Source organism: Microbacterium sp. Soil_N32, from assembly GCF_057655505.1.
The window spans coordinates 1-54935 of record NZ_JBDGME010000018.1; the positions used below are offsets into that span (position 1 = coordinate 1).

The following is a 54935-nucleotide window of genomic DNA, read 5'->3' on the forward strand; positions in this document are numbered from 1 at the left end:
AGGCGATCAACGGCCGCCTCGAGCACCTCCGGGGCTCCGCCCTCGGCTTCCGGAACCTCACGCACTACGCCGCAAGATCGCTGCTCGAGGCCGGAGGCTTCAGGCCCGCGCTACACCCTCGTTCGTGAAGAGCCTGTTAACCATCATGCTGCGGCGTCGCACCTGATCCGAGATGATTCGGCGCCGCACTCGAGTTCGCACGACTCCCGCCGCTGAGAGTGTCTCAAGAAGTGGCGTCGCTTCGATTCCGGTCAGGCGGCGGAGGTCAGGAACGGTGATAAGTTCACCCGGTGCCGATTGCCCCGCGAGCGTAGCGAACGCATCTCGGTCTTCGGTCAGTCGGCGCCGACGAGCTCTTCCGCCCTCGCCGGGCTTTCCGTCACGAACGCGCTGCGCGGGAGATTGCGCATCGAACTCCTGACCTGGTCCGCATCGAATCGTCTGTCGGTCCGAGAACGAGATCTTCCGCACGTCTCTGCACTGAACGTGCGACGTGCCGGCAATCAAAGCTGTGCCGCCGGTGGCGGTGAACACACGGTCCCCCAAGGCGAGTTCTCCCGCAAGAGCCCACCCGCTCGGAAACCTGTCAAGATCAGGCACAGGTATGCGCGTGTCGGGATGCAGTCCGCCCGGCTCCACGAAGCCGCTCGCGGTTGGATCATGTGTCATACCAGGAACTTAGGCGGGGTCGAGCGCGAGCGTGGGAAATAAGCAGCGGCCACCCATTCGCGGGACAGTTTCATTCGTACTTGAACAGGAACGCGAAGTTCACCGCGTGTCGCGCTTACGGAACGACGGATGCTGCGTTGGCTAGCAAGAGCCGTCGCATGAGAGGCGACCGTGACGCGACGCCGCGAGGCGCTCGGGCGCAGTGGAACGATTACATGGAGGGGCTCGAGCGTCTAAATGCTGCCGCGCCTGTATCGGGCCGACTCGCTCTCAAACCCAGCAAGAGGGACTCGGCGCAGATAGTCCGGATAACTGGAATTATCGGGGCCTACAGGCCGGACCCTTGAAGTGAGACGGGGCTGCGCCGGATAGTTGCGATAAGTGGTCTTATCGTCGGAAAAGGGCCAGACAGGGAAGTAAGAACAGGCTGAGCGGGTGAGATTGCGTTCCCAGCGCCTGAGCGGGCGGCGGCGGCGACACGCGGACATGACGCCGAATCTGGGAGAGGGGTGCTCGGCCGTCCGTCCCGACCATGGCGGGGTCTACGGTGGAGCCGAGAGTGAGGGGGCGGGATGGCTGGGCCGTTCGAGGTGACAGATGAGGATGAGCTGCGGCAGGCCGCTGAGATCCGCAGGCGGATCGATCAAGCGCCACTCCTGTTGAACCGGCACGAGCGGCTGCCGACCGTGCCGGCGCTCGGCTCAGACATGGCCGGCGATGACCTGGCCACGGCCTGGATGACCAGCAGCCACCTCGTGAATGCGACGTTGCTGATGGCAGCGGACAACATGCGAGCACTCTGCGGACTTCTCCTGCCAGGGGATCGACTGTCGATGCCGCTGTTCGCGCACTACCCGCTTCTGCGGTCCATCCTCGAAGCGTCGGCGCTCGTGAAATGGCTTCTCGGGCCAGACGATCGCACCGAGCGGATCATCCGGATGCTGCGCACGAGGTGGTCAGACACGCTTCACAGCCGGGATCTCAAGAACGAAGACGTGGCCACCGTGAAAGCGATGGGCGGCTACGACGTCGACGAACTCAGTCGTGAGGAGGCGAAGATCGCGGAGCGCTACGCCCGGCACGTCGCCAAGATCTGGGAGATCGCCGACGCCTTCTCCGTCTCCCACTCGATTGTGAAGAAGAAGCAGGCCCCGTGGGTGCACATGATACGAGCGGTGTGCACGGTCCCCGCTGGGCCGGACTGGATCGCGATCCCCGGCGAGTACGCCGCGAGCACGTGGCGGACTCTGAGCGGTCTTTCGCACCCCTCATACGGAGGGACGGTCAACAACTCATCGATGGAGCGGATCGCCGACGGGTCGTCCAAGGGCTCCCTGTTCGCCCGGTTCAGCGCCGATCTCGGCGTGACTCAGCGCGCGGTTGACGCGGCCTGGAACACCTTGCAGGAGGCGATGGGTCTGGTCGAGCAGAGATACGCGACTGCTCGCTGAGGAACCTCCGCCTACACCCGGGCGTCGAACACCTGGAAGGCGACGCCGTCCTCGTGGGTCCATTCGGATGCGATCCGGAGGGAGCGCTGCTTCAGCTCGTCTCGGAACGCCTGAAGGTCGTCCTCCGAGAACGCCCAGGCGTGGAGGGTGGACATAGCGCGATACGGCGCCTTGGCGTAGATGTTGATCCGGTGTGCGGACGAGGAGAACGACACCGATTTCGGCAGTTCGCACCCGGCTTGACGGTCGACCTCACGGGGAGCGCCGAGGTGGTCTCCGTACGCGACGTCTCCGCGCACCATCGTGGCGATCATGTTCAGCGCGCGCAGCTGCTCCTCGGTGGGATACGTCGGTCGCTGGGCGGCCACGAGGGCGTCGTACTCGCTCGCCAGCCGGCGCTGGTCGCGGCTGTGGATCGAGCGCAGCGCGGAGAACGCGGCCTCGTTGTCGTTGATCGTGCGACGCAGCGCGACGAGTTCGTCGGTGCCAAGGGGCGTGGTGCCGTAGATGAGGGTCACGGGGGTCTCCTTGGGGTCGGGGGAGGCGACAGGCCGCAGGTGGCGCGTCGGACGCCGTCAGTAGGCTCGCGATATGGGACAGGCGCAGCACTTCGAGCCGGGTTCGAACTGGAAGGCGAAGAACGCCGCGAGCATCAGGCTTCGCGTCGGCGACGGGAAGAAGCACCCTGTGCAGGAGTCGAGCACGGGTTCATCGATGAGACCAGCCGAGCGCGCTCAGGCGGAAGCCCGCCGTTCGCGGGAGAGGTCGCGCCTCGAGAGAGAGCGTCAGGCCCGTGAGGGCCGCGACCGCGGGATCAGGCGCGAGTCGGCGTTGGACGGAAAGCACGCGTCCCGTGATCACACACCCGAAGGCTGGGTGCCAGCGAATCGGCGCGGGTACGTTGACCCGCTCTCACGGGCGGCGGATCCGCGTCCGTCGGGACCGTTGCCGAAGCGGAAGAAGGGTCGGCGGAGAAGCCGACGCGAGCTGCAGTAGAGGGCAGCGCGGGACCGCTCAGTTCCGCTCGATTGCTGGGGGTCTCCGTCGGAATGCCCCAGCAATCGAGCGCATGTGAGCGCACGAAATCCGCGGAATCACGCGGATGTTCAGCGCGGGGTCATAAGCACCTCGTGGGCGGTGAGGCTTATGACCCCGCGCCGGTGCGAGTCAGCTCTGTTCCTTCGACGCTCCGCCTGTCTCCTCGGTTGTGAAGACCTTGCCGTCACGCTCTGCGAGTGCGTCCGCGTGCAGAGCTTCCATGCCGGTGCGGATCTCCTGCGGGCGTGCGAGACGGGCGTTCTCGTGGTGATCGGTCACGGTGGCTCCGTTCAGGCGACTGGCTCCAGCAGAGTGGGGTCGGTCGGGTCGACAGTACGGCTATTGCTGACCTTGCGGTCGACGATGTGCTCTCGAATGGTGGAGGCGACGTCGCTCGAGGTGTGCTCGAGCATCGCCAGGGTCTCAGCCTTGCGGTCGCCAGCGAGCTTCTCGGGCGTGAGCCAAGCATCCCAGGTGTCGGGCGTGAAGAACGCGGGCATCCGGTCGTGCACCTCGCCGCTGGCGTCGCGCGCCTCGCGGGTGATGACGACGAAGCAGCGCGACTTCTCGCCATTTGGGAGTTCCATCGACCAAGTGAGACCTGCGGCCGAGAGCAGCCCGTCTCCGTGCAGGAAGTGCGGAGTCTTCGGCGTCTTGTCGCCCGTCCACTCGAAGTGACCGCGCATCGGAACGATGCAGCGTGCGGCAGAGAAGGCGGGAGCCCAGAATCCTTGAGCGAGCTTCACCGCACTAAGCAGAGGCCTGCCGAAAACGATCGTTTACGGCGTAGTTCTGTCAGGGAGCAGCCCGAGGTCACCACTAACGGTCTCCGGAATGGGGTTGCGGCAGGCGTTTTTGGTGAGTCCCGTGGCCGGGCGGGTGGAGAAGTCCGCGTGGTGGCCGAGTCAGCCCCCACTTGTGGCGCTCGGCGCCCAGGTCTGACGCTTACACCCCGCCACATACCCCCGGGGGGTACACTTAGAGGGTGAATGGATACGAGGGCAACAAGGAGGCGTTGCAGCAGCGTCTGCGTCGTGTCGAGGGTCAGGTGCGGGGGATCGCTCGAATGGTTGATGAGGACAAGTACTGCATCGACATCCTCACGCAGGTGTCCGCGGCGACGAGGGCTCTGGAGACGGTCGCGCTCTCGCTGCTGGGCGATCACTTGAGCCACTGCGTCGCGGAGGCTAGTGCCGAAGGTGGCGAGGTTGCGGCGGAGAAGATCCGTGAAGCGAATGACGCTATCGCTCGTCTCGTCCGTTCCTGACCATCTGAGATCTGGAGGATCGCATAATGACCGAACGCATCGAACTCGGGTTGAAGGACGCCAACGCAGGGTGCGCGTGCTGCGCGTCCCCGACTGATGCGGTGGCCGGGGAGACGAGTCAGTCGGCTCTCGCCCAGGACGTCTTCGTTGACGGGATGACGTGCTCACATTGCGTGTCCAGCGTGACCGACGAATTATCGTCCGTTGACGGTGTCGAGAGCGTGACCGTTTCCCTGAACGCCGGGGCGACCTCGCGTGTGACGATTCACAGCGCAGTGGCGGTTGATCCGTCGCTCATCAAGGCCGCCGTCGAGGAAGCGGGATACACGCTCGCGCCTCAGCCCAGCTGACCGGCGGGTCTCTCCACCCGACTCTGCACGCATCTGAAGCGAAGGAGGCTCATCGTGAGCCAGCAGGATCACACCTCTATGCACCACCACGGACAGCATGCCGAGGGGCCACCGCCGACGGTGGCTCACGAGTCCCGAGCAGATCACGCGGCACCCGCTTCACATGCAGGCCACGACCCGCATGCCGGACACGACCCGCACGCAGGTCACGCGCAGCACGACGGGCATGCCCCATATGGCGGCCATGCGGGCCACGGCGGCCATGGGGGGCACGGGGGTCACGGTGATCATGTCGGGCAGTTCCGGCGGCTGTTCTGGATCATGCTCGTGCTGGCTGTTCCGGTGGTCGCGTTCTCGATGATGTTCTCCATGCTGCTCGGGTATTCGCTACCCGATGCGGCATGGGTGATGTGGATCTCGCCTGTTCTCGGCACGGTGATGTATGTCTGGGGTGGCGCCCCGTTCCTCACGGGCGCAGTCAGTGAGCTGCGTTCCCGCAAGCCCGGAATGATGCTGCTCATCGCCCTGGCGATCACGGTCGCGTTCCTTGCCTCGTGGGGCGCGAGCGTCGGCCTGCTGCACCACGAGCTCGACTTCTGGTGGGAACTGGCGCTCCTGATCGTCATCATGCTGCTCGGGCACTGGATCGAGATGCGTTCGCTCGCGCAGACCACGTCCGCGCTCGACTCCCTTGCCGCCCTCTTGCCCGACGAGGCGGAGAAGGTCGAGGGCGATGCCACCGTCACAGTGGCCCCGTCCGATCTGCAGGTCAGGGACGTCGTCGTGGTCCGCCCCGGCGGTCGCGTTCCCGCCGATGGGCGGATCGTGCAGGGGTCGGCGAGCATGGACGAGTCGATGATCACGGGTGAGTCCCGTCCGGTGCGCCGCGCCGACGGCGATCAGGTGATCGCGGGCACGGTTGCCACTGACTCCGGTGTCCGGGTGGAGATCACCGCGGTCGGGGAGAACACTGCGCTGGCGGGCATTCAGAAGCTGGTGACGGAGGCGCAGAGTTCGTCGTCGCGGGCGCAGCGCCTCGCGGACCGCGCCGCGGGGTGGTTGTTCTGGTTTGCCCTCGGTGCCGGTGTCATCACCGCGATCGTGTGGACGCTCGTCGGACTTCCCGATCAGGCCGTGGTTCGGACGATCACGGTGCTGGTGATCGCCTGCCCGCACGCGCTCGGTCTCGCGATCCCGCTCGTCGTGTCCATCGCGACCGAACGTGCCGCCAGGGCTGGTGTCCTGGTGAAGGATCGTCTCGCGCTGGAGAGCATGCGCACCGTGGACACGGTGCTGTTCGACAAGACCGGCACACTGACCAAGGGCGCCCCCGCGGTCACCGCCATCGAACCGGCAGGCTCCCTGAGCGCGGACGAGCTGCTCGCCCTCGCTGCCGCGGCCGAGGCCGATTCGGAGCATCCTCTCGCTCGTGCAATCGTCAACGCCGCGAAGGCGAAGAGCCTGACTGTCGCGGCGTCGCAGGACTTCGAGTCCTCGCCGGCGGTGGGGGTCAAGGCCCGCGTCGACGGCCGTACCGTGCAGGTCGGTGGCCCGTACATGCTCGAGCAGGAGCACGCGAGCGAGCTGGGTGCGGCAGATCAATGGCGCAAGGACGGCGCGATCATCCTGCACGTCCTCATCGACGGCACGGTTGCCGGCGCCCTGCGATTGGCCGATGAGATCCGTCCGGAGTCCCGGGAGGCAATCCGAGCGCTGCATGAGAGGAACGTACAGGTGGTCATGATCACCGGTGATGCGGAGGCTGTCGCGGCGTCCGTGGCGGCGAATCTCGGCATCGACCGGTTCTTCGCCGGGGTGCGCCCAGAACACAAGGCGTCGAAGGTTAAGGAGCTGCAGAGCGAGGGCCGCTCGGTGGCGATGGTGGGTGATGGGGTGAACGACGCACCCGCGCTCGCGCAGGCAGACGTGGGTATCGCGATCGGTGCGGGCACGGACGTCGCGATCGCGTCCGCCGGGGTCATCCTCGCCAGCGACGATCCCCGATCGGTGCTGTCGGTGATCGAGCTGTCCCGCGCCAGCTACCGCAAGATGAAGCAGAACCTGTGGTGGGCGGCCGGCTACAACCTCCTCTCCGTCCCCCTCGCGGCCGGCGTGCTCGCCCCGATCGGGTTCGTGCTGCCGATGTCGGTCGGAGCGGTGCTGATGTCGCTGTCCACGATCGTGGTCGCGCTGAACGCGCAGCTGCTGCGACGAACGGACCTCGCCCCAGAAGCGGTCATCACCAGGTAGGCGTTGTCGCGGCGGCGACGTACCCTGGAGGAAAGGGGGTGGAGTGGTGTTGATCACAGTCGCGCGGCGCGTGCACGACCAGCGCTCACTCACCCGCACCCTCCTCACGGTCGTCGCCGTCGCGGTCGCGGTCATCTGCGGGCTCCTGGCGATGCACTCGATGAACACGCACGCGATGACCTCCGGGCACGGTGACACGGTCGCTGTCGGACATAGCGACCTCGCCGCTGCCAGCACCGGCCACACGGCCGGTAGCGACCGCGCAGGCACTCACCTTCCACAGTCGGCTCCGGGTTCTGCGGCTGCGGACACGGGGTGTGCGACGTGCTCGGACGATCACGGGATGGCGTGGATGGCGTGCGTGCTCGCCCTCCTCGTCGCCGTCGTCCTGCTCGCACGCCCCGCCGGGTGGTGGCGTCAGCTGATCCACGCGCTCGCACAGCCCACGACGCCGGCCCGGACTCACGGAGCTCTGCACTTTTTCAAGCCGCCTTCGCTCACCGTTCTCTGCATCAGTCGTACGTGATCACCGGCGTGCCGCGTCTTGCCGGCACTGCCCTTGCGCTCAGCATCCTTGCTGGGCGCTTCATCACCGACTCTTGGAGAGAAACATCATGAAGACCCGTTTCGCGGCATCCGCCGCAGTCACCCTCACCGCCCTGCTCGCCCTCGTCGGGTGCGCCGGCACCACCTCCGGCGGTGACATGGAAGGCATGAACCACGGCGGCAGCAGCAGCTCCGCCCCCGCCTCCGCGGACGCCAACGATGCCGACATCATGTTCGCGAGCATGATGAAGGAACACCACGCCCAGGCGATCGAGATGTCCGACATGCTGCTGAGCAAGGACGGCGTCGACGAGCGTGTCGTCGCGCTTGCAGAGAAGATCAAGGCCGCCCAGGAGCCCGAGATCCAGAAGATGGATCAGTGGCTCGAAGAGTGGGGTGCGGACACCTCCAGCATGGAGGGCATGGATCACGGCGACGGCATGATGTCCGAGGACGACATGCAGGCCCTCGAGGACGCCTCCGGCTCAGACGCCGGGCGTCTGTTCCTGGAGCAGATGATCCAGCACCACCAGGGCGCCGTGGAGATGGCGCAGGAGGAAGTCGACAACGGCCAGAACAGTGACGCCGTCGCGCTGGCCGAGACGATCATCGACGCGCAGACCAGCGAGATCTCCGAGATGGAAGACATCCTCGCCACTCTGTGACCCGACCCGTGGGGCGCGGCATCTACCCGCGCCCCACGGCGTCACTCGACATCGCTCGACATCACGGGGCGCGCGTGCGACCCCGCGCCATCCTCACCCTCTGGGGGTGCGTCTCAGCCGCATCCCGCTGCTACTTCGGAGTTCCATGAACCGCCGCACACCCCTGTCCGCCCTCTCGCTCACCGCAGCGATCCTGACCCTCACCGGCTGCGCCGCACCACAGCTCGCCCCCACCGGTGCCGCGCCCCCCGTCATCGAGCACATCCACGGAATCGCCCCCGACCCTCGTGGAAAGAACTACCTCGTCGCCACGCACGGAGGGATCTTCACCCTCACATCTGAAGGCGGCGTCAGCGGTCCGATCGGAGGCCACGACTTCGACGCGATGGGTTTCACCGTCCACGACGACGTGCTGTTCGCCTCCGGGCACCCGGGTACCCAGACGCCGCCCGACCTCGGCGCCCCGAACCTCGGCATCATCCGCAGCGACGACTACGGCGAATCCTGGTCGCCGATCGCCCTCAACGGCACGACTGACTTCCACACCCTCACAGCCGCACCCGACGGCACCCTCTTCGGAATCGCCTCCGACAGCGTCGATGTGCTCATCAGCGCCGACAACGGCGACACTTGGTCGACGGGGGCCGCCCTCTCGGCCGCGGATCTCGCCGCAACCGACAACGGTGTCTACGCGGCAGCGGAAGAAGGCCTCCTCCTCAGCACCGACAACGGCGCGACCTTCACCCCCGTCCCCGACGCCCCGCTGCTCTACACCCTCGACGCACAACCGGACGGGACGCTAGCCGGGATAGGAACCGACAGTGCCCTCTGGGTACAGCAGCCCGATGGCACCTGGGAGAGCCTCGAACGCCTCCAGGGCGCCGCGCAAGCCTTCACAGCCCTCGCAGAGGACCGGTTCCTCGTCGTCGACGACAGAGGCATAGTCGAGATCACGCCCGACACAACCACAGTCCTGGCACCGGCCCGATGACGCGCGAAAGATCCCGACCATGATTCAACGGCGCAACCCCTTCCGGCACATGTCCGTCTTCATCGCCGGTGCCACCGTTCTCGCTGTCCTGCTCGCTATCGGCAGCTTCTTCCTCATCGGAGCGATGTTCTCGTGAACCTCCACCACCTCACCCCACGCCGGACCAAACAGCCCACGGGTAACCGCCTCTCGGCCCGACGATCTCCCCTCCAGCGGCATCGTCGGCTCGTGCAGCTCGGGATGCTTATCGTCTTGCTGGCGGCTGTGTTGTTCGCCACCCACTTCACCATCGACCTGACGAGCTCCGCGAGTTCGTTCTGGACCTACACCGTCGGGAGCTCCGAAACAGCGGTCATTCTCGCCATCATCGGAGCCGCCCTCATCTGGCGGGAACCACCAAGGAACAACGCATGACTCTCGACAACTACTGGGTTAACGCCATCTGGTCCATCATTCCCACGATAGGGATCGCCGGGCTCTTCTGGTTCGTCATCCGATCGATCCTGCGAGCGGACCGCACCGAACGGAGAGCGCGAGACCGAGTAGAAGCTCAGCTTCGCGCCGAGCGGAATCAGCCGCGACCAGGGCCAGACCAGCCCCGCCGATAACGATCGATTTCGGTGGCCTGATGAAAGTTACCTGCCGCAAGTGCGACACGCCGAGGAACGTGTGGGGTTGCTCGCCTGATGGCGGCGTTCTCTGATCGCTCGATGGCGCCGGTCAGCTTCCGATGACGAAGACGGTGAGGCGAGCGCTGGATTGCTTGGGCGTGGTGCGATTCGCGCATCTCGCGATGCCGTTCAGGGGGTTCGTGGGCGCGTAGCGAGTCGGAGTGCTCGTACGGAGCGTTCTGCTTGTTCGGAGCGGTGATGGCCGTTTGCGGGCGAGGGGTGCGGAGCGGCTATGACGTGAACGAGGCGTGCGTTGTCATCGAGTGTGAGGTGGCGCATGATCCCGTTGAGGGCGACGGCGCCGTAGGTGACCACTGTCTCAAGCGCGGGGAGGAGTGGGAGTAGTTCGCCCAGCGCACGGCGGCCCAGCTCGATCTCCGATGCGCGGACCGGGCTCCGTGTCGCCCAGGGGATGAGGTTCCACCGGAGGTAGTCGCTTCGAGCGAGCCCGGAGGTGATGCGGGCTGCTCGAAACGCGCGCGCGGTTGGGCCGGGGTTGTCCTCACTGCAGACCGCGTTTTCTCCGGCGGCGATCGTCTGCGGGCCGGGGGATTGCATGAGAACCAGAACCCGGCTGGTGGTGCCGCCGGAGAGTGGATCGAAGTTGGGCACGAACCGCCGTGTGCCATCGGGTGCTGTCCGCCAGGTTTCGGCGAGAGCGTTGAGCGTGTGGACGTCTGCGGGCACGTCGAGAGTTTTCATGCTGGACGCGGCGGTGCGAGGAGGGTTCCGCGGATGACGGAGCCGTGGAAGGTGCGAACGGCGACGGTAATCCATGCCGCGACCAGGCCGACGTAGTAGATCACGGCGAGGGCCCCAACAGCGGTGAGCCCGGAGTGCAGGGCGAGGCCGTTCAGCCCGGTGACGCAGGTGCCGACGGGGAAGGTGAAAGACCACCAGGTCAGGCTGAACGGGAGGTGCTCGCGGGCGGTGCGGATGGTGATGGCAAGGGCGATAACGGTCCACAGCAGCGCGAAGCCGAGCATCGCGAAACCGTATACGAGAGCGACGATGAGTAGCGCGTGGGTCGTGCTCGCGTCGACGGCGGTGGAGGCGTTCGTTGCGAGGAGGTTCACGGCGGTGATCGACTGCCCCACGGGGCCGAGAACGATCCAAAGGGTCGGGACCATCGCGGCGGTACCGATTTTGTGCTGCGCGAGGCGGTTCCAGATCAGGGTGATGACCACCAGCGAGGCGATCAGGCTGAGCCCGAAGAACCCGTAGCACGCCCACAGCAGCGTTTCTCGCGCTTGTCCGGCGGGGGTGTAGGGCAGCAACAGTGCGCCGGTGGAGGCGGACACCATGGGGGGGACGACCGGCATCAACCACCCGCCGAACGCGGAGTCGGGCTTGTTCTCGTGTCGAGTGAATGCCAGATACGGCACCAGCGCCGCGGTGAGGAGCCCGCCGACGGTACCGATGACCCAGAGCACCCAGTCGACGGCGACCGCGGCGGGTAACCCGATCCAGTCTTTTCCGAGGAGAAGGGTGCCCGCACCGACAGTGAGAAACGCCATCGGCGGAGCGCCGTAGAAGTGCGAGATGACCGGGTGCAGGTGGTGGTTCTTGGCGACGTGCCGGTACCGGGTCCAGTGCAGACCCGTGGCTACTGTGAGCGCAACTAGCAGAACAGCGGCGATCGCCCACACGACGGTCGCTGCGGTGCGAAGGCCGGGGAACTGCAGCGGGAGCGAGGCTGCGGCGACGGCGACGATCCCTGTTCCCATGATGGATGCGAACCAGTTCGGTGTCAGGTTCGACACGATCTGCGCCGGTCCCTCCAACTCGCGGAAGAAGCGCTTGCGGGTATCCGTCGTGACACGCGTGCGGGCGGGTGCGGACTCAGCAAGCAGGGAAGGCATGGTTCCAGCCTGAGCGGCATCGGCTTCTTTCGGAACGGCGATCGTTTTGGCAGGGCACAATAAGTGTTTGTGAAGACGCGGCGGTTGACGGACCGGACCTTGGACCTGGACACTCTCGAGGTTCTCGCGGGCATCGCGGAGACCGGTTCGTTGACCCGCGCCGCCGAGGCGCTGGGGGTGACGCAGCAGGCAGTGTCTGCGCGCTTGCGCGTTGCGGAGCGGGCGACCGGTCAGCCTCTCGTGCACCGGACGGCATCCGGTTCGCAGCTCACCGATGTGGGCCGGGTGGTTCTCGGGCTGGCTGTTCCGGTGCTGGAGGCGTCCCGACGGTTGGAGGCGGGGATCGTTGCGCTCAGGGAGCCTGGTGGTGCCCTCGTCGTGGCCGCGTCACAGACGATCGCGGAGATGCTGATGCCCGGTTGGCTGCTGGTGCACCGGGACGCTGCACCCGATGTGAGCGTGCGGTTGCTCGCCGGTAACTCCGCCGCCGTGACGGACCTGGTCCGCTCCGGTGCGGCAGATCTCGGCTTCGTCGAGACCCCCATCGACGCACCGGACGTCTCCTCGGTGGTGGTCGCTGTGGACGAGCTCGCGGTCGTCGTCGCGCCGCACCATCCGTGGGCACACGTTCCCGGCGTCACCGCGAGAGAACTGGCCGACACCCCCCTGCTGTTGCGCGAGGAAGGCTCTGGAACACGCGCCACATTGGAAACCTGGCTCGCTGATGCGGGGCTGCGCCTTTCTCCGCCGGCGGCGGTGCTGGACACAACGGGCATCATCCGAGCGAACGCGCGTGCCGGTATCGCACCGGCGGTGATGAGCCTGCGCACGGTCGACGCTGACCTCACCGGCGGGACGCTCGTCCGAGTTCCCCTGCTCGCACCCCCTCTGATTCGCCCGCTGCGCGCACTGTGGTCTGGCCGGCTCGGGCCCGCCGCGACAGCGTTCTTGAGCGTCACCCGAGGACCCGGCGCGTCTCGTTTCCTCAGCTGAAAGCCGGAACAGGCTCGAGCGGCGAGGACAATCTGAGGGCTCGTCCGACGTTGCCGGCTTGCCCGCGCAGGGAAAGGGGTAGGTCCCTCCCGAGCGTAGGTACCCAGTTGGAACCGGGGCGGGTGGCTCGGGCGACTCGTCGACGGTGTGCGGCATTGATATTCCTCTATGTGAGGTGGGCCGGGTGGGTGCATACTGGTGATGTCTTCGGACCCGGCAGTGGGGCTTGCCGGACCCAACTTCGACACTCGTCGACAACAGTCCCTATCTCAGCTGGTCGTGCTTACGCGCGCCTGAGATAGGGAGATGTAATGGCAGAATCGACGCCGCCTGGCGCAGTCGTCGCCGGTGTACAACCGGGTCACGTGCGTGACGTCATGCATGTTGCGGCGCAGGTAGCCGAACGGTTCGCCGTACCGGTGGTGTGCGTCACCGTCGATGCGGGGCTGCTGTCTTTGGGGAACCGTGCGGACGGCTCCGCAATCATCGAGCCGCTTGACCCGGACTCCATAGACAGGGACCCGCAGAGCATCTCGGATTCCGACCGCGCGGCAATCGATGCGATTGCTGCGGCCCGATCGGTCGAGGTCGAAGTGCTGACGAAAGTCGGGGATCCTGTCCGAGCCTTCGCCACGGTCGCCGACGAACGTGACGCCGTGATGATCGTGGTGGGTACGAACACCGGGTGGCATCGGCTGGCGGAGTTGTTCAACGGCAGCGTCGCTGCGCGACTCACCCGTCACCAGCGCCGGCCGGTGCTGGTCGTGCCGACAGACCCAGTCGGGTTCGACCACCACTCACCATCGGATCCGTCATGACCGGGACCCTCGCGCTCCTCCGACACGGCGAGAGCACCGCGAACCAGGCCGGGATCTTCACGGGGTTGCTCGACGTGCAGCTCACCGCCCGCGGTATCCAGCAGGCCCGGCAGGCCGGGCTCCTGCTGCGGACTCACCGCGTGATGCCGGATCTGATTTTCACATCGACGCTGCAGCGCGCTGTCCACACCGCTGACCTTGTTCGAGACACTCTCGGCACGGGTGCCCCCACCACCGCGATGTGGGAGTTCAACGAACGCAACTACGGCGCCCTCACCGGACGCACCAAAGCAGAGGCCCGCGCCGAGCTCGGCGACAACCAGTACACACACATGCGTCGGTCGCGGGACGGTCGACCACCGGAAATGTCAGGTGACCACTGGAGAGCTCTGCGACAAACACCCGCACTGCGCGGACTCCCCGAAGCGGCGGTCCGGCGGACGGAGGCGCTGATGGATGTCATCGACCGCCTCACGCCCGTGGTGCGGACACGGCTTCTTCCCGCGTTGCAGTCAGGGCAGAGCGTGCTCATCGTCGCGCACGGCAACTCCTGGCGCGCCCTCTGCGCCGTCATCGACGACCTCTCCGATGCAGAGCTCGCCGACCTCAACCTCCCCACAGGACAGCCCCTGCTCTACCGGATGGACGACGCAGACAACACGCTCACGCCCCGAGGCGGGGCCTACCTCGATCCGGCAGCACACGACGCCGCAGCACTCGTCGCGGCAGAAGGCGGGACATGAACACCCCCACGGACACCTCGATGCCCGATGATCAGCTCCCACCCGACCCCGACGTCTATACCCCCGCACCGTCGGCGGCAACGCGTCCGATCCACCTGCGTTGGCGCTACCTCTCGCTGGTCGCTCTAGGCGGCGCCATCGGTACCGCGGTACGCGAGATCGTCGCCGAGATGTTCCCCGCTGTCGATGGGGTGAGCTGGTCCATCTTCTGGATCAATATTGTCGGCGCGCTGCTGCTCGGCCTGCTCCTGGAGGCACTCGCGCGCCGCGGACCCGATCACGGTCACCGCCGCACCCTGCGGCTGCTCCTGGGAACCGGGGTGCTGGGCGGCTTCACCACCTACAGCGCCCTCGCAGAAGCGACCGCCGCACTCTTCCTCGACGGACACGGCCTCGCCGGCACCGGCTACGCACTTCTGACCGTGGTGTCCGGCGCGATCGCGACCGCGGGCGGCCTCATGGCCGCCTCCTCGATGCGCCCGCGGACGGTACCCGCATGAGCGCGCTCCTGGTCCTTCTCATCGCTGTCGGCGGTGGTGTCGGCGCTGCCGCCCGGTTCCTCCTTGACGGCCTAATCAACACCGGCCGGCAATTCCGCCTCCCCGCCGGAACCCTGACGATCAACATCACCGGGTCCCTGCTGCTCGGCGTCATCGTCGGAGCGGCAAGCCACCTCGGTGCGGAACCGGTCGCAGTGCTCGGCACCGGGGTAATGGGCGGGTACACCACCTTCAGCACGGCCAGCTTCGAGACCGTTCGACTCGCCCGAAGCGGCCGGCTGACCGCTGCCGCCGTGAACGGACTCGGGATGCTCGTCGTCTCCGTCTCCGCAGCGACCGTCGGCATCCTTCTCGGCGGCGCACTATGACCGTCGTCACCCTTCACCGTTCACAACTCTTGCGTCGCGGGAGCTGCTGTGTAGCTGGCTCGACCCGAAAGGAAGCGTCTCAGGTAGCTGTAGCTTTCTGAGACAAGCCGTCCTGCGGTCGTTCCGCGCTCATCGGGTTCGAGTTCTCGGGACGTCAGCCGTCTTGAAAAGACGTCTTGCCGCGTTTTGTCTCAGAAGGGGGCGCGGAGGGTTTTTCCGAGTCAGAATGAGGTTGTGAGGCTTCTGGGGTATACGCGTGTGAGTACGTCGAGTCAGGATGCGCAGTTGCAGCTTGATGCGCTCGTCGCCGCCGGGGTGCAGAAGCGCGACGTCTTCGCGGACGTCACCTCGGGGAGCAAGACCGCGATCGAGCGGGCCGGGATGAAAAAGCTCCTCGAGTACGCCGAGGACGGCGACACCGTGGTCGTGTGGCGAGTCGATCGTCTTGGCCGCTCCCTGATTGATGTGCTGAATACCGTGAACCTGCTGCGCGAGCGCGGTGTGCAGGTGCGGTCTATTTCGGATGGCATCGATCCGTCGACGTCGACGGGCCGGCTGATGCTGAACATGCTCGCCACGCTCGCGGAGTACGAACGGGAGCTCATCGTCGAACGGGTCAACGCCGGCATCGCGGCCGCCCGAGCAAACGGGACCCGGTTCGGCCGGCCCCTGTCAGATCCGGTCGTAATCGCGGACAAGCTCGCGATCGCCGCGGACGCGCGGGCGCGTGGTCGCACCGCTGAGGACGCTGCTCGTCTCGTCGGGTGGAGTCGCGCAACGCTCTACCGCCACCAGCAGGCCCACGCGGTCCGCGAGAGCGCAGCGATGTAGCGGCTCATGGACGGCCTCGAGCGGTGGCGGATCCTTCGACTTCACGTCGAAGATCAGGTCCCCCTCGCGGCCTGAAGTCGTGGGCAGTCAGTCGCGTCTCGGGGGCATCGAGGCCGGCCGCTTGCACCGGGTACGCGTCGAAGTTCTTGAATGCGGCGGGCGAAAACACGCGGCGAACATCGCCGTCTTTCCACTGGAAGAGAAACGGCAGCGGTGGGGAGAACTCTCGCTCGAGCGAGTCGTAGCGGATCACCAGCGGAACCTGATGCTCGTCTCCGCGGGCGCGTTGTCTGAGACGAGCGAGGACGTGCGCAAGCTCGGGTGAAACGAGGAGCACGCGTTCTCGATCGGATTTCGACGGGACAACCTGTAGCAAGAGCATCTTCTCGCCTGTCGATGCTTCGTAGGTGAACAAAGCGGTTGCCGTGAGCCCCGAGACTTCTTCCTGCCGCATGCCGGTCTCGTGCATGACATGGACTATCGCCCAGGACCAGAATGCTCGACGTACTCCTGGATAAGCTCGTCGGTCTGTCGGTGGAGAGCAGTATTTCGGGAGGCAGTATTCGCACCACGGCTTGGTGGGCTCCATGTTGACCAGGTGATGATCGTGTCCGCCGGTTACGCCTGCTCGGGCAATGCTCGGATCGCCCGTTCGATCTGGGACGTGGTTGGTGCCCCAGCGAACCCGTTCTCCGTTGTGTAGACGCGGCACGCAAGTGCCTGTACAGGAGATGTCGGGAATAGGTCGACGCCGTCGGCCAGGAGCGTGGGCGATCCTCCGAACCCGAGGCTTGCCGCTTCGGCCTCGGTGTGGATCGTCACCAGCTCGACGGCGACGCCCCCGAGCCCGAGAGCGTCGAGCGCCGCGCGTGCGTTGGCTTCGGCGATGTCCGTGTTGGGGCAGTCGACGATGTGCAGCAATTCCACTTTCACGAGGCGCTTTCCGTTCTCTCGCTGTTGGTCATCGTGCGAGCGTTCGGCAGGAGGAGGTTCAGGCAGACGAGTCCGACCCCAATCACGACGAAGACGTCGGCGACGTTCCCGACGAAGAGGTCGCCGTAGGCGAGGAAGTCGGTGACGTGGCCGCGGCCGAACGCGGGCGGGTTCATGATTCGGTCGATGAGGTTGCCGACCGCGCCGCCGAGGACCAGCCCCAGCGCGAGGCCCCAGCGGGCACCGCGCAGCCGAATGGCGAAGATGACCACCGCGGCGGAGGCGAGTACGCCGATGAGGGTGATGATCCAGGTGGCCCCGGAGCCGAGCGAGAACGCGGCTCCGGGGTTGTAGACCAGGGACAGGCCGAACAGGTCCCCGACCAGCGGGATCCGTTCCCCAGGGGCCAGCTGTGCCACGGCGAGGGCCTTCGAGGCCTGGTCGAGCACCACAGCGAGCACGGCCACGACCAAGGTGAAGCCAAGGGCTCTCCTCGCCTGCGGCCGTGGGCCCGTACGGTCTTCGCCGACTGTCGCGGCGACGTCCTGCACGGTCACGCGATGGTCTTCCGGGTCCGGGCGGCGCGCAGACCGTTGAGGATCACGACGACCTCGGCGATCTCGTGCACGAGCACCACGGCGGCGAGGCCGAGGACGCCGAAGAGGGCGAGCGGGAGCAGGGCGCTGATGATCAGCAGCGACAGGATGATGTTCTGGTTGATGATGTGCCGTCCGCGGCGGGCGTGGTCGAACGCGCGCGGCAGCAGCCGCAGGTCGTGGCCGGTGAAGGCCACGTCGGCGGACTCGATCGCGGCATCGGAGCCGGTCGCGCCCATCGCGATGCCGATATCGGCAGCGGCCAGGGCGGGGGCGTCGTTGATGCCGTCGCCGATCATCGCGACCGAGCCCTTCGCACCGAGCTCTGCGATCGCAGCGGCCTTGTCCTCCGGGCGCAGTTCGGCGCGGACGTCCTCGATCCCCGCTTGGGCGGCGAGGGCGCGGGCGGTGCGAGCGTTGTCGCCGGTGAGCATCGTGACCCCGATGCCCTGCGCGGCGAGGGTACGGACGACCTCGGGGACCTCCGGGCGCAGCTCGTCGCGGACGCCGATCGCGGCGACCGGCTCGCCGTCGCGGTGGACGATCACGACCGTCATGCCCTGCTCCTCCAGCCCCGCGACCTGGTCGCCGAGGAATCCGGCGTCGAGCCAACGCGGGCTGCCGACCGTGATCCGCGCGCCGTCGAGCTCGCCTTCGATGCCGTGACCTGCCTGCTCGGTCACGCCCTCGGCTGCAGGGGCCTCAGGCGCTGCAGCGGTGATCGCGGCCGCGAGGGGGTGGGTGCTGTGCTGCTCCAACGACGCCGCCCACGCCAGCGCCTGCGCCTCGGTCACGCCGTCGGCGGTGAGCACCGCGGTGACGGCGGGCTCGTTGCGGGTCAGGGTGCCGGTCTTGTCGACCGCGACGTGGCGGATCACGCCGAACCGCTCGAACACGGCCCCGGACTTGATGATCACGCCGAACTTGCTCGCCGACCCGATGGCGGCCACCACGGTCAGCGGGACCGAGATCGCCAGCGCGCAGGGCGATGCCGCGACCAGCACGACGAGTGCGCGGGTGATCCACAGCTCCGGGTCGCCGAGCAGCGACCCGATGATCGCGACGAGAGCGGCGAGGATCAGCACGCCGGGCACGAGCGGGCGGGCAATGCGGTCGGCGAGACGGGCGCGGTCTCCCTTCTCCGCCTGCGCCTTCTCCACCAGGTCGACGATCGTGGTCAGCGAGTTGTCCGTGCCGGCCGCGGTCGTCTCGACCTCCAGCGCCCCCGCGGTGTTGATCGCACCCGCCGACACGGCATCGCCGGGCTCGACCTCGACCGGGATCGACTCCCCCGTGATCGCGGACGTATCCAGGCTGGAACGTCCCGTGCGGACGACGCCGTCGGTCGCGATCCGCTCGCCCGGCCGCACCAGCATCAACTGACCGACAGTCAGGTCCTTCGCGGCGACCTCCACCGAGACGCCGTCGCGGCGGACGGTCGCGGTCTCCGGGACGAGCTTGAGCAGCGCCCGGAGCCCGCCGCGAGCACGGTCCATCGCCTTGTCCTCCAGCGCCTCGGCGATCGAGTACAGGAACGCCAGGGCGGCGGCCTCCTCGACGTAGCCGAGGATCACCGCGCCGACGGCGCTGATGGTCATCAGCAGGCCGATGCCGAGCTTGCCCTTGAACAGCTTCCGGATCGCGCCCGGGGTGAACGTCGACGCGCCCAGCAGCAGACCGATCCAGAACGCCACCAGTGCCGGGATCTCCATCCCGGACCACTCCAGCGCCAGGCCGGTGAGGAAGGCGACGCCGGAGAAGACCGGGACCATGATCCCGCGGTCCCGCCACCAGGGGCGCTCCGCCTCCTCGGCTTCATCGCCTATGACAGTCTCGGGCTCGTCGTGCTCGCAGCCGCACGCCGCGCTCACTCGCCTGCTCCCGTCCCGCAGCAGCCCGGCACGGTGCACGAAGAGTCCACGCAGGGAGCGTGCTCGTCGACAGCAAGCGTCACGTCCACCAGTGCGGTGAGCGCCGCCGCGAGGTGCGGGTCGGCGATCTCGTAGCGCGTCTGCCGCCCCTCAGGCTCGGCGACCACGATGCCGCAGTCGCGCAGACAGGTCAGGTGGTTCGAGACGTTCGAGCGGGTCAGCTCCAACTCGCGCGACAGCACGGCCGGATAGCTCGGGCCGCCGAGCAAGGTCATCAGGATCCGGGAACGCGTCGGGTCCGCCATGGCCCGGCCGAGCCGGTTCATGACGTCGAGGCGAGAAGCAATAGTCAGCATGCACTGATTATACAGTGCTTGCTGAACTTACGAGGCAAGGAGGCTGTCGACGGAGAGACGAGGTCCCGGGGACAGTGCACGGCAATCGGAGTCGCTCAGACGAGTTCGCTGACCAACTGTTCGATGCGGGTGCGGATCTCGTCGCGGATCGGACGGACGGCGTCGATGCCCTGCCCGGCCGGGTCGTCGAGCTTCCAGTCCTCGTAGCGCTTGCCGGGGAAGAACGGGCACGCATCGCCGCAGCCCATGGTGATGACGACGTCGGAGGCCTGCACCGCTTCGGTGGTGAGGACCTTGGGCTGCTCGGCGGTGATGTCGATCCCGAGCTCGCCCATGGCCTCGACGGCGACGGGGTTGATCTGGTCGGCTGGCATGGACCCGGCGGAACGCACTTCGATGCGATCGCCTGCGCGGTCGCGCAGGAATCCGGCGGCCATCTGCGAGCGGCCGGCGTTGTGTACGCAGACGAAGAGGACGGAGGGCTTGGGTGCGGTGGTGTCGATCATGGTGGCTCCTGTGAGGGATGGGTCAGTGGGTGAGTTCGTTGACGAGGGCACGGACGCGACCTTCGATGTCGTCACGGATGGCTTCGACGCCTTCGCGCGAGGCGAGGGCGGGGTCCCCGACCGCCCAGTCGTCGTAGCGAACCCCGGGGATGATGGGGCAGACGTCGCCGCAGCCCATGGTGATGACGACGTCGGCGGCGCGGACGGCGTCATCGGTGAGGGGCTTCGGGAAGCGCGCGGCCGCGGCATCGCCTTCGATCTCGGCGAGGATCGAGCGCACGTGGGGGTGGATGATCTCGGCGGGGCTGGATCCGGCGGAGCGGGCGATGAATTTGCCGCCGGCGATCTGGTTGACCAGGGCCGCGGCGAGCTGGGAGCGGCCGGCGTTGGCGACGCAGACGAAGAGCACTTGCGGGACGGAGTGGTTGCGGTCTCTGGTGATGTCTGCGAGTCGTTGCCTGGCGAAGCGTTCGGTGAGAGGGACGAGCGCGCCGGTGACTTTCGCGGTACGGGCCAGCGACGTGTAGGACTCACGCACGATGCTCAGCACAGTCTCCGGGGCGAGCTCGGGGATCTCGGCGGCGAGTTCGTCGGCGAGGTGGGTGATCCGGATGTCGAAGTCTGGGCGGATGTCGCGATCTTCGCTGTTCCCGTCCTCGCTGGGCGCCGTCATGGTCGCCGGGGCGAAGGAGTCCAGCAGGGCGGTGACGGCGCTGCGGCGGCTCGGGTTGATGCGATACCAGACCCATGTCCCGCGGCGTTCCGAGGTGAGCACGTCGACGTCCTTGAGCACCTTCAGGTGGTGCGACACGGTCGGCTGTGACACGTCTGCGAGCTCGGCGAGGTCGCAGACGCAGGACTCGCCGCGCGGGTCCGAGGCGATCGCAGAGAGCATCCGCAGTCGCAGCGGGTCGGCGAGTGCCTTCAGGGTCGCGGCCACCGTGCCGGCGGCCTCCTGGCCGATGGCGTGCGTGGCGACCGGGCTGCAGGCGTCGGCCGTGCCGGTGAGGGTGAGGTTCATGAGGTGATCCTTTCGCCGGTGTACGGATCGGTGTGGAACCAGGCTCGGGCCGCCCAGAGTGAGACGTAGACGAGCCCGACCAGGACGGGCACTTCGATGAGCGGGCCGACCACGCCGGCGAGGGCCTGGCCGGAGGCGGCGCCGAAGGTGCCGATGGCGACGGCGATCGCGAGTTCGAAGTTGTTGCCCGCTGCAGTGAAGGCCAGCGAGGTGGAGCGGGCATAGTTCAGCCCGAGTGCCTTGCCGGTGAGGATGCCGGTGAACCACATGATCGCGAAGTACGCCAGCAGCGGGATGGCGATGCGCGCGACATCCAGGGGATGGGACGTCACCTGCTTTCCTTGCAGAGCGAACAGCAGCACGATGGTGAACAGCAGCCCGTACAGCGCCCACGGTCCGATCACGGGCAGGAACTTCTCCTCGTACCAGTCGCGGCCGCGGCGCCGCTCGCCGATCCACCGGGACGCGAAGCCGGCGACCAGCGGCACGCCGAGGAAGACGAGCACGTTCAGCGCGATCTGCCAGACCGAGATCTCCAGCCCCTGGGTGTCCAGCCCGAGCCACCCGGGCAGCACGGTCAGGTAGAACCAGCCCAGCAGCGAGAACGCGACCACCTGGAACACCGAGTTGATCGCGACCAGTACGGCGGTCGCCTCACGGTCGCCGCAGGCGAGGTCGTTCCAGATCACGACCATCGCGATGCAGCGGGCGAGCCCGACGATGATCAGTCCGGTGCGGTACTCGGGCAGGTCGGGCAGGAAGATCCAGGCCAATGCGAACATCACGGCCGGGCCGACCAGCCAGTTCAGCACCAGCGAGGAGATCAGGAGCTTCTTGTCTCCCGTGACGGCGGCGATCCGGTCGTAGCGGACCTTCGCCAGCACCGGGTACATCATCACCAGCAGTCCTAGCCCGATCGGCACCGAGATGCCGCCGACCTCCATCCGGCCGAGCAGATCCGACAGCGCCGGCACGAACCGCCCCAGAAGCAGACCCGCGACCATGGCGAGCCCGATCCACAGCGGCAGCCACCTGTCCAGTGTGGAGAGCCGCCGGGTTGCGGCCCGGGCAGGGGTGGTGGTTGCGGTGGTCATGCGAGCAGTCCTTCGATCTTCTCGGCGATGACAGGCTTCGGGTGCGCGCCGATGAGGATGTCCGTGCGTGTGCCGTCGCGGTAGAAGCCGAGAGTGGGGATGGAGGTGACGCCGGCGGCGATCACTGTCTCGGGGTTCTGGTCGGCGTCGACCTTGACGATCTTCACGCGCCCCTCGTACTCGGCAGCGAGCTGCTCGAGCAGCGGGGCGACCTGCCGGCACGGCCCGCACCACGTGGCCCAGATATCCACCACGACGGGGAGGTCGGAGCCGAGGACCTCGTCCTGGAACGTCGCGTCGGTGACGGCGGTGAGCGTGCTCATGCGAAGACCTCCTCGGTCTCGGTCAGGGCGTCCAGAGGCGCGGTCGCGTTCTCGAAGGCGGCGAGGAAGTGCTGGGCGTCCTGCGCTGCGGCGCAACCTGTGCCGGCGGCGGTGATCGCCTGCCGGTAGGTGTGGTCGACGAGGTCGCCGGCGGCGAAGACGCCGGAGAGGTTCGTGCGGGTCGAGGGGTGATCGACGAGTACGAAGCCGGCGGCGTCGGTGTCGACCGTTCCGGTGACGAGCTCGGAGCGGGGGTCGTGGCCGATGGCCACGAAGAGCCCCGTCGCGGGCAGGTCGCGCTCGGCGCCGGTGACGGTGTCGCGAAGCGTGACGGACTCGAGCTTCTCGGCGCCGTTGAGGCGTGCGACTTCGCTGTTCCAGGCGACCTCGATCTTCGGGTGGTCGAGAACGCGCTGCGCCATGATCTTCGATGCCCGGAACTCGTCGCGGCGGTGCACGATCGTCACCTTGGAGGCGAAGCGGGTGAGGAACAGGGCCTCCTCCATCGCGGAGTCGCCTCCGCCGACGACGAGGATCTCCTGCTCGCGGAAGAAGAACCCATCGCAGGTGGCGCACCAGGACACTCCGCGGCCAGTGAGGCGCTCCTCGTCCGCGAGGCCGAGCTTGCGGTACGCCGACCCCATCGCGAGGATCACCGCGCGGGCGTGGAAGGCCTCCCCTGCACCCGTCTCGATGACCTTGATCGGTCCCTCGAGGTCGACGCGGATCGCGTCATCGAGGAGGATGCGGGCACCGAAGCGCTCGGCCTGCTGACGCATCGACTCCATCAGTTCCGGGCCGTTGACCGGGTCGACGAAGCCGGGGAAGTTCTCCACCTCGGTCGTGGTCATCAGTGCGCCACCGGTCGTCACGGAGCCGGCGATCACCACGGGCGCCAGGTTCGCACGGGCCGCGTAGATCGCAGCGGTGAACCCCGCAGGGCCGGACCCGACGATGACCAGCTCAACCTCTTGAATCGACATGCTTCTATATTGACATCAATCTATGCAAGGCGCAATCGGCGCTGGCGTCGTTCACCGACTCTTCACCTGGACACGCGAAGAGGGCGGCCTCCCACGGGAAGCCGCCCTCTTTCCGAGACCGTCAGCCGACGGTGACGGGGCGCGAGCCGATCTGCAGCACGGACGGTGTGGCGCAGCAGCTGCTGCCTTCGGCGTCGAAGCCGCCGGCGCCGCCGCACACTCCGGTGTCGGGCAGGACAAGCTCGTTGCGGTCCGCGGCCTCATGGTCGCCGGCAAGGTGGGCTGCGACGCTGCGCACCTGCTCGTAGCCGGTGAGCGCGAGGAAGGTGGGGGCGCGGCCGTAGGACTTCGCACCGACGATGAACAGGTCCTTCTCCGGCTGTGCGAGCTGGCGTGCGCCGGTCGCTCCCACCGAGCCGCAGGCGTGGATGTTGGGGTCGATCTCCGAGGCGATCCCGGCCACGGCGTCCAGCGATCCGTCGAGCTCGATGCGCACCTCCCGCAGGATGCTGGTGTCGGGGCGGAACCCGGTGAGGGCGAAGACGCGCGTGACACCCGAGATCTCCTGGCCGTTCTCGGCGAGGATCGTGAGCGTGTCGCCGTCCTGCTGGAACTCCGCGACGCGGAACCCGGTGACGACCTCGACGACGCCGGCTTCGATGACCTTGCGTGCGCGGGAGCCGAGTGCGGCCCGCTCGGGCAGCTCATCTCCCGTTCCGCCGCCGAACACGTTCGTTGCACTCCCGCGGCGCAGCAGCCAGGTCACCTTGGTGCCCGGCTCGCGACGCGCCAACTCACTCAGGCGCAGCACTGCGTGCGTCGCGGAGTGGCCGGCGCCGACGACGACCACGTGCGAGCCGGCCAGCTCGAACACGTCGTCTGGGATCCGGTATGAGATGCGCTCCGAGGCAGCCGTCTCGCCGACCGCGGGGTATCCGTCAGCGCCCGCGGGGTTCGGAAGTGACCACGTGCCGGTCGCGTCGATTACAGAGCTGGCGAGGATGCGGCCATCACGGCCGTCCTGGTCGACCGTGTGCACGACGAACGGCTGCGCCTTCCGGCCGCTCGCGACGACCTTATCTCGACCCTGACGAGCGACACCGGTGACGGTCGTGCCGTAGAGCACCCGGTCGCCCAGAGCGTCGGCGAGCGGGGAAAGGTACTCGCTGACCCACTCAGCCCCGGTCGGGTAGCCGCTTGCTGGCGCCGTCCAGCCGGTCGGCTCGAGAAGGCGTCGCGCTGCGGCATCGGTGAGCTCCGGCCACCCGGAGAACAGTCGCACGTGTCCCCACTCGGACACGGCAGCACCGGCCGAGCCGCCCCGCTCGACGACCACGGCGTCAACGCCGCGTTCGGTCAGGTGGGCGGCTGCAGCCAGGCCCTGCGGACCGGCACCGATGACGACGACAGGAAGCTCAGACATCACATCTCCTCAGATCGAAAAACTTCAATACGAGAACACTCGCTTACCTATCGAAGTTTGTCAATACGTGTCAGACTATCCGCATGAGCCTCCCCGTGACCACCGAGCAGAGCACGTGCTGCGTGCCGCGCATCACCGCATCGATCACCCCCGAGGAGGCCGAGCGTTCCGCTCGGGTGTTCAAGGCCATCGGTGATCCGACCCGCGTGATGCTGCTCTCCCTTATCGCCGGCACCGAAGGCGGCGAGGCCTGCATCTGCGACCTCATCGAGCCGGTCGGATTGTCACAGGGGACGGTCTCGCACCACATGAAGCTCCTCACCGACGCCGGGCTTGTCACCCGGGAACAGCGCGGGAAGTGGGCGTACTTCGCGCTCAACGACGGGGCGCTCGAGGCGGCCGCGGATGCGCTGCGACCTGCCGCGCTGGGCAGTGCGAACTAGTAGTCATCGACGCACGGCTGGGTAGTTCGACCAGATCCCGCCGGCTTTGCTCTTACGCCGGTCCGCCGTGTGGTTGCCGATTCCGATGACGTCGGCAACCACGGCCGAGGGCATCCGCATGCTCAGCAGGTTCATCCGGGTCTCGCGTGACACGCGTGGACGGATCCCGAGTTCCGTGAGGCGCAGCCTGATGTAGGCCGCAGTCATGTGAGCGCCGGGCGAGAGTCCCTCGAACAGCCAGCTCGATTCCCCCGCGGCGTATCCCCGTCGCGGCGCGGCGGAGAGGTGCCGTCTGACGATGTCCCCGACCCGGTCATCGAGCACGACGGGCGTGACCCCGAACCGCACGGTCACCTGCGCCCCGGTGGCGTCTACTCGGTCGCGAGTCATACTGACGGCGCGTCCGAGGATCTGCGCATAGAGGAGCATGAACAGCCCTGCCACGCGCACTTCCAGTTCCACATCTTCTCCGTTGAGCAGAAGGTCGATATCGCGCCACAGCTCCTCCTCGGTCACGTTCGACATCGTGTTTCGTGCAGCCCGGACGTTGGTGGCGAGGTCGCCCGTCAGCCGCGTCTTGGTCGCCCACCGCACGAAGTGCTCCACGGGCTCTCGCGTCTTGACGCGGGCGATGTAGTGATCGAGCGTGCGTTGATCAAGGTCACTGACGGCGAGCCCGCGAGCATCCATCCAGGTCAGGAACCGGACGACCGCGGCCAGTTTCCCGCGCTGGCCGATGAAGGCCTCGTTGGACAGGTCTCGATCGCGGTCTCGATAGCGCCTGTGAAGCTTGGGCAACACGTCCCATCTGTAGAAGCGGCGGAGCTTGTTCCCGGTCGGGCGCTCGAGAGTCGCAGCCACCGCGGCAACGTGCAGCGTGAGCTCGTGCTGCAGCACGTGGATGTTCGGCAGCACCTGGGCTTCGATGAGCAGACGCCGGAAATACCGCGTTGCTGGCCTTTGCTGGAGTTGATCAAGAGACGAGTGATCAACGGGCAGCGCGCCCGTGGCCATGCCGCGCAGGGTCTCTGTGACGTGCGACCGCCGCAGCCAGCGCACCACCGAACGCGGGTCCATCGGCGCGTTCGCAAGGTACACGCGAAGCCTGGTCAGCTCGATCGGAGCCGATCCCTTGGGTCCGATGAGCTCGTCCAGTCGTGCCTGCAGCCGGCATCGCCCGCAGTGCGTTCCGGTCAGGAACTCCTCACTGCCGCACGTGCGGCACGCGAACCGTGGCGGGTGTCCGGCGCAGATCGCACAGGTGATCACGCCTTCATCGGTGCGAAATGCGAGGACTCGGATGTTCCCGCACAACGGACACTCTGACGGGTTCCTGCGGAGCGCGCTGTAGCAGACGTTGCAGATCTTCTCGCCGAGCAGCGAGTAACGGCCCGCGCTCGAACGCCCGCAACGGTCACACGTCTGTGACGGCGTAGCCGTCATCGGCCTGGATCGGCGGGACGATGAAGTCGCGCACGCACAGGACGAAGGTCCCCGATCGCCGTGCCACGCCCCCGCCCAGTGCCCGTCTTCTTCGCCGCTGCCGGTCGCGCCACGACAGTGATGAGGTCGTTCGGCTGGCATCCGAAGATGCGGCACAGCGCCGCAAGAACTTCGACGTTCAACCGCTCCGGTGCTTTGGTGACCAGTCGATACACCTGCTCGCGGGACAAGACGATGCCCTGCTCGCGCAGCGGCGCGAGCAGCTCCGTGGTCTGGAACATCCCAGCCTCGGCCATCAGAGCACGCAGGTGCCAGTCGATCGGCCCCTTCGAGTCAGTCCCCATCACGGTCCTCCGTGTTCCTCTTGAGCGCATCAGCGAGCACCCGGTTCTTATAGTCGTCCCCGACAGACGTGTAGATCGCCGTCGTCGAAGCGAACGTGTGGCCCACCTGATCCTGCACGAACTTCTCGCTGTAGCCCCACTCGATGAGGTTCGTCACATAGGTGTGCCGCAGCGAGTGCAGAACCAGCTCTTCCGGAAGTCCGGCTTCGTCGCGCAGCTCGGCGAAACGGTCGTTCAGGTAGCGGCCACCGATTCTGGTCCTGCGCTCCGTCGGCCAGAGGATGTCCGTCTCCCAATCACCGACCACCCGCGGCCGGCCCTGGTCCACCCAATGGGTGAGGCCGTCAACGACCCAGTCGAACTCGGGCAGAGTCAGCACGGTCCGTCGCTTCGGACCGGTGCCCCGACTGCCCTTCCCGTGCCGGACATACACCGCTCCGAAACTCCCGAACCCCGGGGCCACCGGGTTCGACCGCAGATCGGCAACGTCGAGCCCAATGCACTCGGAACGCCGCAGCCCAAAGGCGTAGATGGTCTTGAACATCTGCGCGTTCCGGAGCGCAGCAAGCGCACCCTTCCTCCTGGCACGTACGATCGCCTCGACCCGAGCATCCGCAGCATCGAAGAACCGCTCCAGCTCATCGAAAGTGAGGGCACGTCGCCCGGGATCCCCCCTCATGGTCGAGCAGGTGCGAGATCGTGTTCCAGTCATGGCAGATCTGCTGCGGCGCATCCCCGAACCGAGCCAGACACTCCGCCTGCCAGCCGTACCGCGGGTCAGTGAGGAAGTCGCAGAACAGACGGATCCTCGTCTGATACCCCCGAATCGTTGACCGCTTCAAGGGACCCTTGCCGGGTCGCACGCGCACTGAATAGTCCTCGAGATCCCGCGGCTGCCACTGCCACGGGTACGCCGCGCAGAACTCGGCGAAATCCTCGATGAACCGCCGGCGCGAATCGATGGTGGTCGCCTGCAAACCGCGACTTGTCTGCTGGTTCGCCCAGCCATCCAGCATCGACTCGAAGACGTACTTCCCCTCATCGAGGGCGACGACATTTCCTGTCAGCCGCAGCGAAGAGCGACCATCAACATCGGAACCAGAACGCACCCCTCCATGGTTGCAGCAGTTGCATCATTGTTGCAACCACTCTCCATGATCTTCACCCGCAGAGGCTGTTGGACACGTTCGTGAAGCACCACCCCAGCAGGCAAGAAGGTGACTTGGTAGCCGAATCACCCTTGTCGGCACCATACGCGCCACGCCGCCCGTGATCCACTCCTGGGCTCGGCGGCCAGCTCCCGCCGAGCCTCCTGCCGCGACCGAGAAACTCCAGATCAACCATGCAATCGCAAGCAAGTGATGCATCTGATGTCGATACTGCTTGGTCTGGCGTCGTTCGCGAATCGGCCGCACACACGAGAGACCCTACGCCTCGGGCGATGAGAGCGGTCTAGACGTCGTCGGTCGCGGTAATCGCGTTCCCCCAAACCCAACAACGGAAGACGCGATCGCCAGCTCGAAACTCGATGCCAGCAGCAGTGGGCGTAGAGCGGGCGAGTTTGGCGGCCACACGTATCGCCGCGGGGCCAAAGCGGACCCATGCTCGTACCCGTCGGTATGGCTGCGGGTACATCGTCAGCGGTTGTTCCCGAAGTGCCAGTTCCCGATCGGAGAGCGACTGCAACGGGCCGCCTCGAGCCGCCGTCAGTACGGCCTGGTGCTGAGCTTGCATGTCGTAGTAGGGGGCTAACCTCTTACTCGTCCCCATCCGGCGTCCTTTCTCCGGCCGAGAACACGATACCAAGATTCGAAGATTTGTTCTATCTTGATAAACTCGCGATCGCGTTATCCGCTCATAAATGAGCAGATCTGTATTGACGCGAGCGCTCGTGAACGTTACATTTATCTCGGTTCGAAAAAGTTTCGGGCTGCACCAGACGGAACCGGGGATGGCCGCCCGCCCGTCTCACAGAAGAGGCCAAAGCCCTAGGCGAATGCGATCACCAGCGCATGCTTGAACCCTGGGTCAACGTACTGGTGAACAACGGATTGTAAAGGCGCGATCCTGGCGGGGTGGCACTGGCAGGTGTCCCGTGAGACATGCAGGTGCTCCTTCTCGAAAGAGAGGAGCGGGCTTGCCTGCTCACGTCGTAACCCAAACCCGGCCACTACTCACCCTTCAAGAAGCTGCGAACGCTCGACGGATCGGATACTCGACGCTTCGCAAGTGGATCGCTGACGGCACGCTGCCCGCGGAACGAATCGGCCGCCGAATCTACGTGCAGTCCGCACATCTCGATGCGATGGCTAGCCCGGCCATCGGCCGCCCGCGTGCAGCCGAAGAGATCGACTCCGCCGTCGCGCGCGTTGTCGCGGCTGCTCCCCGCCTCACCGCGGAGCAGCGCGAGCGGCTCGCCGTGATCATCGGGGGTGCCGCGTGAACATCCCCTTTCACACAGGCTGGAAAGCGAAAGAGCTGACGGACGCAGGCGGTCGGTTCCAGGTACTAAGCCGCCGGGTACCGCGCCAAGTTCCGACCGCTCAGATGCGCTCGATTGCTGGGGGTCTTCGGACAAGACCCCCAGCAATCGAGCGCAAGCGAGCGCATGAAACCCTTGATTTTCCGCGGATCTCGCCGCGGGGTCATAAGCCCCGTATGGGTCCCCGTGCTTATGACCCCGTGTCCGCCGGCCGCGCGAACTCCGGTGTTTTCGCCAGCGCGGGCGCTAACTTCGGTGATCTTGTCTCGGTCCGTTCGATGGGGACTGAGCGCCGAGCGATCATCGTGGGCTTCGACACGGAGTTCACGACCCTCGGAGGGGTGCGGAACGTTGACAGTTGGCAGTTCGCGACGCCCGATCTGAGTGATCCGACACTCATGGTTCAGATCGTCATCTTGCCGCTAAACGGGCGACGCGTTGGGATGCACACTGCCCTCTGGGAGGTCGTTCGGGCTGCGTCTTTGTGGCGATCGCCTCTGGTTCGGGACGGGGTGGACGACCGTGGCGTGCGCCGAAGTACTGTTCTTGAGCGCGCCGGCGCCGGGCCTTCCGGGGACGCCGCTCGCGCCTGGGCCGCCGATCCTCGGGATTGGGAGGCGCGGGCGGCTGCGCTCGCACCTTGGCGCGTTCCCATCGTGCTCGCCTGTCACTTTGGCGCGGCAGACCTTACGACTTTTCGGGGTGGCGGTCGGGTCACGGATCACCTCACGCGGCTGACGTCCGCTGCGGGCGGGCTCGTCACGCTTTTGCCCTTCCGCCTTCAGAATGGCGATCAGCGAGGCGACGACTACGGCTGGTGGCGGTCGCTGAGCGTTACCGTCCGCGACACGATGACCCACGCTCCGGCAGGGCAGCGGACGCTCGCGGCCATCGGCATGGCCGCTGGCATCGAGAAGCTCGAAGTGCCAGGCGACTGGATCTCGCGGATGACTGAGTACCGCCAGCATCATCTCAGCGAATTTCTGGACTACGGCGTGAACGACGCGGAGATCGTCGTGGAGTTCCTCGCGCGAATCTGGGGTGAAGGCGTGCTCCCTCCCGTAACTCTCGGCGGTGGCGCCGCCGCGTCCCTCGTTGCCTCGGGGTCCGAGTATTTCGGGGTTACTACTCCAAAGGAGTTCAGGCTCGCGTTCTCGGGGCTCGTGGAGGAGGAAGCGGTGGATGTGGTGGAAGAAGGCGACGAGCTGACGTTTTACGCGAAGCGGGGTCGGGCGCCTGTCGATGGCGCTGCGGCTCAGCTCAGCAAAGCCTTCGCTTCTGCGTATCACGGCGGATTGAACGCCTGTCCCGCCCCGGGCTACTACCCGATCCGCACCATCGATATTGATGCGAAGAACGCTTACCCCACAGCCATGGCGCTCGTGCCCGATCTCGACTGGGAGACGGGGTGCATCGAGAACGTCATCCATGAACGGCAGCTGACTCCCGGTGACGTGCCGGAGCCGACCTCATCATTCGTCGGGTTTGTGTCGTTCGACTTCCCTGAGAGCGTCACCTATCCGACGCTCCCGATCGTGGGGGATGGAACGCTCATTTATCCGCGCACGAGCGAAGGGGTAGCCGGGACCTGGGTCTGCGGTCCTGAACTCTGGCTCGCTCTCAAGCTCGGCGCGACCGTCTTCTGCCAGATCGGGTTCGCCGGGCGAGTCGCTCGCCGCTTCGATGGCTCGTTGAGCCTTTCGCTGCGTCATGGAGTGCGTCAGTTGATTGAGGACCGAGCGACCGCCAAGCGTCTCTTCGGGAAGGGGTCGCTCGAAGAGCAGACACTCAAGACGAGTGTTAACACGATCTACGGGAAGACCGCCCAGGACGTCGCTGAACAGCGCTCGTGGGACGCTTACAAGCAGGAAATGGACAACGTGGGTGGGTCCGCGATCTCGAGCCCTTCTCACGCTGCGACCACCACCAGCCTCGTCCGGGCCCAGCTGTTGGCAACGATGAATCAGATCGCTGAACGAGGCGGACAGGTCTTCTCGGTCACCACAGATGGCTTCATCACTGATTGGACAGTCAGCGATGTCGAGGCTCTTGATCTCTACGGCCTCGCTGGCCACCTCAGGGAAGCGCGGACAGCGCTCACCGGAGACCCGACTATCTGGGAGGCCAAGCACGAGCAGAACGACCTGGTGAACGTCACCACGCGCGGCAACGTCTCACTCAGCGTGAACGGCGTCTGTGCGCATAACGGGTTGAAGCGCTCGGAGGGGATCGCCGCCGATAGCCGCGAGGACCGTGAAGAACTCCTGGCGAGCGTTGTCACCCGCGAGGGTCGGGTCGAGAACGCCTACCGCCGATTCCCAAGCTTTCAAGAGCTCTCAAGGAAGGAAGGGCGCAAGGACTTCGTTCCGTCTCGCGTCGAGCGTGCCGTCAGCATGGATTTCGATCTCAAGCGTCGACCGCTGATGGATTCGATCGTGGCAGAGGCGGTCCCTCTGCCGGACGGGTCCACACACGAGTTGGCGACCTTCCCGACGGCTCCGTGGGAAACCATCGAGGAGTGTCTGCGTGCACGAGCCATCGCTCGGGAAATTGCGAACACTGGCTGTCTACGGACCGTCGACGAATGGAGGGACTGGCACGTTCGATTCGCTCATGGCAAAGGGCACAGGATCGTCACCCCTCGTCGCGCTGTGTTGATATCGATCGTCATGGCACACCGACAGGGCATCGTCACGATCCCAACGCTGGCGGCTCGCGAGCTCAGCGTCGCCGAGCGTCTCGAGTGGCTCGCGCGATGGGGGCTCGGCACGGTGAGCGAGGGCGACTGGAAGAACGCCCGACGACCGGAGCGGACATCGCAGATGCTCCCTCTATCGGAGCTCGAGCCTTGGCTCTCGCGGATGATGTCAACAGGCATCGGTGGAGCGCCTTCGATCTGTTCCGGAGGTGCGTCGTGAGCGGTCGTCGACGTTGTTGCTGCCTCGCCCGCGCAGCGGCCCCCGGAGGGCACCAGAAGCTTCTGACGAGCGAAGCGGGCTCAGAAGTGTATGGGGCTACACCTTCTTCTGACGCGAAGGAGAACACCACCCTCCAAAGGAAGCACAGGGGTGGTGTTCGGATGAGCGACAGGAGAAGCCCCTCGGGAGAGCCGCCGGAGGCTCCGTGGCCGGTTGCGTCGAGGACGGAACAGGTCACGGAAGCGGTCGAGGGGAGCGAAGCATGAGCTACACGATGACCTACGACGTGTCCCACAAAGTGGGGCGCGGAGGGCACGCGAAGGCCTTCTTTAGGCACATCGCGCGGGACGTCGACCAAGCGGCTGGCTTCTCGTTTCCCCAGGCAAATCGCAACATCGTGGCCGAGCGAACAGAACTCAACAGCACGTTCGTCAACGACGGCAAGGGCGGCTACAGACGTCCCCAGTCGATCGACGGCCGGCCACCGAGCGACGAGTTCGACGACTACCTTCAGCAACGCCTGAGCACCGTCACGAGAGCGTTGCGAAAGGACGCCGTGCTCATAAGAGGCGTGGTACTTCAACTGGACCCGAGGTGGTTCGAGACACACAACCCGGGTTGGCGTGAGGCTGGGCTGAATCGGCAAGCAGCCGAGTACACGCGCGCTGCGATCGACTGGGCGCGAGGCGAGTTCGGAGAGAAGAACATCATCGGCATGTCGATGCATCTCGACGAGGTCAATCCCGGCCTGCAGCTCATGATCACTCCAGTCACACCTGATGGGCGGCTGGCGCAGAAGGACTTCTTCAAGGGGCCAGCGGACCTCAAACGCCAGCACAGAGAAGTTCGCGATGCTGTCGCGGCTGCGGGGTACGACGTCGAATATCGCGTCACGGAACGATCGCGGGAGCACCTCAGTAGCAGCGAGTTCCAGGCCAAAGCGGATCGGTTACGCGATGCGACCAGTGCGCTCGAGTTCGAGCTCGATGTGAGTCTGCAGCGGAACAAGAGTCTCGCCAAGCGCTCGGCTGCGCTGAGCGATCGGGAGTCCGCTGTAGTCGACCGAGAGGGGAAAGTTGGTGAGCGCCAGCGGGAGGTAGCTGCCGTGCAAGCACGAGCAGCCCAAGAGTCGGACGCGGCGAGACAGCTTGCGCGCCGCGCTCGTGAAGCACACCTGAAGGCAGAACGAGCCCGCGAGGAGGCCGCAACCGAACGCGACCGCTTGGCGTTGCTCAACCAGCGCCTTGAAGCCTTCCCACCGTTCTTCGAGCGCTGGCTGGACAAGACCATGATCGGCGGCCAGCCGATTCGACGCCGGTACGAAGCGGATCGGATCAAGATGCGTGCCGAGATCAAGCGCAGGTTCGATCAATCTTCGACTTTCGTCGAGACGCCGAAAGACGCTCCCGAACGCTAGATCAGGCGAAGAGGAGGGGCAGTCAGTTGGGATTGCTCCTCCTTTTCGTCAGTAGTCCCTTCTACGCTGGCCGTATGACCGCTGATGAATCTCGATCGACAGCTAACGCACGCTTCCAGGCTCAGCCTTCCGCCGATGCGATGCAGGCCCTGGAAGACGCGATCACGCGCCTCAACGCCGACGGCGACTACATCGCACGCGCGTTGACCGGGTCGCTTCTTGCCGAACGCCCGATGACGGACGCGCCGTCCCTGACACCGGAGGAGGCCGAGTTCCTGATCACCTCCGGTGAGTTCACTCCTGAGGAGTTCGACGACATCGCCACGCGCGTCCGACGGGGCGCGCTGCCCGCCAGCGTCGCAAACACCCTCGTAACGAACCTTCACAGCAGTATGTCGGATGACGCTGTCCGAGGCTTCTTGAATCTCAACCACCAGGAACTTGACGACCTCGTAACCGCGAGGAAACTCTATGCCGTCGAGATTGCCGGCCGACGCCGCTTCCCTTCGTGGCAGTTCAGCCTGTCCTCTCCCGGCAAGCTTCTGCCGCACCTCCCGGAGATCATCGCACTGGTCGGACACAAGCACTGGATCTCTGTCGCAGGCCTGATGTCCACACCGCAGGACACCATGGTGACCGAGGGCGAACACACACCCGTGGAGTGGTTCAGAAATGGCGGCACGCTCGACGCGCTCGAGGACATATTGGAGGGCGAGCGTTGGCGCTGATGTCTCCGACTGCTCGGTGAGGCATCTGCACGAACGATGATCGCCGACTGTGCCGACGCACCTGATGGCCTTCTCTTGGTCTTTCGAGGGGCTCATGATGACCACATAGTGGTCACCCATTCACCACGACCAGATAGATCACAATTTTGGACATAAACTGGTCTTCAGATGGCCTCGGAGTGACCAGCTGCTGGTCACCCCGATCTTCGTTCGAGACACGGTGACCATATAGTGGTCATGTTGAGACCGGATGGAGGCCACCTCTCCCCGTCGGCTCATCCGCCCCAGGTCGGCCATGAGACGTGCCCTGTCGTCACGGTCGACGTGGTTCGTATCGTTCGTCCTCCGAAGCCTGCGTCGAGGCTTGCGCAGAGTAGGCTACGGCCAGAAGGCGTGGGCATCCAGACTGCGTGCGGGATGCGCGATGTGAATGCTGGGTGTCGCTGCTATCAGGCGGTCGATGGCTGAACGCACTCGTTCGAATCCCGGGGCTGTCGGAACCCACGTGTCCGAACCGTCGCGCTCCGGTAACCCGACGAACGACGGGTAAATGCCAAGCCGGATGAACGGATCGTCGTAAATGACGGTCCCGAAGATGCGCGCGAATCGGGGGGCCGGATTCCCACCAAGGAATCTTCTTTGCTAGAAGAACCTCCTCTAGTGCGATGCGGTCTAGATGCAGATAGAGATTCATCTCTCCGGACTCATCGGCCGCGGACCCGAGAAGTGCGTCGCTAGCGATCAGTAATGATGTGTATGCCTCGACCATGTCCGCAGTCGACGCGTTGCGCGGAACTGACATAGCGATGCGCTCGGCGAAAGACATTCGTGATCTGGTTTGAGTACGTCCGTATCCTCCAGCGTGCGGCCTCGGGCGAGCGGGGATCGTATACCCCTCGCTGATGCCAAGGAATTCGCGGTTCGAGCTCGCGTAGGCGCGCGCTCTGTCAAAGGCAGCGAAGTTGAACCATTCTGTATGCCCGGCGATATTCGAGGGCATCCTGAAGCGCGAGTCGGATGACGCGCGGTGGAGCGTCTCCTCGGTCCACTTGGCTCTCGCCTCGCTGCTGATGTCGAAAGCGAGCGACGCCGCAAGATCTGTCTGATCATGAGGCTGGATCCCGGCCCAGCGCAACCGGGGGTCCGTCGCGATACCGACCGTAAACCGCTCATGCGAGGCGTGTACCAGGAAGTAAAGGTGCTGGTTCACCGCCATGCGGTGCACCATACCGTCGTCGGTAACCAGGCGGAAGGCTGCCGAGAGACTGCAGGCGTATGTGAACGACGACTCGGCAGGTGGCGATGATCGCGGCCTGGATAACATGAACGTCCTCCCGGATAGCGAGCCGCTGCGTGGACAGCTGCCGATCACCCAGCCCCTCGCTGTCGGGGAGGGCGCGCCGTGAGGAGCTCTACCTCTTCGTCCATTCCAGGGTGACGCTGTCCGCGGCGCCGCCGATAGTTGTTACTCGCTTGCCGTGACCCACCGGGTGGATTCTGACCACCATGAGCGTCTCGACGAGAAGGCGTCGTCGAGCCAAGGTCGCGCCACCCCACCATTCTCGGACATCGTCGACAAGAACCAACTCGGCCAGCGGGTCATTTAGAACAGCGCGCGCTATCTGGTCGTCGATCGTCTGCAGCTCGTCCGCGATACTCGTCAGGCTCTCGTCTGCCTCGGTGTCGGTCATCAGCCCGCGCGCGACAAAACTCGCGATCGACTGTCGGCGGCGCTTCAACGCTTCGCGCGTCGAGTTCAGCGTGGCGACGTCGATTGAGTCTGAACGCGGTGCCACGAGGTCGGCAGCGTCCTTCTCCGCGAGGCGCGCGATACAGACCTCCGAGACGTACTGGTCGATGATGTCCCCATTGCGCATGAAGTGACCATTCGGACACCGATACGCGTGGTAGCGACGCGACGGTGCCGCGCCGCCGCCACCTTTGCGCGTTGTGGGATGGGTCTCGCCGCTGGCTGAACGGACGGAGCGCGAGCATATCGCGCACACAGCGAGCCCAGATAGGAGCCACTTTCGTGCAGTGCCGCTGTGGTTCGGTCGAACGCCGATCAGGCGCCCACGGCTTGCAACCAACTGTTCGCGCTCGATGATGGGTTCCCATGCGCCCGAGGTGCAGGACTCCAGGTCGATAGTCGTCGCGTCGAACTCACCAGCCGGCTGAGCTGGCGGAAGAAGCGCCGCGTAGAGAGGATTCAGTAGGACCCGTCGAACTGTCGTTGACTGCCAGCGGACGCCTCGTCGCGTCAATCTGCCAGCGTCGCTGAGATCTCGCGCGATCTGAGCGAGTGGGGCTCCAGCCAGGAACTCGCGAAATATCTGTCGAATGTCCTCGGCTTCAGCTTCGTTGACTCTGTACCTCGTGCCGGCTGCATCTCTTTCGATGCTCGGTACCCAGCTATACCCGTGCGGGGGCTTTCCCGGTGTGGGATGTCCTGCGAGGCGTCGCCCCACGGCGTAGCGGGCGGCTCTTTCCGTCTTGATTCGGACCTCGCGTTCAGCGAGAAGCACGAGTTGCTTGAGCATGAAGTCATCCAGCTCAGTGTCAATGCCCTCGCGGATGACGACCACTCTGACGTCGCGGCGCGGCGGTCGTATGTCGAGCACGTCGACAAGGCTGCGGGTGATGCGCGATGTCTCGGTAACGATGATGGTGTCGAACTCACCGGCGTCGAAGGCCCTCAGCATCGCTGACCACGCAGTTTTCGGTCCTCGCTCTTTGGACGCGGACGTGTCGTTATCCTGGTGTTCCGAGACGATGCGCCAGCCGCGGCGGTGAACTTCTGCCCGGCAGTCATCGAGCTGTTGAGCGATGCCCTGATCTTCGTCGACCGATTGCCTTGCATAGATGGCAACGCGCGGGACGGGGCCAGGTGCAGAGGTCATACTGCCATCTTGGCAGAGTATGCCTTTCGGCGACCACGGCGGCCGCGGTCGCCTTCGCCGGGCTTCTCGTCGTCATCATGCGGTCCGACGAGGTGCGTGGCATCCTCACTGATCTCGTGCGCCGCGCGCTCACCGTCTCGTGATCGGCTCCCGAGGGCGCGGGCGCGCCGACGACCGGGGATCCGCCGCGGCGGAGCTGGCACTCGCGCTTCCGGCCGTGGTGCTCGTCCTCGCTCTCGGGGTGGGGGCGATGGGAGCCGCCGTGCGCCAGGTGGCCCTGCAGGACGCCACCGCCGACGCCGCCCGGTTGCTCGGCCGGGGTGAGCCGCCGTCCGCGGCGGGAGCTGCGCTGGCGCGCGCCGTACCGGGCTCCTCCTGGTCCTCGACGCCGTCGGGCGAGGTCGTGTGCGTCCGTGCGCGGAGCGACTTCGCGGTCGGCGGACTGCGGGTGCCGCTGACCGCGTCGAGCTGCGCGCTCGCCGGAGGGCTCTGATGACGGCCGGACGATCGGCGCCGCCGAGGAGTGCGCGCTGATGGCCGGCACAGCGCTCGCCGCCGGGGTGCTCGTCGTCTCGTCGTCGCTCGCGCTGGGGCTCGCCGCGATGGGCGGGGCGGCGGTGACCGCCCAGCGCGCCGCTGGCGCGGCCGACGCCGCGGCCCTGGCCGCCGCCGACACCGCGAGCGGTGCGGTGCCCGCCACCGACGACCCGTGCGCGGTGGCCGCGAGGGTCGCGAGCGCTGCCGGTGCGAGCCTGGTGCACTGCAGCGTCGAGGGCTTCGTGGCGACCGTGGAGGTTCAGGCGGCGTACTCTGGACTCGCAGCCGTCTCCCGAGCTCGTGCCGGGCCACCCGAAGGCGAATGACGGCGAACCGACCTCCCCGCTGCCGATCAGGCGCAGATAAGGGGTGTGTATGGTGTGCTTCGAAGAAAGGACGCACCCTTGGCTGAAGGCAAGAAGCTCGTCATCGTCGAGTCCCCGACGAAGATGCGCTCGATCCAGGGCTACCTCGGCGACGGCTACGAGGTGCTGAGCTCGGTGGGTCACATCCGCGACCTCGCCGACAAGAAGGACATCCCGGCGGCCGACAAGCAGGCCTACGGAAAGTACTCGATCGACATCGAGAACGGCTTCGACCCCTACTACGTCGTCTCCGACCGCAAGACGAAGACGGTCGCCGAACTCAAGCGCGCCCTGAAGAACGCCGACGAGCTCCTGCTCGCCACTGATGAGGACCGCGAGGGCGAGGCCATCGCCTGGCATCTCCTCGAGACCCTCAAGCCCAAGGTCCCCGTCAAGCGGATGGTGTTCCACGAGATCACCAAAGACGCCATCCAGGCCGCGGTCGGCAACACCCGCGAGCTCGACCACGCCCTCGTCGACGCCCAAGAGACGCGCCGCATCCTCGACCGCCTCTACGGCTGGGACGTGTCGCCCGTGCTCTGGTACAAGGTCAAGACCGGCATCTCCGCGGGCCGCGTGCAGTCCGCCGCCACCCGACTGATCGTCGACCGCGAGCGTGAGCGCATGGCGTTCGTGTCGGCCGAGTACTGGGACGTCGACGCGTCGGCCGCCGCGAGCGGCACGGGGTTCCGCATCCGTCTGGTGCGCGTCGACGGCGGCCAGCTCGCCCGCGGTTCCGACTTCGACGACCGGGGTGCGCTCAAGCGCGCGGTCGTCACCCTCGACGAGAAGGCCGCGACCGCTCTCGCTCAGGCGGTCGAATCCGCCGGCACGGGAACCGTCACCAAGGTCGAGGCGAAGCCCGGTACACGCAGCCCCTACGCGCCCTTCACCACCTCCACGATGCAGCAGGAGGCGGGGCGCAAGCTCTCGATGAGCGCGAAGCAGGCGATGAGCGTCGCCCAGCGCCTCTACGAGAAGGGGTACATCACCTATATGCGTACCGACTCGACGTCGCTCAGCACCCAGGCGGTGCAGGCGGCGCGGAGTCAGGCCGTCTCGTTGTACGGCGACAACGCGGTGCCGCTCAAGCCGCGCGTCTACAAGTCGAAGAGCAAGAACGCGCAGGAGGCGCACGAGGCGATCCGCCCGTCGGGCGACAACTTCCGCACACCGGCGTCGCTCTCCTCCGAGCTCGACCGCGAGGAGCAGCGCCTCTACGACCTCATCTGGAAGCGCACCGTCGCGAGCCAGATGGCCGACGCGAAGTACGAGACCACGACCGTGACCATCGCGGTCGACGCCGCGGGGCATACGGCGGAGTTCACGGCATCCGGAACCGTCTACACCTTCAAGGGCTTCCTGGAGGCCTACGAGGAGGGACGCGACGAGAAGCGCGGCGACGCGGATGCCGCCGAGAACCAGTCGCTCCCCGCCGTTTCCGTCGGGGATGCCCTCGCCGTCTCCGAGGCGGAGGCGAAGGGGCACCGCACGACGCCCAAGCCCCGCTACACCGAGGCGTCGCTCGTCAAGGTCCTCGAGGAGAAGGGCATCGGCCGCCCCTCGACCTTCGCCACGATCCCCGAGACGATCCTCGACCGCGGCTACGCCGTCAAGCGGGGTCAGGCGCTCGTTCCGACCTGGCTCGCGTTCAGCGTCGTCCGCCTGCTCGAAGAGCACTTCGCCGAGCTCGTGGACTACGACTTCACGGCGGCCCTCGAGGACGACCTCGACACCATCGCCCGCGGCGAGCAGGACAGGGTCGAGTGGCTCAAGGGCTTCTACTTCGGTTCCGACGCGCACGTCGGTCTGCGCAAGGTCGTCGACAACCTCGGCGAGATCGACGCGCGCGCGCTCAATTCCACGCGCATCACCGACACCGCGACCCTCCGCTTCGGCAAGTACGGGCCGTACCTCGAGGTCGCCGACCCCGAGAACCCCGACGCCAAGCCGCGCATCGTGAACGTGCCGGAGGATCTGGCGCCCGATGAGCTCACGGCTGAAAAGGCGCAGGAACTCATCGACGCCCCGGTCGCCGGCGACCGCGTGCTCGGCACGAACCCCGACAACGGCAAGATCGTCGTCGTGAAGGACGGGCGCTTCGGCCCGTACGTGCAGGAGGCCGATCCGGTCGCCGACGACGCCGCCGTCGACGAGACGACGGGCGAGGTCGTCGAGGCGCCCAAGAAGCGCGGCGCGAAGAAGGAAGCCGCTCCGAAGCCGCGCACCGCCTCGCTGTTCCGCTCGATGTCGGTCGACACGATCGAACTCGACACGGCTCTGCAGCTGCTGAGCCTGCCGCGCGTCGTCGGTACCGACCCCGAATCGGGCGACGAGATCACCGCGCAGAACGGCCGCTTCGGCCCGTACCTGAAGAAGGGCACCGACTCGCGATCGTTGGAGAGCGAGTCGCAGATCTTCGACGTGACGCTCGAGCAGGCGCTGGAGATCTACGCGCAGCCGAAGTACGGCGCCCGCCGCGCATCGAGCGCGCTCGCCGAGTTCGAGGCCGACCCGGTCAGCGGCAAGCCGATCCGCATCCGCGACGGGCGCTTCGGCGCCTACGTAACCGACGGCGAGACGAACGTGACGATCCCGCGCGGTCAGAAGCCCGAGGACATCACGTTCGAGGTCGCGGTGCAGATGCTCGCCGACAAGCGTGCGAAGGGCCCGGCTCCCAAGCGCGGCTCCCGCACCGCCGCGAAGAAGACCCCCGCGAAGAAGACCCCGGCGAAGAAGGCACCCGCGAAGAAGACCACCGCGAAGAAGACGACGGCGAAGGCCCCGGCGGACGCCGAGAAGGCCGCGGCCCGTTCTGCGGCGGCGAAGAAGGCGGCGGCGACGCGCGCTGCGAACGCGGCGGCGAAGAAGGCCGGTTCGTGACCGCACGCCGCGGTCGCTGGATCACCCTCGAAGGCGGCGACGGATCGGGCAAGACAACGCAATCCGACCTGCTCGCCGCCTGGCTGACGGATGCCGGACACGCCGTCGTCCGCACCCGCGAGCCCGGCGGTTCGGAGGTCGGCACGCTTATCCGCGACATCGTGCTGCATCACCGCGGTGACATCGCTCCGCGCGCCGAGGCGCTCCTCTACGCGGCGGACCGTGCACACCACGTGGCGACGGTCGTGCGGCCGGCGCTCGAGCGCGGTGACGTCGTGCTGCAGGACCGCTATCTCGACTCCTCGGTCGCCTACCAGGGCGCGGGACGTGTTCTCGATGCGACGGAGATCCGCGACCTCTCGCTCTGGGCCGCCGAGGGGGCGCTCCCCGATCTCACGGTGCTGCTCGACCTCGACCCCGCGACCGCCCGAGAGCGTATCGATGCAGCGGACAAGCCGTTCGACCGCCTCGAGGCCGAGAAGGCCGATTTCCACGGCCGGGTGCGCCAGGCATTCCTCGACCTCGCGGCCGCCGAGCCCGAGCGCTTCCTCGTGATCGACGCCGCGCAGGCGCCGGACGTCGTCGCCGCCGAGGTCCGCAACCGCGTGGGAGCGCTCCTCGACCTGCCCTCCGACGGCGGTTGACGACCCCGTCACTCGGGCGTCGGTGGTGCCGATTAGGCTGAGTGCATGCCCGACACCGCGATCGCTCCGTTCCCGTGGGGTGACGTGTGGGGGCAACCCGACGCCGTCGAGACACTGCGCACCGCGGCATCCGACCCGTCCGCCCTGTCGCACGCGTGGCTGATCACGGGCCCTCCGGGGTCGGGGCGCTCGACGCTCGCGTACGCCTTCGCGGCCGCGCTCATCGCCGAGGGGCCCGAAGACGAGGCGACCATGCGGCAGGTGCTCGCACGCACGCACCCCGACGTCACCGCGCTGCGGACCGACAAGGTCATCATCACGATCGCCGAGGCGCGCGCCCTCGTCGAGCGGTCGTATTTCTCGCCGTCGTCCGGCCGCTATCGCGTGATCGTCGTCGAAGACGCCGACCGCATGGTCGAGCGCACCTCGAACGTGCTGCTCAAGGCACTCGAAGAACCGCCGGAGCAGACCGTCTGGATCCTCTGCGCCCCGAGCGAGGCCGACCTGCTGCCGACCATCCGCTCCCGGGTCCGCTCGCTGCGGCTGCGCGAGCCCGACGTCGACGACGTCGCACGGCTGATCGCGCTGCGCACGGGGGTGGATGCCGCCGTCGCCGAGCAGGCGGCCCGGCACGCGCAACGCCACATCGGCATGGCGCAGCGCCTCGCGACCGATGAGCCCGCGCGACGCCGACGCGACGAGACCCTCCGCGCGGTCCTCGGGGTGCGCGGCGTCGGCGACGCCGTCGAGGTCGCGGGGCGCATCATCCAAGCGGCGACCGACGACGCGAAGGCGCTCACGGCCGAGCGGGATGCGGCCGAGCGCGCGAACCTGCTCCGGATGGTGGGCGTGGGGGAAGGGCAGGCCGTGCCGCCCGCGCTGCGCAGTCAGCTCTCGGCTTTGGAGGACGAGCAGAAGAAGCGCGGCACCCGCAGCCTCCGCGACGGGATCGACCGCGTGCTCACCGACCTGCAGTCGCTGTTCCGCGACGTCGTGATGCTGCAGTTCGGTCGCGCCGACCAGCTCATCAACCGCGAGCTGCAGCCCGAACTGGCCGCGCTGGCGCAGGCGTGGCCCGACACCCGTACGCTTGTCGTACTCGACCACCTGGCCGACACCCGGCAGTCGCTGGAGCGCAACGTCGCACCGCTGCTCGCCCTCGAGAGCTTGCTCGTGACCGTCGCGAGCGGGAGGACACCGTGAAGATCCAGCAGACGTCCCGTCTCCGCCGCGCCGCCGCCGTTCTGGCAGGCGTGCTCACGGCATCCGTCGCCCTCTCCGGGTGCCTCTACGCCGCGATCCCCGAGCAGGCCGCGCCGCGACCGTCGACGACCAAGGCGCCCGACACCGAGGGCGTCTCCGCCGAGCTGCTGCCGTTCTACTCCCAGACGCTGGAATGGAACGACTGCGGCGCCAGTGGTTTCGACTGCACCACGGTGACCGCGCCCCTCGACTGGGAGAACCCGGACGCAGGCGAGATCGAACTGTCGGTCGTCCGACACCGGGCGTCGCAGGAGCCGGTGGGGTCGTTGCTCACGAACCCGGGCGGTCCGGGCTCCAGCGGCGTCGACCTCATCAGCGAGAGCCTCGATTTCGCGGTCGGTGCCGATCTCATCGCCAACTTCGACGTGATCGGCTTCGATCCCCGCGGCGTGGGCCAGTCGACGGCGGTCCGCTGCTTCGACGCCGAGCAGATGGACGCCTACCTCTACGACATCCCCAGCGCTCCCCGCGGCAGTGCCGAGTGGGAGAGCGAGCTGCTCGCGGGCCACCAGGAGTTCGCCGACGCCTGCGAGGCGAACAGCGGCGGCATCCTGCCGTACATCACGACCGTCAACTCGGCGCGCGACATGGATCTGCTCCGTGCGGTGCTCGGCGACACCGAGCTGAACTACCTCGGGTTCTCGTACGGCACCTTCCTCGGTGCCACCTACGCGAGCCTGTACCCCGAGAAGGCCGGACGCCTCGTTCTCGACGGCGCCATCGATCCGTCCGTCCCGGGTCTCGAGGTGGGCGCGACGCAGGCTCTCGGCTTCGAGTCGGCGCTCCGTGCGTACATGCAGGACTGCCTCGACTCGGGCAGCTGCCCGTTCTCCGGCTCGGTCGACGACGCGATGGCCGATCTCGGCGCTCTTCTCGCATCGGTCGACCGGTCGCCGCTCGAGAACGCCGACGGACGGATGCTCGGCGCCGACGCCCTGATGACGGCGATCATCGCCGCGCTCTACTCGCAGGACAGCTGGACCTACCTGACGCAGGCGCTCGACGAGGCGCTGCAGGGAGACCCGACGACGGCGTTCATTCTCGCGGACTTCTACAACGGTCGTGAGGACGGCGGTTACGCCGACAACTCCACCGAGGCCTTCCGCGCCTACAACTGCATGGACTACCCCGTCGAAGACGACCCCGCCGTCGAGGCGGCCACGACGGCGGAGATCGCCGAGGGAGCGCCGACGATCGCGCCGTACTGGTCGGGTCCCGACTCGTGCGAGGTCTGGCCCTACCCGCCCACCGGCACGCGGGGTGAGATCACGGCCGAGGGCGCCGGCCCGATCGTCGTCGTGGGCACGACGAACGACCCCGCCACGCCGTACGAGTGGTCGGAGGCGCTCGCGGGGCAGCTCGAGGAGGGCGTGCTCATCACCCGGGTGGGCGAGGGGCACACGGGCTACAACAAGGGGAACAGCTGCGTCGACGACGCGGTCGAGGCCTTCCTGCTCGACGATGTGGTGCCGGAGGACGGCCTCCGTTGCGAGTGACTCGCGGGTGACACGCGCATCCGACGGGCTCGATTCGCGAGCGGACGCGAGACAGGGTAATATCGGTGATCGCGCCGGTTCGTCCGTCGCACGCCGCTTTAGCTCAGTCGGCAGAGCATTTCACTCGTAATGAAAAGGTCGTCAGTTCGATTCTGACAAGCGGCTCCATCAAACCCCCGGAATCCCTCAGGATTCCGGGGGTTTCGCCGTCCCTCCCGTGAGCCGGCGCACGCGCCCCCGGCGTCGGCGCGCATTACTGTGAGCGCGCCCAGGGTGGGGGCGTACCGTCACAAGATGAGAACACAACTGAAGAACGAAAGCCCTCTCGGCCTCGGGTCGGTCCTGGTCGGATCACTCCCCGCGACGCTGATGACCGATGACGCCCCCGATCGTTACACCGTCGAGGCGGTATTCACGCGAAAGGCCGATCGCGACGAGGTGGCCGCGATCGAGTCCAGCGCGACGCACGACCATTTCTTCGCCCTCGGCTACCCGCTGGTCGAACTGCGTGTCTCCGATCGTCGTCTCGAGATCGCGAACACGACCCTGGAGGAATTGCGGGACGGGCTCGCTGCGGCCATCACCGCGCATCTGGCCGACATCAGTGACCGGCTGAGCGCCGAGCGCGTTGCCGCCGCAGGCCGTTTCGAGGATGCGAACGTCCGCGAGCAGAAGCGCGCCGCTGCGGTGGCGATCCTCGCCGCTTCGGTGACGTTCCTCCCCGAATCGAGCGATGCCGGCGACCAGGCCGATCGTGTGGAGGAGTGGATGCAGGAGGGGGGAGCCGTACGCGGCTGACCTCTCGTGAGAGCGTCCGGCACCCCATCCGTGCCGGACGCCCACACGGTGCCTCAGGCGGCGAGCTTCGCGAGCGAGGCGAGGATCTCGCGCTCCCGCGACCAGACACCCCCGGCTCGGTGCGTTCCCGCCTGAGGGTCGAGGACCGCGCCCGGGCGCACCGCTTCGCGGGGGATGCCGAGGCCGTCCAGGATGTGCGTGAACTGCGCGGACGAGAGGGTCTGGAATTCGTCTCTCGCGCTGATCACGTTGCGGGTGGTCGTCGCCTGCTCCATGCTTCCGTGGTGGGAGATGAACTGCGGTGCGACCGTGTAGTGGTGCCCGTCGGTGATGATGCTGTATGCCATGTCGTCCTCGATGATCGGTATGGGTGAAGGAAGGGGAGCGGCGGCCGCCGTCGGGGCGGTTGCCAGCGGTGCTTTCTGCACCAGGGGGTAGGGGTCCACCGCCGAGCCGTTCTTCCGCACCTCCAGGTGAAGGTGCGGGCCGGTGGAACGGCCCGTGTTGCCGACGAACCCGACGAACTGACCGCGCGTGATCCGCTGGCCGACCGTCAGCGTCGACGGCTCCCGCAGGTGCGCGTAGCGGCTGCTCCAGCCTCCGGTGTGCGTGACGAACACGGCGTTCCCGTAAGCGCCGTTGGTGCCGAGCACGCCTCGGCTGGTGACGACGCCATCGGCGACCGCGTGCACGGGTGTACCGATGGCGGCGGCATAGTCCTGCCCTTGATGCATCCGCCCGCGTCGCATGCCGAAGCGCGACCCGGCCGGCTGCCGATAGGCGAACGGATGCCCCCAGGTCACGGTCGCAGCGGCCGCCGGCTCGGCGTCGAGGAGCCCGGGGCCGAGCATCGAGACGGCGACTGCCGTCGCGCCGAGGGCCAGGAAGCGTCGGCGACCGACGGGATGGCGTAGAGGGTCGTCCGGGGACCGCATCGGGTCGTCCGGGGGATCGAGCGAAGATCTGCTCATCGTCTTCTCCTTCGTGGATGGGTGCCTCGCGGAGCACGAGGCCTCGGATAGGAAACCTCACGACGGGCGACCTGTCTGTCCCCATTTCGGACGACAGACGAACGGCACGCGTTCGGAGTACGTTCGAGGGTTTCGCGCTCCGTCGCGATGTCGGCGCGTCGGACTACGCTCGGAGCATGAGCAGAGCACTCCTCATCGTTGACGTGCAGAACGATTTCACCGAGAACGGCGCGCTGGCCGTGCAGGGCGGCGATGCCGTCGCGTCGGCCGTCTCGTCGTATCTCGACGCGCACGCCGCGGAGTATGACGTCATCATCGCGTCGCGCGACTGGCACGATGCCGAGGGTGACAACGGCGGCCACTTCGCATCGGCGCCCGACTACGTCGACTCCTGGCCGGTGCACTGCGTTGCCGGCACGCCGGGTGCCGAGTACGACCCGCTGCTGACCACGGATGCGGTGACCCACCACGTGCGCAAGGGCCAGGGGCGACCGGCGTACTCGATGTTCGAGGGCGTGACCGACGACGGCCGGACCGTGGGGGAGGTGCTGTCCGCCGCCGGGGTGCTGATCGCCGACGTCGTCGGCATCGCGACGGATCACTGCGTGCGGGCATCCGCTCTGGATGCCGTGGCTCACGGGGTGCGCGTGCGTGTGCTGACCGATCTCATCGCCGGGGTCGGTGCCGAGTCGAGCGAGGCGGCATTGGTCGAGCTCGCGCATGCGGGGGCCGAGCTGCTCGAGAGCACGTCGGCGTGAGCCGGAGCGTCCTGCTGCTGCGTGCCGTGAACGTGAGCGGTCGCAACCGTGTGCCGATGGCCGAGTTGCGCGACGCACTGACCGATGCGGGCGAGCTCCGCGAGGTGTCGACGTACATCGCGAGCGGCAACATCGTGTGTGCCACCCCGGACGACGTCGTCGGCGCGTGCGCGCACGTGCGCAGACTCATCCACGAGCGCTTCGACGTCGACACTCCGGTGATCCATCGCTCGCACGACGAGCTGACGGCAGCGCTGGCCGCACACCCGTTCGTCGATCCCGTGGAGAACCTGCTGCACGCGATGTTCCTCGAGGGCGACCCCCGAGACGGCGCGGTCGATCCGCTGCGCGAGAGGCTGGTTCCGGGGGAGGAGATCGCGCTCGTGGGGCGCGACCTGTGGATCCACTACGCAAAGGGGGGAGTGCACACCACCAAGCTCACCAAGGCGGTGCTGGACCGGGCGTTGGGCGTCGCGGGCACCGCCCGCAACCTCCGCACCGTGCAGAGGCTCGCCGACCTCACGGCCTAGGGGCAGCGGGGTCGCCGACGGTGCGCGACAGCGGTGCCGGCACTCTCGAGTCCGACGCGGTATCCGTTCGCTTCAGGTCGACGCGGCGTGTGGGGCAGGCCGTGCAGCGCACGTACAGCACCGTGCCCTCGCTGGTGCGGTGACGGGATTCCGTGATCCAGGCGTGCTCGTGGGCAGCCTCGAGCGAGCGAGGGAGGGGAAGCGGACGCGTGTGCAACGAGGTCATGCCCTCAGCGTGATGTAATGCCCTTATGCATCTCAACCCTTACGGGGAGTACGCCGTGCTCCTCGCCGCCTCGCTCGCGAACGACTGGCCGGCCGACCGTTCCGGCGTCGAGGCGCGAACGATCGAGCTCGGCATGACGATGACGTTTCCCCCGGCATCCGATGACCACGCCCGCGTACGCGACGTCATCGACGACTGGCTCGCCATCGTCGACACATCGGATGCGGACGCCCGCGCCGCACTGCTGAACGCGCAGCTGGAGCAGTCCGCCGCCTATCCGCGGCTCACCAATCACGACGGGGAGGGGTGGCACCTGCACTACCGCGACGACGTGCCCTCACTCCCGTTCGTGCTGCGCGCGATCATCAGCCTCGGCACCTCGCTGCACCTCGTGACCCGCGGGATGGAGCGTCTGGCGCGCTGCGAGGCCGCGCCGTGCACGCGTGTGGTCGTCGACGTCACCCGCAACGGGCGCCAGCGCTTCTGCTCCGTCAGATGCGCGAACCGCGCCGCGGTGCGTCGGCACCGGGCGCGGCTCGCGTGATCCGTCGGGCGGAGGTCAGGCCGTCTGGCCCTCGTGGCGCCCCTCGCCGATCTCCTCGACCACCTTCGCGTTGAATGCGGGAAGGTCGTCGGGAGTCCGGCTCGACACCAGGCCCTGGTCGACCACGACTTCCTCGTCGACCCACTCGGCACCGGCGTTGCGGAGGTCGGTCTTGAGGCTGGGGTAGCTGGTCAGGGTGCGTCCGTTCACGACGCCGGCTTCGACGAGGATCCAGGCGCCGTGGCAGATCACGCCGACGGGCTTGTGCTGCTCGAAGAACGCCTTCGCGAGCGCCACGGAGGCCTCGTCCATGCGGATGTGGTCGGCGTTGACGACGCCGCCCGGCAGCACCAGGGCGTCGAAGTCGTCGGCGGATGCGCTGCCGGAGGTCAGATCGACCGCCTGCGTGTGCCCGTTCTTGCCGGTGATCTCCCCGGACTCGGGGGCGACGAGTGTGGCGCTGGCGCCTTCACCCGTCACGGCTTCCCACGGGCTGGTGAGCTCGCTGTCCTCGAAGCCGTCGGTCGCCAGGAATGCCACTCGCTTGTTCGTGAGGGTCGCCATGATCGTTCCTTTCGTGGAGGTCGGTGGGATGTCCCGACTCTCCCGCGATCCGAGCGATGCGTGAAGGGGGTGGCGACCCGGCCGAGAGGCTGATAGACGCCGGATGCCATGCGGTGGGCCCCGTGGGGCTCGAACCCACGACCCGCGGATTAAAAGTCCGATGCTCTGCCAACTGAGCTAGAGGCCCGTGCTCCCAGTCTAGGGCGCACAGAAGAGGGCCGTTGACGACACAGCCATCGTCAACGGCCCTCCGCTCATCCTTCTCCCGGTCCTCCCCAGAGCGGGAGAAGGTCAGGGTGTGCCTTGCTCCTCAGCAGCACTCTCCCTGGCTTATTACTGTGCCGGCGGCATCAGCACCGTGTCGATGAGGTACACGGTGGCGTTGGCGGTCTGGACGCCACCGCAGATGACGTTGGCGTCGTTGACCATGAGCTCGTCGCCGCTGCCGGTGACCTCGAGGTCGGCGCCGTTCACCGTGGTGTGCGTGCCGACGATGTCGGACGGCTCGACCTGGCCGGGGACCACGTGGTACGTCAGGATCGAGCTGAGCGTGGCGCTGTCGGTCTTGAGCGACTCGATGGTGGCCGGGTCGATCTTGGCGAAGGCGTCGTCGACCGGGGCGAACACGGTGAACTCGTCTCCGTTGAGCGTGTCGACCAGGTTCACGTCGGGGTTGAGCTGACCGCTCACGGCTGCCACGAGCGTGGTGAGCAGCGGGTTGTTCGAGGCGGCGGTCGCCACCGGGTCCTGGGCCATGCCGGCGACCGATCCGTCACCGTCCGGCACCTGCTCGGCGTACGCCTCGCAACCGGGGCCGACGAGGTTCGCCGCCGGGTCCATCTCCATGTCGTCGCTGGACTGCGACGTCTCGGGGGCCGAGGACGGCTCCATCGACTCGTCGCTGCTGCCGGTGTCGCTGCCCATCGAACATGCGGACAGGGCGAATGCGCTCGCGATGGTGAGCGTCAGTGCTGCGGTGACCTTCTTCTTGGTGCTGAACATCTCATGCTCCTTCAAGCGTTTCCACCACGGCCTCTCCGTGGCGTTGACAGCTGTTCGGAAGCGCCCCGCGATCGGATGGGAAAAAGTTCGAACTTTCTTGAAATCCGCGTGATTTCGCGGCTCGTAGGGGCGGATAACGCCGTGTGTGCGGGCGTCGAGACCGCTCGCGGCGACACCGACCAGCATCCATAACGCTTCGATTGCGACCGGGGAACCCCCTCGCGCCTGCGCGCGCGAAGGACACCGATGCGGCATGCTGGAGAGGATGGTCATCGATGGGATGGATGTTCCCGAGGACGGTCCGGCGCGCGACGCCGTGGCCGACCTCCTCGTCGCCGTCGCCTCGGGAGATCAGGCGGCCTTCGCAGAGCTCTACGACACCATGTCGTCGCGGGTTCTCGGTCTCATCCTTCGGGTGCTGGTGAACCGCTCCCAGAGCGAGGAAGTGCTTCAGGAAGTATTCCTCGAGATCTGGCAATCCGCCTCGCGCTTCGCTCCGAACAAGGGGCAAGGACGAACATGGATCATGACGATGGCACACCGCAGGGCGGTCGATCGCGTACGATCCTCGCAGTCGAGCACGGATCGTGACGTGAAGGCCGGGCTGCGGGACATCGGCGTCGCGCACGACAGCGTCGCGGAGCAGGTCGAACTGAGCATCGAGGGGGAACGCGTCGCATCAGCGCTCGCGGGACTTCCCAAGGCCCAGCGCGAGGCCATCGTCCTCGCTTACTACGGTGGTTACAGTCAGAACGAGATTTCGGCGCTGCTGGGCGCGCCGCTGGGAACGATCAAGACACGGATGCGAGACGGGCTCACCCGTCTCCGAACGGCAATGGGGGTGACGGCATGAACGAGAAGGACTTCGCGGAACTCTCCGCAGGGGCAGCGCTGCACGCGCTCTCCTCGGACGACGAGATGCTCTTCCGGCGCGCCCTCGTCGAGCATCCCGAGTGGCACGACATCGTCGAGTCCGATGAGGCGACGGCGGCGCAGCTCGCCGCCCCGTTCACCGACGAGGCGCCTCGTCCCGACATCCGCGCGGCGCTCCTCGCGCAGATCGCGACCACGCCGCAGAACGTGCGGCTTCCTGAGACCGTCGACACGGATGCTGCGACTGGGGGCGACCCCGCGCCGTCCGAGTCGTCGACCACCGCGTCGGGCGGGGAGATCCGCCCGCCGCGCCGTTGGTCGCGGGCGGTGTTCGCGCTCGCCGCATGCCTGGCGCTGCTCGTCGGAGTCGGGGTCGGCGCCGTCGCGCTGAACGACGCGCTCAATCGCCCGGCCAGCGTCGTCGCTTTGGAGCAGATCCAGGGTGCCGCCGACGCGCAGGAGGCGAGCGTCACGCTCGATGACGGCACGACCGCGACGGCGCACTGGTCCGCCTCGGTGGGGTCGGCAGTGCTGGTCACCGACGGGCTCGCCGCCCCGGCCGACGGCCGCACCTACGAGCTGTGGTTCGTGCGGGGCGAGACCCCGATCCCCGCCGGCACCTTCGATGCCGACGGCACCACGTCGACCGCGGTGCTCGACGGAGAGATGCACGAGGGCGACGTCATCGCGGTGACGGTCGAGCAGGCCGGCGGATCGCCCGACGGCACGCCGACGACCGACCCCGTGATCGTCATCCCCACCGCCTGAGCGGCAGGGATCGCGCGTACCCTGGAGGGATGCCCGAGCAGCACCACCGTCCCGTCCGGCGTCCGTCCAGCGACTTCGACAACCTGGTCGGCGCGCACGACCCCGCCGAGGAGACCAGGATCGCGCACGCCACGGCATCCGCCCTCCTGGCGCGCGTTCGCGCTGACGAGAGCGGGGTGAGCGCCGAGCGACTCGTCGCCTTCACGGCCGAGCACGGGATCGACGAGATCGCGGAGCTGTGGGCGAAGGCCCCGGCGCGCACTCTTCCCGGGGCGCTGTGGCGCCTCTACCTGTTGCAGCTCGCCATCCACGCCGACCCGCAGACGGCCGCCCTGCTGTACGAGCGGGGGAGGGTGCAGCTCGCTTCGGCCGACGCGGCGATCGCCGGTGCGCCGGTGCCAGCGGGGCCCGACGAGATCGTGACCCTCATCGACACCATCCTGCGAGGGGCGTTCCGCGGCGACTTCGCCGTGGCCCTCGAGCGCGCGGCGTCGTTCTGCCGCGTGCAGGCCTCCGGCGCGACGCACACCGCCGACGACTACGAGCCGACCGAGCCGGAACGGGCGAGCGAACTCACCGCGCGGGCATCCCGCCTCAGCAGTTACGCGCAGGACCTCTCGGCATCCGGCGCGCTGTGGCGAGCCGGGACCCTGGCCTGAGCGCGGCCCGACGGCTGCGCGTGTGATCGAGCGGCGAGTCGCGGGCAGGCGGGCTGCCGCGGGCAAAGAAAAGACCGGGCCGCAAGAACGCCTCTCGGCGGAAGGCCGCTCGCAGCGGCGAAAATTGGAGCCCGGGGTTATGCGGCCCGGCCTGTACCAGTGTAACGCGATACGAGCGGAGGTATTCCCGGCCCTCTAGGCTCGGAGCATGGACCGCCGTTTCGCCCTCATCATCGATCCCGTCGACGCGTCGGAGAGCCGCACGGATTTCCGCGACACGTTCACGCGCGTCGACGCCGCCGCCCCTGCTCTGAGCGTGGGGGAGCTCAGCACCCAGCGCGGCGACGGCGTGTTCGAGTCGATCGGCGTCATCGACGGCCACGCGCAGGAGGTCGTGCCGCACCTCGAGCGGCTGGCGCACTCGGCGCGTCTGTGCGACCTCCCGGTGCCGAACGCCGAGCAGTGGCGGCAGGCGATCGAGGTCGCCGCGGCGGACTGCGGCGAAGGCGAGGCCGTAATCAAACTCATCCTCAGCCGCGGCGTCGAGCACGGGCCGACGCCGACCGCGTGGGTGACGGCGGCTCCCGCCGCCGACTTCCGCGCGGTGCGCCGCGACGGTGTGCGCGTGGTGACCCTCGACCGCGGGTACGACCTCGGCGCGGCGGAACGTGCGCCGTGGCTGCTGCTCGGCGCCAAGACGCTCTCGTACGCCGTGAACATGGCCGCGCTGCGCGAGGCCAAGCGCCGCGACGCCGACGACGCGATCTTCCTGTCGAGCGACGGTTTCGTGCTCGAAGCGCCGACGGCCTCCCTGGTGCTGCGGTTCGGCGACCGGTTCATCACACCGGCGCCGAACGGAGGCATCCTGCATGGGACCACCCAGCTCAGCGTCTACGAGCACCTCGCCGCGCAGGGGTTCGAGACGGGGTACGAGCGCATCCCGGCATCCGATCTGGTGCGGGCGGATGCCGCGTGGCTCGTGTCGAGCGTGCGCCTCGCGACGGCCATCACCGCGGTGGACGGCACCCCGCTCCCCGTCGACCGCGCCCTGACCGACGCGCTGAACGCCTACCTGCTCTCGCCCCGCACCTGACCCTCCTGCTCTGGGCTGCCCTCCTGGCGGAAACCCAGGCCGTCTTCGCCCATCACGGTGTGTCGAAGAGCGACACGCCGACCGTGACGCCCCTCGTCTCCGTTTTCACCGCGCGCGGGCCGGAGCGAGGGGTCAGGCGAGATGCGCTCCCCGGGCCATGGCGCCGGTGATCGCCGCCTCGACGAGTGGCCAGTCAGCGACGATCATGGCGTAGGTGAAGCGCAGGGTCGTATAGCCGGCGGATGCAGCGGATGCGTCGCGCCGCAGGTCTTTCGCCCTCTCGTGCTCACGCTCGTGGTTCTCGCGACCGTCGGCTTCGATGAGGAGGCGGTCTCCGATCACGAGGTCGACTTCCCCGACGCCCGCGATGTGCACCTGCGAGCGCACATCGATCCCGATGCGATGCAGCCGCAGACGAACGAGCGATTCCAGGCCGCTGTCGGAATCCGCCCGTGCGAACGCGATCAGCCACCTCATTCTCACCGGCAGATGTCGCTGCAGCCACCGCGCCCCGGCGGCGGAGAGGAGTGCACGCCGGGGAGCCGACTCGAGCGCCGCGAAGAACGCATCCTCCCCGCAGCATGCGGCCATCTGCAGAAGGATGTTGGCCACAGGCGGAGCCTGGCCGACGCGTACGCGGCCGGCATCCCAGTGCATGGTGCACGAGTCGCACCCGGGCCGGGGCGTTCCGGCCGACCCCATCCAGACGTGCGGCCGGTGCGGCCGCTGTAGAACCCAGAGGCCGATCCGCGCGGCGGCGTCCGCGCAGCCGATGGTTCCTCCGTGCTCTGCGGCGTGGAGGAGAAGCGGGTCGGTGTCGATGAGGGCGTACACGCCCTGACGGGGGCGGAGGATCTCTCCCTCTCGCACGGCTCGCGAGAGTTCCGCCGCCGTCACTCCACGGGAACGGAGCTCCGCGGTGCGCGCCATGCGCCCCAAGGAGGCGAGTGCTGCGGAGGCTCGGATGAACGACACCGCCCGATCATGCGCCGCCCGACCGCCGACATACCCCTGTTTCTCCAGGAAACAGCACACCCTCCCACCCGCTCACACCTGTGGAGGGAGTCTCAACTCACCGTGGCCCACACGAAAACCCAGACCACTCCTACCGAACGCGGAGTGTCGCGCTGCGACGCGCCGAGCAGAGGGCGGAGGGTCTGGGTTTTC

At 67.2% G+C, this 54935-nt stretch carries 60 protein-coding genes, 2 tRNA genes and 2 pseudogenes; 36 read left to right on the top strand and 28 right to left on the bottom strand.

The annotated features are described in order from the left end of the window. The first annotated feature begins 1241 nt into the window (after positions 1-1241). Entirely contained in the window at positions 1242-2120 is an 879-nt protein-coding gene (locus AC3A3J_RS06250) for a hypothetical protein (protein WP_487671468.1), read from the top strand. An 11-nt stretch (positions 2121-2131) separates the two neighbouring features. On the opposite strand, the gene AC3A3J_RS06255 is transcribed toward AC3A3J_RS06250, so the two are convergent. From AC3A3J_RS06255 to AC3A3J_RS06265, 3 genes are all read right to left on the bottom strand, one after another. Beyond that, a complete protein-coding gene (locus tag AC3A3J_RS06255; RefSeq protein WP_487671469.1) occupies positions 2132-2638 on the bottom strand; it encodes a hypothetical protein in 507 nt (168 codons plus the stop codon). 649 nt (positions 2639-3287) lie between these two features. Further along, entirely contained in the window at positions 3288-3437 is a 150-nt protein-coding gene (locus tag AC3A3J_RS06260) for a hypothetical protein (protein WP_487671470.1), read from the bottom strand. A gap of 11 nt (positions 3438-3448) precedes the next feature. Beyond that, positions 3449-3904, bottom strand: coding sequence for an SOS response-associated peptidase family protein (locus tag AC3A3J_RS06265; protein ID WP_487671471.1), 456 nt, complete (start codon positions 3902-3904; stop codon positions 3449-3451). Positions 3905-4143: 239 nt separating this feature from the next. Here AC3A3J_RS06265 and AC3A3J_RS06270 point away from each other — a divergent pair, with 239 nt between their 5' ends. Together AC3A3J_RS06270 and AC3A3J_RS06275 are read left to right on the top strand one after the other, a co-directional pair. After that, complete coding sequence (locus AC3A3J_RS06270) at positions 4144-4425, top strand: metal-sensitive transcriptional regulator (RefSeq protein WP_025105234.1); 282 nt, start codon at positions 4144-4146, stop codon at positions 4423-4425. Positions 4426-4451: 26 nt separating this feature from the next. Beyond that, complete coding sequence (locus tag AC3A3J_RS06275; RefSeq protein WP_487671472.1) at positions 4452-4775, top strand: heavy-metal-associated domain-containing protein; 324 nt, start codon at positions 4452-4454, stop codon at positions 4773-4775. A 159-nt stretch (positions 4776-4934) separates the two neighbouring features. Here the strand turns inward: AC3A3J_RS06275 and AC3A3J_RS06280 are convergent, their stop codons facing one another. After that, a complete protein-coding gene (locus tag AC3A3J_RS06280; protein ID WP_487671473.1) occupies positions 4935-5057 on the bottom strand; it encodes a hypothetical protein in 123 nt (40 codons plus the stop codon). Between the two features lie 39 nt (positions 5058-5096). Between AC3A3J_RS06280 and AC3A3J_RS06285 the strand changes: the two genes are divergently transcribed. From AC3A3J_RS06285 to AC3A3J_RS06305, 5 genes are all read left to right on the top strand, one after another. Continuing rightward, the gene (locus AC3A3J_RS06285; protein WP_487671474.1) at positions 5097-7025 is read left to right on the top strand and encodes a heavy metal translocating P-type ATPase; all 1929 of its coding nucleotides are present in this window, start codon (positions 5097-5099) and stop codon (positions 7023-7025) included. Positions 7026-7068: 43 nt separating this feature from the next. Beyond that, the gene (locus AC3A3J_RS06290) at positions 7069-7551 is read left to right on the top strand and encodes a hypothetical protein (protein ID WP_487671475.1); all 483 of its coding nucleotides are present in this window, start codon (positions 7069-7071) and stop codon (positions 7549-7551) included. An 88-nt stretch (positions 7552-7639) separates the two neighbouring features. Continuing rightward, complete coding sequence (locus AC3A3J_RS06295) at positions 7640-8236, top strand: DUF305 domain-containing protein (RefSeq protein WP_025105230.1); 597 nt, start codon at positions 7640-7642, stop codon at positions 8234-8236. 145 nt (positions 8237-8381) lie between these two features. Further along, positions 8382-9227: a F510_1955 family glycosylhydrolase gene (locus AC3A3J_RS06300; protein WP_487671476.1), complete on the top strand. Its 846-nt coding sequence runs from the start codon at positions 8382-8384 to the stop codon at positions 9225-9227. 240 nt (positions 9228-9467) lie between these two features. Then, on the top strand, positions 9468-9641 hold the full coding sequence (locus tag AC3A3J_RS06305; RefSeq protein WP_487671477.1) for a hypothetical protein: 174 nt from the start codon (positions 9468-9470) through the stop codon (positions 9639-9641). 386 nt (positions 9642-10027) lie between these two features. Here the strand turns inward: AC3A3J_RS06305 and AC3A3J_RS06310 are convergent, their stop codons facing one another. Next, positions 10028-10675, bottom strand: a complete 648-nt coding sequence (locus AC3A3J_RS06310) for a uracil-DNA glycosylase family protein (RefSeq protein WP_487671478.1) — start codon at positions 10673-10675, stop codon at positions 10028-10030. Continuing rightward, positions 10597-11760, bottom strand: a complete 1164-nt coding sequence (locus AC3A3J_RS06315) for a TDT family transporter (protein WP_267626607.1) — start codon at positions 11758-11760, stop codon at positions 10597-10599. Before AC3A3J_RS06315 ends, AC3A3J_RS06310 begins: the two co-directional genes overlap by 79 nt. 63 nt (positions 11761-11823) lie before the next feature. On the opposite strand from AC3A3J_RS06315, the gene AC3A3J_RS06320 reads away from it, so the two are divergent. The 6 genes from AC3A3J_RS06320 to AC3A3J_RS06345 all read left to right on the top strand — a co-directional run bounded on the left by AC3A3J_RS06320 (position 11824) and on the right by AC3A3J_RS06345 (position 16013). Further along, entirely contained in the window at positions 11824-12753 is a 930-nt protein-coding gene (locus AC3A3J_RS06320; protein WP_487671479.1) for a LysR substrate-binding domain-containing protein, read from the top strand. A gap of 311 nt (positions 12754-13064) precedes the next feature. Continuing rightward, entirely contained in the window at positions 13065-13571 is a 507-nt protein-coding gene (locus tag AC3A3J_RS06325) for a universal stress protein (protein WP_487671480.1), read from the top strand. Further along, complete coding sequence (locus tag AC3A3J_RS06330; protein WP_487671481.1) at positions 13568-14314, top strand: 2,3-bisphosphoglycerate-dependent phosphoglycerate mutase; 747 nt, start codon at positions 13568-13570, stop codon at positions 14312-14314. The genes AC3A3J_RS06325 and AC3A3J_RS06330 overlap by 4 nt, the downstream gene beginning before the upstream one ends. Continuing rightward, a complete protein-coding gene (locus tag AC3A3J_RS06335; RefSeq protein WP_181405609.1) occupies positions 14311-14814 on the top strand; it encodes a CrcB family protein in 504 nt (167 codons plus the stop codon). Before AC3A3J_RS06330 ends, AC3A3J_RS06335 begins: the two co-directional genes overlap by 4 nt. Further along, the gene (gene crcB, locus AC3A3J_RS06340) at positions 14811-15182 is read left to right on the top strand and encodes a fluoride efflux transporter CrcB (protein ID WP_137751081.1); all 372 of its coding nucleotides are present in this window, start codon (positions 14811-14813) and stop codon (positions 15180-15182) included. Before AC3A3J_RS06335 ends, crcB begins: the two co-directional genes overlap by 4 nt. Positions 15183-15416: 234 nt before the next feature. Then, a complete protein-coding gene (locus tag AC3A3J_RS06345; RefSeq protein WP_295791447.1) occupies positions 15417-16013 on the top strand; it encodes a recombinase family protein in 597 nt (198 codons plus the stop codon). A 4-nt stretch (positions 16014-16017) separates the two neighbouring features. Here the strand turns inward: AC3A3J_RS06345 and AC3A3J_RS06350 are convergent, their stop codons facing one another. The 11 genes from AC3A3J_RS06350 to AC3A3J_RS06400 all read right to left on the bottom strand — a co-directional run bounded on the left by AC3A3J_RS06350 (position 16018) and on the right by AC3A3J_RS06400 (position 25119). Next, positions 16018-16482 (bottom strand): hypothetical protein, encoded by a 465-nt coding sequence (locus tag AC3A3J_RS06350; RefSeq protein ID WP_487671482.1) that lies wholly within the window; start codon positions 16480-16482, stop codon positions 16018-16020. A gap of 149 nt (positions 16483-16631) precedes the next feature. Beyond that, positions 16632-16940, bottom strand: coding sequence for a hypothetical protein (locus AC3A3J_RS06355; RefSeq protein WP_436970512.1), 309 nt, complete (start codon positions 16938-16940; stop codon positions 16632-16634). 2 nt (positions 16941-16942) lie between these two features. Continuing rightward, entirely contained in the window at positions 16943-17503 is a 561-nt protein-coding gene (gene lspA / locus AC3A3J_RS06360; protein ID WP_016465415.1) for a signal peptidase II, read from the bottom strand. Continuing rightward, entirely contained in the window at positions 17500-19413 is a 1914-nt protein-coding gene (locus AC3A3J_RS06365) for a heavy metal translocating P-type ATPase (protein WP_487671483.1), read from the bottom strand. The genes lspA and AC3A3J_RS06365 overlap by 4 nt, the downstream gene beginning before the upstream one ends. Next, the gene (gene cmtR / locus AC3A3J_RS06370; RefSeq protein ID WP_016465417.1) at positions 19410-19769 is read right to left on the bottom strand and encodes a Cd(II)/Pb(II)-sensing metalloregulatory transcriptional regulator CmtR; all 360 of its coding nucleotides are present in this window, start codon (positions 19767-19769) and stop codon (positions 19410-19412) included. Before cmtR ends, AC3A3J_RS06365 begins: the two co-directional genes overlap by 4 nt. 95 nt (positions 19770-19864) lie before the next feature. Continuing rightward, positions 19865-20275, bottom strand: coding sequence for an arsenate reductase ArsC (locus tag AC3A3J_RS06375; RefSeq protein ID WP_016465418.1), 411 nt, complete (start codon positions 20273-20275; stop codon positions 19865-19867). A 22-nt stretch (positions 20276-20297) separates the two neighbouring features. Next, a complete protein-coding gene (locus AC3A3J_RS06380) occupies positions 20298-21296 on the bottom strand; it encodes a metalloregulator ArsR/SmtB family transcription factor (RefSeq protein WP_487671484.1) in 999 nt (332 codons plus the stop codon). Then, positions 21293-22390, bottom strand: a complete 1098-nt coding sequence (gene arsB, locus AC3A3J_RS06385; protein WP_016465420.1) for an ACR3 family arsenite efflux transporter — start codon at positions 22388-22390, stop codon at positions 21293-21295. The genes AC3A3J_RS06380 and arsB overlap by 4 nt, the downstream gene beginning before the upstream one ends. Next, complete coding sequence (gene trxA, locus AC3A3J_RS06390) at positions 22387-22713, bottom strand: thioredoxin (protein ID WP_016465421.1); 327 nt, start codon at positions 22711-22713, stop codon at positions 22387-22389. Before trxA ends, arsB begins: the two co-directional genes overlap by 4 nt. Then, a complete protein-coding gene (gene trxB / locus AC3A3J_RS06395; RefSeq protein WP_016465422.1) occupies positions 22710-23696 on the bottom strand; it encodes a thioredoxin-disulfide reductase in 987 nt (328 codons plus the stop codon). The genes trxA and trxB overlap by 4 nt, the downstream gene beginning before the upstream one ends. Positions 23697-23817: 121 nt before the next feature. Beyond that, positions 23818-25119, bottom strand: coding sequence for an NAD(P)-binding domain-containing protein (locus AC3A3J_RS06400; RefSeq protein WP_487671485.1), 1302 nt, complete (start codon positions 25117-25119; stop codon positions 23818-23820). A gap of 83 nt (positions 25120-25202) precedes the next feature. Here AC3A3J_RS06400 and AC3A3J_RS06405 point away from each other — a divergent pair, with 83 nt between their 5' ends. Beyond that, positions 25203-25562, top strand: a complete 360-nt coding sequence (locus AC3A3J_RS06405) for an ArsR/SmtB family transcription factor (protein WP_487671486.1) — start codon at positions 25203-25205, stop codon at positions 25560-25562. Positions 25563-25565: 3 nt separating this feature from the next. Here AC3A3J_RS06405 and AC3A3J_RS06410 read toward each other — a convergent pair whose 3' ends face one another. From AC3A3J_RS06410 to AC3A3J_RS06425, 4 genes are all read right to left on the bottom strand, one after another. Next, a complete protein-coding gene (locus tag AC3A3J_RS06410) occupies positions 25566-26831 on the bottom strand; it encodes a hypothetical protein (protein WP_487671487.1) in 1266 nt (421 codons plus the stop codon). Between the two features lie 170 nt (positions 26832-27001). Next, complete coding sequence (locus AC3A3J_RS06415) at positions 27002-27349, bottom strand: helix-turn-helix domain-containing protein (protein ID WP_487671771.1); 348 nt, start codon at positions 27347-27349, stop codon at positions 27002-27004. Beyond that, positions 27339-28082, bottom strand: coding sequence for a tyrosine-type recombinase/integrase (locus AC3A3J_RS06420; RefSeq protein WP_487671488.1), 744 nt, complete (start codon positions 28080-28082; stop codon positions 27339-27341). Before AC3A3J_RS06420 ends, AC3A3J_RS06415 begins: the two co-directional genes overlap by 11 nt. Beyond that, positions 27988-28458, bottom strand: a complete 471-nt coding sequence (locus AC3A3J_RS06425; protein WP_487671489.1) for a hypothetical protein — start codon at positions 28456-28458, stop codon at positions 27988-27990. Before AC3A3J_RS06425 ends, AC3A3J_RS06420 begins: the two co-directional genes overlap by 95 nt. Before the next feature lie 986 nt (positions 28459-29444). On the opposite strand from AC3A3J_RS06425, the pseudogene AC3A3J_RS06430 reads away from it, so the two are divergent. From AC3A3J_RS06430 to AC3A3J_RS06450, 5 genes and pseudogenes are all read left to right on the top strand, one after another. Continuing rightward, positions 29445-29645 (top strand): annotated as a pseudogene (locus tag AC3A3J_RS06430) (helix-turn-helix domain-containing protein); the annotation flags it as partial. 9 nt (positions 29646-29654) lie between these two features. Continuing rightward, positions 29655-29792: a hypothetical protein gene (locus AC3A3J_RS06435; protein WP_487671780.1), complete on the top strand. Its 138-nt coding sequence runs from the start codon at positions 29655-29657 to the stop codon at positions 29790-29792. A 239-nt stretch (positions 29793-30031) separates the two neighbouring features. Beyond that, entirely contained in the window at positions 30032-32749 is a 2718-nt protein-coding gene (locus tag AC3A3J_RS06440; protein ID WP_487671490.1) for a hypothetical protein, read from the top strand. A 262-nt stretch (positions 32750-33011) separates the two neighbouring features. Further along, complete coding sequence (locus tag AC3A3J_RS06445; RefSeq protein ID WP_487671491.1) at positions 33012-34166, top strand: plasmid recombination protein; 1155 nt, start codon at positions 33012-33014, stop codon at positions 34164-34166. A 74-nt stretch (positions 34167-34240) separates the two neighbouring features. Next, positions 34241-34894 (top strand): hypothetical protein, encoded by a 654-nt coding sequence (locus AC3A3J_RS06450; RefSeq protein WP_487671492.1) that lies wholly within the window; start codon positions 34241-34243, stop codon positions 34892-34894. A 1412-nt stretch (positions 34895-36306) separates the two neighbouring features. Here the strand turns inward: AC3A3J_RS06450 and AC3A3J_RS06455 are convergent. Continuing rightward, positions 36307-37794 carry a recombinase family protein gene (locus AC3A3J_RS06455; RefSeq protein WP_487671493.1) on the bottom strand — a complete coding sequence of 496 codons (1488 nt, stop codon included), beginning with the start codon at positions 37792-37794 and terminating at the stop codon, positions 36307-36309. On the opposite strand from AC3A3J_RS06455, the gene AC3A3J_RS06460 reads away from it, so the two are divergent. The 9 genes from AC3A3J_RS06460 (at position 37782) to AC3A3J_RS06500 (ending at position 45780) form a co-directional block, all read left to right on the top strand. Next, positions 37782-37937: a DUF4244 domain-containing protein gene (locus tag AC3A3J_RS06460; protein ID WP_487671494.1), complete on the top strand. Its 156-nt coding sequence runs from the start codon at positions 37782-37784 to the stop codon at positions 37935-37937. The genes AC3A3J_RS06455 and AC3A3J_RS06460 overlap by 13 nt on opposite strands. Further along, positions 37934-38287 (top strand): TadE family type IV pilus minor pilin, encoded by a 354-nt coding sequence (locus AC3A3J_RS06465; protein WP_487671495.1) that lies wholly within the window; start codon positions 37934-37936, stop codon positions 38285-38287. The genes AC3A3J_RS06460 and AC3A3J_RS06465 overlap by 4 nt, the downstream gene beginning before the upstream one ends. 40 nt (positions 38288-38327) lie before the next feature. Beyond that, positions 38328-38657: an Rv3654c family TadE-like protein gene (locus AC3A3J_RS06470; protein ID WP_487671496.1), complete on the top strand. Its 330-nt coding sequence runs from the start codon at positions 38328-38330 to the stop codon at positions 38655-38657. 78 nt (positions 38658-38735) lie between these two features. Then, a complete protein-coding gene (gene topA, locus AC3A3J_RS06475; RefSeq protein WP_487671497.1) occupies positions 38736-41579 on the top strand; it encodes a type I DNA topoisomerase in 2844 nt (947 codons plus the stop codon). Continuing rightward, complete coding sequence (gene tmk / locus AC3A3J_RS06480; RefSeq protein ID WP_487671498.1) at positions 41576-42223, top strand: dTMP kinase; 648 nt, start codon at positions 41576-41578, stop codon at positions 42221-42223. Before topA ends, tmk begins: the two co-directional genes overlap by 4 nt. A 45-nt stretch (positions 42224-42268) precedes the next feature. Beyond that, positions 42269-43426, top strand: a complete 1158-nt coding sequence (locus AC3A3J_RS06485) for a DNA polymerase III subunit delta' (RefSeq protein ID WP_487671499.1) — start codon at positions 42269-42271, stop codon at positions 43424-43426. Further along, positions 43423-44982 (top strand): alpha/beta hydrolase, encoded by a 1560-nt coding sequence (locus AC3A3J_RS06490; RefSeq protein WP_487671500.1) that lies wholly within the window; start codon positions 43423-43425, stop codon positions 44980-44982. The genes AC3A3J_RS06485 and AC3A3J_RS06490 overlap by 4 nt, the downstream gene beginning before the upstream one ends. Before the next feature lie 92 nt (positions 44983-45074). Then, positions 45075-45150: transfer RNA gene (locus AC3A3J_RS06495), tRNA-Thr, on the top strand. A gap of 126 nt (positions 45151-45276) precedes the next feature. Next, positions 45277-45780, top strand: coding sequence for a hypothetical protein (locus tag AC3A3J_RS06500; RefSeq protein ID WP_487671501.1), 504 nt, complete (start codon positions 45277-45279; stop codon positions 45778-45780). A 53-nt stretch (positions 45781-45833) separates the two neighbouring features. Here the strand turns inward: AC3A3J_RS06500 and AC3A3J_RS06505 are convergent, their stop codons facing one another. Next, positions 45834-46751 carry a M23 family metallopeptidase gene (locus AC3A3J_RS06505; RefSeq protein WP_487671502.1) on the bottom strand — a complete coding sequence of 306 codons (918 nt, stop codon included), beginning with the start codon at positions 46749-46751 and terminating at the stop codon, positions 45834-45836. Positions 46752-46927: 176 nt separating this feature from the next. Here AC3A3J_RS06505 and AC3A3J_RS06510 point away from each other — a divergent pair, with 176 nt between their 5' ends. The 3 genes from AC3A3J_RS06510 to AC3A3J_RS06520 all read left to right on the top strand — a co-directional run bounded on the left by AC3A3J_RS06510 (position 46928) and on the right by AC3A3J_RS06520 (position 48809). Further along, positions 46928-47509: an isochorismatase family protein gene (locus tag AC3A3J_RS06510; protein WP_487671503.1), complete on the top strand. Its 582-nt coding sequence runs from the start codon at positions 46928-46930 to the stop codon at positions 47507-47509. After that, entirely contained in the window at positions 47506-48039 is a 534-nt protein-coding gene (locus AC3A3J_RS06515) for a DUF1697 domain-containing protein (RefSeq protein ID WP_487671504.1), read from the top strand. Before AC3A3J_RS06510 ends, AC3A3J_RS06515 begins: the two co-directional genes overlap by 4 nt. A 251-nt stretch (positions 48040-48290) precedes the next feature. Beyond that, on the top strand, positions 48291-48809 hold the full coding sequence (locus AC3A3J_RS06520; protein WP_487671505.1) for a CGNR zinc finger domain-containing protein: 519 nt from the start codon (positions 48291-48293) through the stop codon (positions 48807-48809). Positions 48810-48824: 15 nt separating this feature from the next. Here the strand turns inward: AC3A3J_RS06520 and AC3A3J_RS06525 are convergent, their stop codons facing one another. From AC3A3J_RS06525 to AC3A3J_RS06535, 3 genes are all read right to left on the bottom strand, one after another. Continuing rightward, the gene (locus tag AC3A3J_RS06525; protein ID WP_487671506.1) at positions 48825-49373 is read right to left on the bottom strand and encodes a type 1 glutamine amidotransferase domain-containing protein; all 549 of its coding nucleotides are present in this window, start codon (positions 49371-49373) and stop codon (positions 48825-48827) included. Between the two features lie 114 nt (positions 49374-49487). Next, positions 49488-49560, bottom strand: a tRNA-Lys gene (locus AC3A3J_RS06530). A 146-nt stretch (positions 49561-49706) separates the two neighbouring features. Next, a complete protein-coding gene (locus AC3A3J_RS06535) occupies positions 49707-50375 on the bottom strand; it encodes a fasciclin domain-containing protein (RefSeq protein WP_487671507.1) in 669 nt (222 codons plus the stop codon). 253 nt (positions 50376-50628) lie between these two features. On the opposite strand from AC3A3J_RS06535, the gene sigK reads away from it, so the two are divergent. The 4 genes from sigK to AC3A3J_RS06555 all read left to right on the top strand — a co-directional run bounded on the left by sigK (position 50629) and on the right by AC3A3J_RS06555 (position 53768). Then, complete coding sequence (gene sigK / locus AC3A3J_RS06540) at positions 50629-51228, top strand: ECF RNA polymerase sigma factor SigK (RefSeq protein WP_487671508.1); 600 nt, start codon at positions 50629-50631, stop codon at positions 51226-51228. Beyond that, positions 51225-52016 carry an anti-sigma factor gene (locus AC3A3J_RS06545; protein ID WP_487671509.1) on the top strand — a complete coding sequence of 264 codons (792 nt, stop codon included), beginning with the start codon at positions 51225-51227 and terminating at the stop codon, positions 52014-52016. The genes sigK and AC3A3J_RS06545 overlap by 4 nt, the downstream gene beginning before the upstream one ends. Before the next feature lie 29 nt (positions 52017-52045). Continuing rightward, a complete protein-coding gene (locus AC3A3J_RS06550) occupies positions 52046-52675 on the top strand; it encodes a DNA-directed RNA polymerase subunit beta (RefSeq protein WP_314651292.1) in 630 nt (209 codons plus the stop codon). A gap of 208 nt (positions 52676-52883) precedes the next feature. Continuing rightward, complete coding sequence (locus AC3A3J_RS06555; protein WP_487671510.1) at positions 52884-53768, top strand: aminodeoxychorismate lyase; 885 nt, start codon at positions 52884-52886, stop codon at positions 53766-53768. Positions 53769-53900: 132 nt separating this feature from the next. On the opposite strand, the gene AC3A3J_RS06560 is transcribed toward AC3A3J_RS06555, so the two are convergent. Together AC3A3J_RS06560 and AC3A3J_RS06565 are read right to left on the bottom strand one after the other, a co-directional pair. Further along, complete coding sequence (locus tag AC3A3J_RS06560) at positions 53901-54380, bottom strand: endonuclease domain-containing protein (protein ID WP_487671772.1); 480 nt, start codon at positions 54378-54380, stop codon at positions 53901-53903. Positions 54381-54602: 222 nt separating this feature from the next. Beyond that, a pseudogene (locus AC3A3J_RS06565) lies at positions 54603-54803 on the bottom strand (type IV toxin-antitoxin system AbiEi family antitoxin domain-containing protein); the annotation flags it as partial. Positions 54804-54935 lie beyond the last annotated feature (132 nt).

What these genes read in the sequence shown, in the direction of transcription:
- trxB (WP_016465422.1), bottom strand. Translation starts at nt 23,696, where the DNA reads ATGTCGATTCAAGAGGTTGAGCTGGTCATCGTCGGGTCCGGCCCTGCG.
- AC3A3J_RS06405 (WP_487671486.1), top strand. Translation starts at nt 25,203, where the DNA reads ATGAGCCTCCCCGTGACCACCGAGCAGAGCACGTGCTGCGTGCCGCGC.
- AC3A3J_RS06315 (WP_267626607.1), bottom strand. Translation starts at nt 11,760, where the DNA reads ATGCCTTCCCTGCTTGCTGAGTCCGCACCCGCCCGCACGCGTGTCACG.
- AC3A3J_RS06330 (WP_487671481.1), top strand. Translation starts at nt 13,568, where the DNA reads ATGACCGGGACCCTCGCGCTCCTCCGACACGGCGAGAGCACCGCGAAC.
- AC3A3J_RS06510 (WP_487671503.1), top strand. Translation starts at nt 46,928, where the DNA reads ATGAGCAGAGCACTCCTCATCGTTGACGTGCAGAACGATTTCACCGAG.
- AC3A3J_RS06350 (WP_487671482.1), bottom strand. Translation starts at nt 16,482, where the DNA reads ATGCACGAGACCGGCATGCGGCAGGAAGAAGTCTCGGGGCTCACGGCA.
- AC3A3J_RS06470 (WP_487671496.1), top strand. Translation starts at nt 38,328, where the DNA reads ATGGCCGGCACAGCGCTCGCCGCCGGGGTGCTCGTCGTCTCGTCGTCG.
- AC3A3J_RS06310 (WP_487671478.1), bottom strand. Translation starts at nt 10,675, where the DNA reads ATGGATTACCGTCGCCGTTCGCACCTTCCACGGCTCCGTCATCCGCGG.
- AC3A3J_RS06455 (WP_487671493.1), bottom strand. Translation starts at nt 37,794, where the DNA reads ATGACCTCTGCACCTGGCCCCGTCCCGCGCGTTGCCATCTATGCAAGG.
- cmtR (WP_016465417.1), bottom strand. Translation starts at nt 19,769, where the DNA reads ATGCTGACTATTGCTTCTCGCCTCGACGTCATGAACCGGCTCGGCCGG.
- AC3A3J_RS06295 (WP_025105230.1), top strand. Translation starts at nt 7,640, where the DNA reads ATGAAGACCCGTTTCGCGGCATCCGCCGCAGTCACCCTCACCGCCCTG.
- arsB (WP_016465420.1), bottom strand. Translation starts at nt 22,390, where the DNA reads ATGACCACCGCAACCACCACCCCTGCCCGGGCCGCAACCCGGCGGCTC.
- trxA (WP_016465421.1), bottom strand. Translation starts at nt 22,713, where the DNA reads ATGAGCACGCTCACCGCCGTCACCGACGCGACGTTCCAGGACGAGGTC.
- AC3A3J_RS06335 (WP_181405609.1), top strand. Translation starts at nt 14,311, where the DNA reads ATGAACACCCCCACGGACACCTCGATGCCCGATGATCAGCTCCCACCC.
- AC3A3J_RS06535 (WP_487671507.1), bottom strand. Translation starts at nt 50,375, where the DNA reads ATGTTCAGCACCAAGAAGAAGGTCACCGCAGCACTGACGCTCACCATC.
- AC3A3J_RS06505 (WP_487671502.1), bottom strand. Translation starts at nt 46,751, where the DNA reads ATGAGCAGATCTTCGCTCGATCCCCCGGACGACCCGATGCGGTCCCCG.
- AC3A3J_RS06520 (WP_487671505.1), top strand. Translation starts at nt 48,291, where the DNA reads ATGCATCTCAACCCTTACGGGGAGTACGCCGTGCTCCTCGCCGCCTCG.
- AC3A3J_RS06555 (WP_487671510.1), top strand. Translation starts at nt 52,884, where the DNA reads ATGGACCGCCGTTTCGCCCTCATCATCGATCCCGTCGACGCGTCGGAG.
- sigK (WP_487671508.1), top strand. Translation starts at nt 50,629, where the DNA reads ATGCTGGAGAGGATGGTCATCGATGGGATGGATGTTCCCGAGGACGGT.
- AC3A3J_RS06525 (WP_487671506.1), bottom strand. Translation starts at nt 49,373, where the DNA reads ATGGCGACCCTCACGAACAAGCGAGTGGCATTCCTGGCGACCGACGGC.
- AC3A3J_RS06545 (WP_487671509.1), top strand. Translation starts at nt 51,225, where the DNA reads ATGAACGAGAAGGACTTCGCGGAACTCTCCGCAGGGGCAGCGCTGCAC.
- AC3A3J_RS06325 (WP_487671480.1), top strand. Translation starts at nt 13,065, where the DNA reads ATGGCAGAATCGACGCCGCCTGGCGCAGTCGTCGCCGGTGTACAACCG.
- AC3A3J_RS06380 (WP_487671484.1), bottom strand. Translation starts at nt 21,296, where the DNA reads ATGAACCTCACCCTCACCGGCACGGCCGACGCCTGCAGCCCGGTCGCC.
- AC3A3J_RS06275 (WP_487671472.1), top strand. Translation starts at nt 4,452, where the DNA reads ATGACCGAACGCATCGAACTCGGGTTGAAGGACGCCAACGCAGGGTGC.
- crcB (WP_137751081.1), top strand. Translation starts at nt 14,811, where the DNA reads ATGAGCGCGCTCCTGGTCCTTCTCATCGCTGTCGGCGGTGGTGTCGGC.
- AC3A3J_RS06415 (WP_487671771.1), bottom strand. Translation starts at nt 27,349, where the DNA reads ATGGGGACTGACTCGAAGGGGCCGATCGACTGGCACCTGCGTGCTCTG.
- AC3A3J_RS06435 (WP_487671780.1), top strand. Translation starts at nt 29,655, where the DNA reads ATGGCTAGCCCGGCCATCGGCCGCCCGCGTGCAGCCGAAGAGATCGAC.
- AC3A3J_RS06285 (WP_487671474.1), top strand. Translation starts at nt 5,097, where the DNA reads ATGCTCGTGCTGGCTGTTCCGGTGGTCGCGTTCTCGATGATGTTCTCC.
- AC3A3J_RS06445 (WP_487671491.1), top strand. Translation starts at nt 33,012, where the DNA reads ATGAGCTACACGATGACCTACGACGTGTCCCACAAAGTGGGGCGCGGA.
- AC3A3J_RS06420 (WP_487671488.1), bottom strand. Translation starts at nt 28,082, where the DNA reads ATGCGCCGCAGCAGATCTGCCATGACTGGAACACGATCTCGCACCTGC.
- AC3A3J_RS06450 (WP_487671492.1), top strand. Translation starts at nt 34,241, where the DNA reads ATGACCGCTGATGAATCTCGATCGACAGCTAACGCACGCTTCCAGGCT.
- AC3A3J_RS06500 (WP_487671501.1), top strand. Translation starts at nt 45,277, where the DNA reads ATGAGAACACAACTGAAGAACGAAAGCCCTCTCGGCCTCGGGTCGGTC.
- AC3A3J_RS06400 (WP_487671485.1), bottom strand. Translation starts at nt 25,119, where the DNA reads ATGTCTGAGCTTCCTGTCGTCGTCATCGGTGCCGGTCCGCAGGGCCTG.
- AC3A3J_RS06485 (WP_487671499.1), top strand. Translation starts at nt 42,269, where the DNA reads ATGCCCGACACCGCGATCGCTCCGTTCCCGTGGGGTGACGTGTGGGGG.
- AC3A3J_RS06375 (WP_016465418.1), bottom strand. Translation starts at nt 20,275, where the DNA reads ATGATCGACACCACCGCACCCAAGCCCTCCGTCCTCTTCGTCTGCGTA.
- AC3A3J_RS06550 (WP_314651292.1), top strand. Translation starts at nt 52,046, where the DNA reads ATGCCCGAGCAGCACCACCGTCCCGTCCGGCGTCCGTCCAGCGACTTC.
- AC3A3J_RS06305 (WP_487671477.1), top strand. Translation starts at nt 9,468, where the DNA reads ATGCTTATCGTCTTGCTGGCGGCTGTGTTGTTCGCCACCCACTTCACC.
- AC3A3J_RS06300 (WP_487671476.1), top strand. Translation starts at nt 8,382, where the DNA reads ATGAACCGCCGCACACCCCTGTCCGCCCTCTCGCTCACCGCAGCGATC.
- AC3A3J_RS06250 (WP_487671468.1), top strand. Translation starts at nt 1,242, where the DNA reads ATGGCTGGGCCGTTCGAGGTGACAGATGAGGATGAGCTGCGGCAGGCC.